This window comes from Streptacidiphilus jeojiense (assembly GCF_000719095.1).
GTDB lineage: Bacteria > Actinomycetota > Actinomycetes > Streptomycetales > Streptomycetaceae > Streptacidiphilus > Streptacidiphilus jeojiensis.
The window spans coordinates 57672-112967 of the sequence record NZ_JOEH01000028.1 but is presented as its reverse complement, the minus strand read 5'-3'; the positions used below and the strand labels follow the sequence as shown (position 1 = coordinate 112967).

45 protein-coding genes (1 of these 45 cut by a window edge) are annotated in these 55296 nt (G+C 71.1%); 18 read left to right on the top strand and 27 right to left on the bottom strand.

The genetic code is table 11. From position 1 onward, the window contains the following. Positions 1-163 precede the first annotated feature (163 nt). From IF29_RS0132495 to IF29_RS0132475, 5 genes are read right to left on the bottom strand one after another with little or no spacing between them, the layout of a single operon-like run. Positions 164-655 (bottom strand): MarR family winged helix-turn-helix transcriptional regulator, encoded by a 492-nt coding sequence (locus IF29_RS0132495; protein ID WP_030262532.1) that lies wholly within the window; start codon positions 653-655, stop codon positions 164-166. Between the two features lie 35 nt (positions 656-690). Continuing rightward, positions 691-1425, bottom strand: coding sequence for an AIM24 family protein (locus tag IF29_RS0132490; RefSeq protein ID WP_037597421.1), 735 nt, complete (start codon positions 1423-1425; stop codon positions 691-693). Continuing rightward, on the bottom strand, positions 1422-2069 hold the full coding sequence (locus IF29_RS0132485) for an AIM24 family protein (RefSeq protein ID WP_030262527.1): 648 nt from the start codon (positions 2067-2069) through the stop codon (positions 1422-1424). The genes IF29_RS0132490 and IF29_RS0132485 overlap by 4 nt, the downstream gene beginning before the upstream one ends. Beyond that, positions 2070-2708 carry an AIM24 family protein gene (locus IF29_RS0132480; RefSeq protein WP_030262523.1) on the bottom strand — a complete coding sequence of 213 codons (639 nt, stop codon included), beginning with the start codon at positions 2706-2708 and terminating at the stop codon, positions 2070-2072. 32 nt (positions 2709-2740) lie between these two features. After that, a complete protein-coding gene (locus tag IF29_RS0132475; RefSeq protein WP_030262520.1) occupies positions 2741-3511 on the bottom strand; it encodes a DUF2127 domain-containing protein in 771 nt (256 codons plus the stop codon). A gap of 87 nt (positions 3512-3598) precedes the next feature. Between IF29_RS0132475 and IF29_RS0132470 the strand changes: the two genes are divergently transcribed. The 4 genes from IF29_RS0132470 (at position 3599) to IF29_RS0132455 (ending at position 6612) form a co-directional block, all read left to right on the top strand. Then, positions 3599-3916, top strand: a complete 318-nt coding sequence (locus IF29_RS0132470; protein WP_030262517.1) for a DUF3817 domain-containing protein — start codon at positions 3599-3601, stop codon at positions 3914-3916. A 21-nt stretch (positions 3917-3937) separates the two neighbouring features. Continuing rightward, positions 3938-4456 (top strand): MarR family winged helix-turn-helix transcriptional regulator, encoded by a 519-nt coding sequence (locus IF29_RS0132465; protein ID WP_030262513.1) that lies wholly within the window; start codon positions 3938-3940, stop codon positions 4454-4456. Positions 4457-4489: 33 nt separating this feature from the next. Beyond that, entirely contained in the window at positions 4490-4831 is a 342-nt protein-coding gene (locus IF29_RS0132460) for a DUF3817 domain-containing protein (protein ID WP_030262511.1), read from the top strand. An 89-nt stretch (positions 4832-4920) separates the two neighbouring features. Continuing rightward, positions 4921-6612: a coenzyme B12-dependent isobutyryl-CoA mutase large subunit gene (locus IF29_RS0132455; RefSeq protein WP_030262509.1), complete on the top strand. Its 1692-nt coding sequence runs from the start codon at positions 4921-4923 to the stop codon at positions 6610-6612. On the opposite strand, the gene IF29_RS0132450 is transcribed toward IF29_RS0132455, so the two are convergent. Beyond that, positions 6588-7223 (bottom strand): TetR/AcrR family transcriptional regulator, encoded by a 636-nt coding sequence (locus IF29_RS0132450; RefSeq protein WP_030262508.1) that lies wholly within the window; start codon positions 7221-7223, stop codon positions 6588-6590. The genes IF29_RS0132455 and IF29_RS0132450 overlap by 25 nt on opposite strands. Positions 7224-7467: 244 nt before the next feature. Between IF29_RS0132450 and IF29_RS0132445 the strand changes: the two genes are divergently transcribed. From IF29_RS0132445 to IF29_RS0132430, 4 genes are all read left to right on the top strand, one after another. Beyond that, complete coding sequence (locus tag IF29_RS0132445) at positions 7468-8442, top strand: tetratricopeptide repeat protein (protein ID WP_030262506.1); 975 nt, start codon at positions 7468-7470, stop codon at positions 8440-8442. Between the two features lie 616 nt (positions 8443-9058). Continuing rightward, entirely contained in the window at positions 9059-9715 is a 657-nt protein-coding gene (locus IF29_RS0132440) for a DUF6230 family protein (RefSeq protein WP_030262503.1), read from the top strand. A 159-nt stretch (positions 9716-9874) separates the two neighbouring features. Then, the gene (locus IF29_RS44020) at positions 9875-10450 is read left to right on the top strand and encodes a DUF6114 domain-containing protein (protein WP_051726307.1); all 576 of its coding nucleotides are present in this window, start codon (positions 9875-9877) and stop codon (positions 10448-10450) included. Next, positions 10443-11840: a hypothetical protein gene (locus IF29_RS0132430; protein ID WP_030262498.1), complete on the top strand. Its 1398-nt coding sequence runs from the start codon at positions 10443-10445 to the stop codon at positions 11838-11840. The genes IF29_RS44020 and IF29_RS0132430 overlap by 8 nt, the downstream gene beginning before the upstream one ends. Before the next feature lie 115 nt (positions 11841-11955). Here the strand turns inward: IF29_RS0132430 and pyk are convergent, their stop codons facing one another. The 5 genes from pyk to IF29_RS0132405 form a co-directional block, all read right to left on the bottom strand. Beyond that, a complete protein-coding gene (gene pyk / locus IF29_RS0132425; protein WP_030262497.1) occupies positions 11956-13395 on the bottom strand; it encodes a pyruvate kinase in 1440 nt (479 codons plus the stop codon). A gap of 51 nt (positions 13396-13446) precedes the next feature. Continuing rightward, the gene (locus IF29_RS0132420; protein ID WP_030262495.1) at positions 13447-14604 is read right to left on the bottom strand and encodes an acetate kinase; all 1158 of its coding nucleotides are present in this window, start codon (positions 14602-14604) and stop codon (positions 13447-13449) included. Beyond that, positions 14601-16748 carry a phosphate acetyltransferase gene (gene pta / locus IF29_RS0132415; protein WP_037597416.1) on the bottom strand — a complete coding sequence of 716 codons (2148 nt, stop codon included), beginning with the start codon at positions 16746-16748 and terminating at the stop codon, positions 14601-14603. The genes IF29_RS0132420 and pta overlap by 4 nt, the downstream gene beginning before the upstream one ends. Before the next feature lie 127 nt (positions 16749-16875). After that, positions 16876-17850, bottom strand: coding sequence for a hypothetical protein (locus IF29_RS0132410; RefSeq protein ID WP_030262490.1), 975 nt, complete (start codon positions 17848-17850; stop codon positions 16876-16878). A 204-nt stretch (positions 17851-18054) separates the two neighbouring features. Beyond that, positions 18055-19548, bottom strand: a complete 1494-nt coding sequence (locus IF29_RS0132405; RefSeq protein WP_030262487.1) for an APC family permease — start codon at positions 19546-19548, stop codon at positions 18055-18057. Positions 19549-19907: 359 nt separating this feature from the next. Here IF29_RS0132405 and IF29_RS0132400 point away from each other — a divergent pair, with 359 nt between their 5' ends. Beyond that, positions 19908-20579, top strand: a complete 672-nt coding sequence (locus IF29_RS0132400; protein WP_030262484.1) for a pyridoxamine 5'-phosphate oxidase family protein — start codon at positions 19908-19910, stop codon at positions 20577-20579. 148 nt (positions 20580-20727) lie between these two features. Here IF29_RS0132400 and aroA read toward each other — a convergent pair whose 3' ends face one another. From aroA to IF29_RS0132375, 5 genes are all read right to left on the bottom strand, one after another. Continuing rightward, positions 20728-21981: a 3-phosphoshikimate 1-carboxyvinyltransferase gene (aroA, locus tag IF29_RS0132395; RefSeq protein WP_030262483.1), complete on the bottom strand. Its 1254-nt coding sequence runs from the start codon at positions 21979-21981 to the stop codon at positions 20728-20730. Positions 21982-22063: 82 nt separating this feature from the next. After that, positions 22064-24427 carry a 1,4-alpha-glucan branching enzyme gene (gene glgB, locus IF29_RS0132390; RefSeq protein ID WP_198037607.1) on the bottom strand — a complete coding sequence of 788 codons (2364 nt, stop codon included), beginning with the start codon at positions 24425-24427 and terminating at the stop codon, positions 22064-22066. Positions 24428-24532: 105 nt separating this feature from the next. After that, the gene (locus IF29_RS0132385; protein WP_198037606.1) at positions 24533-26119 is read right to left on the bottom strand and encodes a maltokinase N-terminal cap-like domain-containing protein; all 1587 of its coding nucleotides are present in this window, start codon (positions 26117-26119) and stop codon (positions 24533-24535) included. A gap of 223 nt (positions 26120-26342) precedes the next feature. After that, on the bottom strand, positions 26343-28055 hold the full coding sequence (gene treS / locus IF29_RS0132380) for a maltose alpha-D-glucosyltransferase (RefSeq protein WP_030262477.1): 1713 nt from the start codon (positions 28053-28055) through the stop codon (positions 26343-26345). After that, positions 28052-30010 carry an alpha-1,4-glucan--maltose-1-phosphate maltosyltransferase gene (locus IF29_RS0132375; RefSeq protein ID WP_030262474.1) on the bottom strand — a complete coding sequence of 653 codons (1959 nt, stop codon included), beginning with the start codon at positions 30008-30010 and terminating at the stop codon, positions 28052-28054. The genes treS and IF29_RS0132375 overlap by 4 nt, the downstream gene beginning before the upstream one ends. Positions 30011-30895: 885 nt before the next feature. Between IF29_RS0132375 and glgP the strand changes: the two genes are divergently transcribed. Then, a complete protein-coding gene (glgP, locus tag IF29_RS0132370) occupies positions 30896-33589 on the top strand; it encodes an alpha-glucan family phosphorylase (protein ID WP_030262471.1) in 2694 nt (897 codons plus the stop codon). Between the two features lie 48 nt (positions 33590-33637). On the opposite strand, the gene IF29_RS0132365 is transcribed toward glgP, so the two are convergent. From IF29_RS0132365 to glgX, 9 genes are all read right to left on the bottom strand, one after another. After that, a complete protein-coding gene (locus IF29_RS0132365) occupies positions 33638-34411 on the bottom strand; it encodes a hypothetical protein (RefSeq protein WP_030262469.1) in 774 nt (257 codons plus the stop codon). After that, positions 34411-34725 carry a type VII secretion target gene (locus IF29_RS47085; protein WP_030262466.1) on the bottom strand — a complete coding sequence of 105 codons (315 nt, stop codon included), beginning with the start codon at positions 34723-34725 and terminating at the stop codon, positions 34411-34413. Before IF29_RS47085 ends, IF29_RS0132365 begins: the two co-directional genes overlap by 1 nt. Before the next feature lie 22 nt (positions 34726-34747). Next, the gene (locus IF29_RS47080; protein WP_030262464.1) at positions 34748-35482 is read right to left on the bottom strand and encodes a hypothetical protein; all 735 of its coding nucleotides are present in this window, start codon (positions 35480-35482) and stop codon (positions 34748-34750) included. Between the two features lie 11 nt (positions 35483-35493). Continuing rightward, positions 35494-36666, bottom strand: a complete 1173-nt coding sequence (locus IF29_RS0132350) for a WXG100 family type VII secretion target (RefSeq protein WP_030262461.1) — start codon at positions 36664-36666, stop codon at positions 35494-35496. Between the two features lie 107 nt (positions 36667-36773). Further along, on the bottom strand, positions 36774-38753 hold the full coding sequence (locus IF29_RS0132345; RefSeq protein WP_084715325.1) for an ABC transporter ATP-binding protein: 1980 nt from the start codon (positions 38751-38753) through the stop codon (positions 36774-36776). After that, on the bottom strand, positions 38750-40537 hold the full coding sequence (locus IF29_RS0132340) for an ABC transporter ATP-binding protein (RefSeq protein WP_030262455.1): 1788 nt from the start codon (positions 40535-40537) through the stop codon (positions 38750-38752). Before IF29_RS0132340 ends, IF29_RS0132345 begins: the two co-directional genes overlap by 4 nt. Before the next feature lie 332 nt (positions 40538-40869). Further along, complete coding sequence (locus IF29_RS44015) at positions 40870-41577, bottom strand: zf-HC2 domain-containing protein (RefSeq protein WP_051726306.1); 708 nt, start codon at positions 41575-41577, stop codon at positions 40870-40872. Next, positions 41574-42107, bottom strand: coding sequence for a sigma-70 family RNA polymerase sigma factor (locus IF29_RS0132330; RefSeq protein WP_030262448.1), 534 nt, complete (start codon positions 42105-42107; stop codon positions 41574-41576). Before IF29_RS0132330 ends, IF29_RS44015 begins: the two co-directional genes overlap by 4 nt. 54 nt (positions 42108-42161) lie before the next feature. After that, complete coding sequence (glgX, locus tag IF29_RS0132325; protein WP_084715324.1) at positions 42162-44549, bottom strand: glycogen debranching protein GlgX; 2388 nt, start codon at positions 44547-44549, stop codon at positions 42162-42164. A gap of 174 nt (positions 44550-44723) precedes the next feature. Here glgX and IF29_RS0132320 point away from each other — a divergent pair, with 174 nt between their 5' ends. From IF29_RS0132320 to IF29_RS0132300, 5 genes are all read left to right on the top strand, one after another. Next, complete coding sequence (locus tag IF29_RS0132320; RefSeq protein WP_332262569.1) at positions 44724-45953, top strand: L,D-transpeptidase; 1230 nt, start codon at positions 44724-44726, stop codon at positions 45951-45953. A gap of 210 nt (positions 45954-46163) precedes the next feature. Beyond that, positions 46164-47468, top strand: a complete 1305-nt coding sequence (locus tag IF29_RS0132315; protein ID WP_030262439.1) for a L,D-transpeptidase — start codon at positions 46164-46166, stop codon at positions 47466-47468. A gap of 130 nt (positions 47469-47598) precedes the next feature. Continuing rightward, positions 47599-48372: an enoyl-CoA hydratase/isomerase family protein gene (locus IF29_RS0132310; RefSeq protein WP_030262437.1), complete on the top strand. Its 774-nt coding sequence runs from the start codon at positions 47599-47601 to the stop codon at positions 48370-48372. Positions 48373-48453: 81 nt separating this feature from the next. Next, positions 48454-49062, top strand: a complete 609-nt coding sequence (locus IF29_RS0132305) for an ATP-binding protein (protein ID WP_084715322.1) — start codon at positions 48454-48456, stop codon at positions 49060-49062. Between the two features lie 371 nt (positions 49063-49433). Continuing rightward, positions 49434-50039 carry a GNAT family N-acetyltransferase gene (locus IF29_RS0132300; RefSeq protein WP_051726305.1) on the top strand — a complete coding sequence of 202 codons (606 nt, stop codon included), beginning with the start codon at positions 49434-49436 and terminating at the stop codon, positions 50037-50039. Here IF29_RS0132300 and IF29_RS0132295 read toward each other — a convergent pair. Together IF29_RS0132295 and IF29_RS0132290 are read right to left on the bottom strand one after the other, a co-directional pair. Next, positions 50030-50347 carry a MazG-like family protein gene (locus IF29_RS0132295; protein ID WP_030262428.1) on the bottom strand — a complete coding sequence of 106 codons (318 nt, stop codon included), beginning with the start codon at positions 50345-50347 and terminating at the stop codon, positions 50030-50032. The genes IF29_RS0132300 and IF29_RS0132295 overlap by 10 nt on opposite strands. A 126-nt stretch (positions 50348-50473) precedes the next feature. After that, complete coding sequence (locus IF29_RS0132290; protein WP_030262425.1) at positions 50474-52567, bottom strand: phosphocholine-specific phospholipase C; 2094 nt, start codon at positions 52565-52567, stop codon at positions 50474-50476. Positions 52568-52869: 302 nt separating this feature from the next. Here IF29_RS0132290 and IF29_RS0132285 point away from each other — a divergent pair, with 302 nt between their 5' ends. The 3 genes in view from IF29_RS0132285 to IF29_RS0132275 are tightly spaced (at most 29 nt apart) and all read left to right on the top strand, a layout consistent with a single transcriptional unit that may run on beyond the window. Beyond that, positions 52870-53865 (top strand): ABC transporter substrate-binding protein, encoded by a 996-nt coding sequence (locus IF29_RS0132285; protein ID WP_030262424.1) that lies wholly within the window; start codon positions 52870-52872, stop codon positions 53863-53865. Further along, complete coding sequence (locus tag IF29_RS0132280; protein ID WP_030262422.1) at positions 53862-54653, top strand: ABC transporter permease; 792 nt, start codon at positions 53862-53864, stop codon at positions 54651-54653. The genes IF29_RS0132285 and IF29_RS0132280 overlap by 4 nt, the downstream gene beginning before the upstream one ends. A gap of 29 nt (positions 54654-54682) precedes the next feature. Beyond that, a protein-coding gene (locus tag IF29_RS0132275; protein ID WP_030262419.1) for an ABC transporter permease crosses the window boundary here: on the top strand, positions 54683-55296 show its 5' portion. Its footprint extends 169 nt past the window's final position; only the first 614 of its 783 coding nucleotides appear in the window; the start codon lies at positions 54683-54685; the stop codon falls past the right edge of the window.

Genomic DNA, 55296 nt, shown 5'->3' with positions numbered 1-55296 from the left:
GGGACGGGGCGGGGTGGTCGCGGCAGGGGCCGTCAAAGCGAAGAACGAGTCATCGGCGCCATAAGACTGAACACGCTTACAGACTCGTTCTGCAGCAGGCCCCAGAGCGACCACCCCGCCCCGGCCCGCCCCCGCTGCCATGCACAAACCCCCGCCGGAGGCGTCAGCCGCGGCCGCGCAGACCCCGGAGGTGTTCTGCGATGGGGGCCAGTGACTCGTACATCGACGAGATCTGCTCGGGTTCGAGCCGATCGATGAAGTGCTCGCGGACATTGCGGACGTGGTGCGGAGCGACCTGCCGCATGGTCTCCCAGCCGTGGTCGGTGAGCACCGCGTAGAGCCCGCGCCGGTCGCCGGGGCAGCCCTCGCGGGTGACCAGGCCGGCGGCCTCCATGCGGGTGATCTGGTGCGAGAGGCGGCTCTTGGACTGGAGCGTGGCCATGGCCAGGTCCGTCATCCGCATCCGGTGCTCGGGGGCCTCGGAGAGCTCCACCAGGATGGTGTAGTCGTTGATGGCCAGGCCGAACGGCTGGAGCCCGCGCTCCATCTGGTAGGCGAGGAGTCGGCCGACCTCCAGGTGGGCCCGCCACAGCCGCTGCTCTTCGGCGGTGAGCCAGGGGGCGTCGGCGGGAGCCGTTCTCGCGCTGGTTTCCATGGGGACCATGATACCTGTGGAAGTTGAATGTTGTACTAAAATCCGAGCTGCCGACCGAGAGCGCCGAGATTGGCCTGGGCGCTCTGCGCGGGGACGGTGTGGCCGGGTTCGACCGCCACCAGTTCGTTCATGAGCACCTCGGTGGACTGCAACAGGACCTGACCTGCCCCGACGAACTCGTACTGGTGCTCCTCGCCGGAGGCGCCACCGATGCCGGTGAGCCGGCGCACCCCGCCGAGGACCCCGCGCATGTAGGCGTGGTCGTAGTGGTGGCAGGGGGAGGGGCAGTCGGCCCAGCCGACCAGGGCCTGCGGGTCCACCCGAATGGGTGGCTCCACGAAGTGGACGGGGCCGTTGGAGGCGGCGACGAACTTGCCCGAGCCGATCAGGGTGAGGAAGCCGGGGATGATCGACTGCTTCAGCGCCAGGGTCGGCGCGAAGGCGAGGAGATTGCCGGCGCGGACGGTGAGGTTCCCCTGTTCCAGGTCGTACGAGTTCACGTCGTACGCCCGGTCCGCCAGGATCATGTGGCCCTGGCCCTCGGCGACCACCCAGTCGCCCACGTGGGTGGGGGAGTGGAAGCTGGTGGAGATCAGCGAGTCCAGCGGGCCGTAGCCGATGGGGTGGAAGGTGATGTTGCCGTAGTAGGCGACCATCTTGCCTTTTTGCAGGAACCAGCGGCCGTTGAGGGCGACGGAGAAGGCGTACGGGTTGACGTTGTCGTCGGTGGGGAGCGTCGAGGGGTCCCAGACGACGGGGCCGGTGGTCACAGCTTCTCCTCGCTGGCCTGGACGAAGACCGTTCCGTTGCCGGTCAGTTCGAGCTGGAAGGCCTCGCCGGAGCCGCGGCCGACGGCCTCGCGCCAGCCGATCGCGGTGCTGACCTTGCTGCGGACCTCGCCGCGGTGGGCGACATAGGCCTGCGGGTCGACATGGATGGGGCGGTCGGGGGTGATCGGGATCTCGAAGACCCCGCCGTGAGCCAGCACCGCGGCGGACCCGTGGCCGGTGAGGGTCGTGGTGAACAGGCCCTGGCCGGTGGCCTGGCCGCGGATGATGCCGCGGAGCCCGCCCTGGGAGCCCATGAACATGGTGGACTGCTGGAGCGAGCCCTCGAAGACCAGGAGACGGTCGGCCTCGACGTAGAGGGTGTCGCCGGTGAGCTGGATCACATGGGTGTGGTGGCCGCCGTGGCCGAACATCGCGCTGCCGCTGCCCTCCACGGTCATCAGCGGGGTGTCCTCGTTGGCGATGCGGCGGCCCAGCATGGAGCCGATGCCGCCCTGGCCGCCCATGATGTTCGGGGTGAAGGTGACCTGGCCGCGGTAGGCGAGCATCGCCCCGCGCTGGCTGAACAGGCGCTGGCCGGGGATGACCGGGGCCTCCACCATCTTGCTGTTGATCTGCGTGAACATTTAGGCGTCACCCGCGAAGGTCCGGCGCTCGGAGGGCTGGACGTAGACCAGTCCGTCGCCCTCGAACTCGATCTGGAAGCTCTCGCCGCCGGTCTCGCCGACGACGGCGCGCCAGGTCACGTCGGTGCGGAAGCTCTGCTTGAGGTTGCCGGTGTGCGCGATGTAGGCGCCGGGGTCGACCCGCAGCGGCAGGCCCGGGGCGACCCGCAGGATGACCGCGGGGCCGTCGGAGGTGACGGCGGCCCAGCCCTGGCCCTCCACCTTGGTGGTGAACAGGCCGTGGCCCTCGGAGGCGCCGCGCAGACCGGTGAACTCGGTGCCGGTGCGCAGCGTCGCCTCGGTGCAGAGCAGGTTGCTCGCCTCGACGTGCAGGCGCTCGCCGGTGAGCCGGACCAGGTTGATCTCGGTGGCCCGTTCGGCGAACCAGCAGGTGCCCTTGCCCTGGACCTCCATCACGGTCATCTTCTCGCCGGTGATCCTGCGGGTGACCAGGCCGCGCAGGCCCTCGCCGCCGCCGGACATCCGTTTGAAGGTCATCTGGCCGTCGTAGGCGACCATCGAGCCGTTACGGGCCTTCACGCTGTCCCCGGCGAGGTCCACCGCGAGCACCCGCGAGCCCTGCATTCGAAACTGAGCCACGGGCACACCGTAGGGGAGTCGGAGCGGCGTTGTCAGGTGCGTACGTGGTCGCCGGCCGAGGTCTCCACCTCGAGCAGCGACGCGCTGTGCCGTTCCGCCTCGAACTTGGCGGCGCCGCCGCGGAGCCCGAAGAGCCGCTTGGCCAGCAGGATGTAGACCACGGCGAGGACGTTGACCAGCAGCGTGGCGATCTTGAGCCAGCTGACCTTCTCGGTCAGCTCGTAGATCTCCAGCGGCAGGAACGCGGCGGTGGCCACCACGGTGAGGTACTCGGCCCAGCGCTTGGCGGCCCACAGGCCGAAGCCCTCGACGATCTCGATCAGGGCGTAGACCAGCAGCGCGGCGGCGGTGATCTCCAGCGTGGAGTGCTTGTAGCTGAAGGTCTTCTGGATGGTGCCGACGATCGGGGAGTTGTTGAGGTCGTAGTGGAAGTGCTGGGCGATCGGCTGGAAGAGGGTGAGGTTGTCGTTGAAGAACTGCTGCACCGAGGTCTGGCTGTTGCTGAACTTCCAGACCGCGATGGCCACCAGCACGATGAACACGCCGCGGATCAGCCGCTCCACGGCCAGCACCCGGAGGATGAACAGGTCGCGCAGCGCCTTGCCGCGGATCACCAGCGGGGCGTCCTCGGCCTTGCCGCGGCCGTGCGGTTCGCCCAGGGTGAAGTCGCCGCAGCGCAGGCAGCGCCAGGCGTCGCCGAGGGCGGTGTCGGCGTGCAGGCGCTCGTGGAAGTGCGGCTCGGTGGGCGCGTAGGTGACGTGCCCGCGCCGTGAGCAGGTACGCCGGTTCCAGTCCCAGTTCATGGAGTCCCCCGTTGAAGGCCGATGGCGGGAGCAGAATATCGGTCGGAGATACTGGGGGACGTCGTTCGCTCCCCGAAGGGTTCCCCCGTGAAGAACAGTGCCGTCCACCGCCTGCGCCTGGTGTCCATGCCGGAGGGGCTCTCCTTCGTGCTGCTGCTGGTCTGCACGGTGCTGAAGTACACGACCTCGTTCAACGCGGTGCCGGTGCTGGGGATGCTGCACGGCATCCTGTTCATCTTCTACGTGGTGTTCGCGCTGTGGGCCTGGTACGCGCAGCGGTGGAGCTTCGGCCACGCCGCGTGGGTGCTGGTGCTGTCGGTCATTCCCGGCGGGGGTTTCTACGCCGAGCGGCTGATGGCCCGCGAGGAGCGGGAGGGCTTCGAAACCCCTGCCGTCGCGGTCTGACCCTGACGGTACGGTAAGGACGTGTCCAAGCCGCTGAGCCTTTCTTTCGACCCCATCGCCCGTGCCGACGAGCTGTGGGCGCGGCGCTGGGGCGCCGTGCCCTCGATGGCGGCGATCACCTCGGTCATGCGGGCCCAGCAGATCCTGCTGGCGCAGGTCGACGCGGTGGTGAAACCGTACGGGCTGACCTTCGCCCGGTACGAGGCGCTGGTGCTGCTCACCTTCAGCCAGGCCGGGGAGCTGCCGCTGTCGAAGATCGGCGAGCGGCTGATGGTGCATCCGACCAGCGTCACCAACACGGTGGACCGGCTGGAGCGGTCGGGGTTCGTCACCCGTCGGCCGAATCCCCTGGACGGGCGCGGGGTGCTGGCCGCCATCACCGAGCGGGGGCGGAAGGTCGTCGAGGACGCCACCCGGGACCTGGTGGCGATGGACTTCGGGCTGGCGAGCTACGACGAGGCCGGCTGCCGGGAGCTGTTCGAGGTGCTGCGGCCGCTGCGGGTGGCGGCCGGGGACTTCACCGAGCCCGGGCCGGTGTGAGAGATCCACTTTTGGGTGGCTACGCTCTCTCCCATGAACAAGTCGAACCCCCTGCTGACGGCGTACCGGGTGCTGGCGTACGTGACCGGTGTCGGCCTGATCCTGCTGTGCGCCTCCTGCATCGCCTGGTACGGCTTCGGCGTGGGCGAGACCGCGGTGATGGTCGTCGGCACCATCCACGGCTGGGCGTTCATGGCCTACGCGGTGGTGGCCTTCACCGTCGGCAACAAGCTGGGCTGGCCGTTCGGGCGGATGGCCTGGGTGATCCTCGCGGGCACCATCCCGACCTGCTCGTTCATCGCCGAGCGCCGGGTGATGGCCGACATCCGCGCGCAGGTCGCCGACGGCGGGTCGAAGCCGCTGGTCAACGTCTGATCCTGAGAATCTGAGGAGCGCGTCCCTTCGGGGGCGCGCTCTTTTCGGGTATAAATTTAGTAGGACATCCTAGTAGTTGGGGTCGGCTGATGGACGCACGTGAACGGTGGCAGCAGCGGTACGACGGGGCGCGGAAGCGCGACGCGGCCGGGGGTCTGGGGGGAACCCCCAGGGATTATCGCCGTACGACGCTGAGCGGTGACGAGGTCGAGCCGGTGTACGGGCCTGCGGACGGTGTCGTCCCGGAGGCGATCGGGTGGCCCGGGGAGTACCCGTTCACCCGCGGGCTGTACGCCACCGGGTACCGGGGGCGGGCCTGGACCATCCGTCAGTTCGCCGGGTTCGGCAACGCCCGGCAGACCAACGAGCGCTACCGGATGATCCTGGACGCCGGCGGCGGCGGTCTGTCGGTCGCCTTCGACATGCCGACGCTGATGGGGCGTGACTCGGACGACCCGCGGGCGCTGGGCGAGGTCGGCCACTGCGGGGTGGCGATCGACTCGGCGGCGGACATGGAGGTGCTCTTCGCCGGGCTGCCGCTGGGTGAGGTCACCACCTCGATGACGATCTCGGGGCCGGCCGTACCGGTGTTCTGCATGTACCTGGTCGCGGCGGAGCGGCAGGGGGTGGACCCCGGCGTGCTCAACGGGACGCTGCAGACCGACATCTTCAAGGAGTACATCGCCCAGAAGGAGTGGCTGTTCGCCCCCGAGCCGCATCTGCGGCTGATCGGCGACCTGATGGAGTACTGCGCCGAGCGGATCCCGGCGTACAAGCCGCTGTCGGTCTCCGGCTACCACATCCGCGAGGCCGGCTCGACGGCCGCGCAGGAGCTGGCCTTCACACTGGCGGACGGCTTCGCCTACGTGGAGCTGGGGCTCTCCCGGGGGCTGGACGTGGACGTCTTCGCCCCGGGGCTGTCCTTCTTCTTCGACGCGCACCTGGACTTCTTCGAGGAGATCGCCAAGTTCCGTGCGGCGCGCAGGATCTGGGCACGCTGGTTGAAGCAGCGCTACGGCGCCAGGACCGACAAGGCGCAGTGGCTGCGGTTCCACACCCAGACGGCCGGGGTCTCGCTGACCGCGCAGCAGCCCTACAACAACGTGGTGCGCACCGCGGTCGAGGCGCTGTCGGCGGTGCTGGGCGGCACCAACTCGCTGCACACCAACGCCCTGGACGAGACTCTGGCGCTGCCCTCGGAGCAGGCGGCGGAGATCGCGCTGCGCACCCAGCAGGTGCTGATGGAGGAGACCGGCGTCGCCAACGTCGCCGACCCGCTGGGCGGTTCCTGGTACGTCGAGGCGCTGACGGACCGGATCGAGGCGCAGGCCGAGGCGATCTTCCAGAGGATCCAGGACATGGGCGAGCCCGGGCACCCGGTCGGCCCGATGACCGCCGGGATCCTGCGCGGCATCGAGAACGGCTGGTTCACCGGGGAGATCGCCGAGGCGGCCTTCGTCTACCAGCAGGCGGTGGAGAAGGGGGAGAAGCGGGTGGTCGGCGTCAACTGCCACACCGGCAGCGTCACCAAGCCGCTGGAGATCCTGCGGGTCAGCCACGAGGTGGAGCGCGAGCAGGTGCGCGAGCTCGCCGCGCGGCGGGCCGGCCGGGACGAGGCCGCGGTGCGGGCCGGCCTGGACGCGATGCTGGCGGCGGCGCGGGACGGCAGCAACATGCTGCCGCCGATGCTGGACGCGGTACGGGCCGAGGCGACCCTGGGCGAGATCTGCGACGCGCTGCGGGCGGAGTGGGGGACCTACACCGAGCCGGCCGGGTTCTGAGGCAGCGCGGTCAGCGGGGTCAGCAGCAGGGTGGTGAAGCGGCTGATCCACTCCGGGTCCGCGCACTCGCCGCTGACCAGCATGCGGTGCTCGACGGTGCCGGCGATGGTGTCGAAGATGATGTCGACGTCCGCGTCGGCCGCCTCGGGGCTGGCGTCCGGGGCGAGTTCGCCGCGGGCCTGGGCGGCGGCGCGGCCCTGGTGCACCAGCCGCTTCTGCGGATGGATGATCGCCTCCCGGACCCGGCGCCGCAGCGCCGGGTCCCGGCTGGCCTCGGCGAACAGCGCCAGCAGCGCGGCCTGGCTCTCCGGGCGGGCCAGCAGGTCGGCGAACTGCCGCACCACGGACTCGATGTCGGCCCGCAGGCTGCCCAGGTCGGCCATCTCCAGCTCGTCGAAGAGCACCGCGACGGCGTCCACCACCAGCTCGTTCTTGGACGGCCAGCGCCGGTAGAGGGTGGTCTTCGCCACCCCGGCGCGCACCGCCACGTCGCCCATGGTCACTCCGCCCCAGCCGAGTTCCGCGAGCGCGGCCCTGGTGGCGGCGAGGATCGCCACATCCGCGTCGGCGCTGCGGGGACGGCCCTTGCGCGGGGCGACGGCTTCGGTCATGGGTTCCTCGTGACGGTTGAAGGTCAACGGAGGGTATCCGAGTCGGCTGAGGACCCGGCTACCCCCGGTGCGCCCGAGTGGCGCAGTTCACGTCGGAGGGGGTGCGCTCCGGGGTGGCATGCATATACGCTACGACTCGTAGCGAAAGAAGTGACAACCACGCTGCCGCGCGGATGGGGATCCGCGCACGGAAGTCTGGGTGGGCGATTCACACTGGAGCGCGTGGACGGGGGAGGATAGGGCCATGCAGCCACGGAACATGTCCATGCGCGGCGCGGTCGACCTCGCCGCGGTGAAGGCGGCGGCGGAGGCCGCCGAGAAGGCGGAGCAGGCCCGCGCAGCCCGCGCCCGCCAGGCCCAGGAGGGCGGCGGCGAGGCCCCGTCCGCCGGGCCCCTGGTCTTCGATGTGAGTGAGGCCGAGTTCGAGGCGGAGGTCGTCCCGCTCTCCGCCGAGGTGCCGGTGGTACTGGACTTCTGGGCCGAGGGGTACGCCCCCGCCGAGGAGCTCAACCCGGTGCTGGAGAAGCTCGCCGCCGAGTACGACGGCCGCTTCGTGCTGGCCAGGGTCGACATCAGGAACAGCCAGAACCTGGCCCGCCAGCTCCAGATCCGGGATCTGCCGACGGTGCTCGCCGTCGTCGCCGGACAGCTGGTCCCGCTGTTCGAGGGGCCGGCCCAGGAGGCTGAGATCCGGCAGCTGCTGGACCAGCTGATCACCGTCGCCGAGCAGCGCTTCGGCATCGTCGGCGAGGTCGGCGCCCGCTCCGGCAGCGCGGCCGGGGAGCCCGCCGAGCGGCCCGAGCCGGTCGATCCGGCGATGTCCGCGGCGCACGAGGCGCTGGACCGGGGCGATCTCGGCGGTGCGATCCAGGCCTACCGCAATGTGCTGGCCGAGCGTCCGGCCAGCGTCGAGGCCAAGCTGGGCCTGGCCCAGGCGGAGCTGCTGCAGCGGGTGCAGGGCATGGACCCGCAGGCGGTGCGCAGCGCGGGCGCCGAGCGGCCCGACGATGTCGACGCCCAGCTGGCGGCGGCCGACCTGGATCTGGTGGGCGGTCATGTCGAGGACGCCTTCGGACGGTTGGTCGACCTGGTGGGGCGCACCTTCGGCGAGGACCGGGACCGGGTGCGGCAGCATCTGCTGGGTCTCTTTGAGGTCATCGGGGCCGAGGACCAGCGTGTGGTGAAGGCCCGGGGCGCACTGGCGCGCAAGCTGTTCTGACGGTCTCCGGTCGCCCCTTGGGGAGCCTGGAGATTTGGCGACAAAGCCGGGACAAGAGCTCGTGTTTACCAAATCTTGACATACGGCGGCGATGGTCACTCTGCGTGGCTGTCGCCGCCTGCTTCATTGGTGTTTCGGCGCCTTTGCCCAGGTGCCGGGCGCCCGAGGGGTCACTGCCCGTAGTTCATCCGCTGTTCGCACGGACATCAGGGTTCACGCACTCCTTACTCGTCAGTAATGAACTACTTGTGCAGCGGCCCCGTTTGGACCAACATCGGGCACGCCCGGTCCTTGTCCTCGCGCCCCGACCGCCAGTCGGGGGAGCGGACGCGGAATCCCCACCGGGCAGGGGTCGGCGATCCGGCTCCTTGAGGACAGGGGGGTCTCCAGCCCGTTCCGGTGGAGCCTGTCCTCGCACGGCCGTGCACCCAGCACGGCATGTGGTTGTCACTCGGGGGTGATCGCCGATGCTGCCGATCAGAGAATTCGTACCCACGAGCCTCACGCACGCAGCCGACGCGCTCCCCTTCCCGAGGACGTAGCTCTTCTCCCCATCCCAGGCCGGGGCCCAAGCGGGGCAGGCCGGAGATGTACGTCCGAGAAGGAGGACCTCGTTATGTCCCAGACTTTCGGCAGGACTCGCTGGAAGCGGTTCGCCATTGTCATGGTTCCGACCATCGCCGCCACGGCTGCGGTCGGCGTCAGCATCGCCCAGGGCGCGCTCGCCGCGTCGTTCAGCGTCTCAGGGCAGCAGTTCAAGGTGTCGGCCGGAAAGCTGGTCGGTCAGGGCTTCACCCAGTACGGCACCGTCCTTTCGCATGACACCAGCCAGGCGACCAACGCCAACACGGCTGTGCCGGTGGCGGTTTCGGGCTTCACCTCGGCCACCATCAACCAGCTGTGCCAGTCGGTGGACTTCCCCACCCCGTTCGGTTCCTACACGCTCACCATCAACGCCGGTGGCTCGTACGACCCGACGACTGACACGTCCACCGGCCCCGAGGTCGACGCCTCGCAGTTGTTCATCTCGATGAGCGACCTCAAGGCCGACAAGGCGACGTTCAACGGCATCAACATCGGTGTCGCGACCGGCGCGCTCGGCGGGGCGGGAACCCACAACGGCGACGCCACCAACCCGGGCGCCTTCGCCCAGGAAGCCGACTCGGCGACGCTGATCGGCGTCCAGCAGACCGCGTGGGCGACCTCCGCCTCCACGTTCTCGCTGAACGGCCTGCACATGTCCCTCGCTTCGGGTTCCAAGGGCTGCTTCTGATCCGCTGAGGTCCCGCCGGTCCACCCCCCGGCGCTCGGCAGGACGCAGAACGGCTCCGCACCACACTGTCGGGGAGGGGCTCCGGTCCCTCCCCGCTGTGTTCCCAAGCCCAGAGCACCTTTTCCAGACCAATGCACTACTCCAGCAGGGAGTCGCCACGTGACGAGCGCGACCGCACCGGCGCGGCCCGAGCCCGGGAACGCCTTCGCCAAGGGACGCCGGGCCTTCCGGAACTGGCGCCGCAGCCGCCCCTTCTGGGGTGGGCTGCTCGTTGCCCTGGCCAGCCTGCCGATCATGTACTTCCCCTACAACGACCTGAGCGTCGGCGCCCTGCGGATCCACATGGCGACCACGGCGGGTGCCGGTGCGGCGGTGATCGGACTGCTGCTGCTGGCCCTAGGCGTCTCGGTCTGGTTCCAGCCGATGATCCGGATCTTCGCGGGTATCGCCGCCATCGTGCTGGCGCTGGTGTCGCTGCCGGTCTCCAACTTCGGCGGATTCGGACTGGGGCTGTTCCCCGGGCTGATCGGCGGAGCGCTGGTCTGTTCCTGGGCGCCCAACAAGGAGCAGTCCGAGGAGACGGCGGCCGCTGCGGACAGCGACTCCGAGGACGAGGACGAGGACGAAGAGGTGAAGCTCAACCAGCTGATGGTGGACGACGCCCGGCCTGCGGGTGAGCCCGCCGCTCCCGCCGAGTCCACCAGGCCCGCGGAGGAGGAGACGACCAGTGAGTGACCCCGACTCCACCCGGTCGGACCGTCCCACCAACTCGGAGCAGCCCGTCCCGCGGCGTGCGGGTGCGCGCCACGCGGCCCCCAGGCTGACCGTGCGCGACCGGATGCAGCTCCCGGTCGGGCGGGTCCTGGCGATGACCGCGGTGCCCACGGCGCTGCTGATGGGCTCGATCGCCCCGAAGCTGGCCTTCGCCGCCGACGCGTCCAAGACGACCGCCGCGACCAGCAGCGCGCAGGCGGCCGACACCGGCACGACGGGTACGCAGTGCACCCAGGACTCGTCGACCGCGACGCCCAGCGCGAGCAGCAGCTCCAGCAGCACGGCGAGCAGCGGCACGGGGAGCAGCACCACCAAGGTCCGCTCGGCGACGCCCACTCCGTCGGCCTCCGCGACGGCGAAGACTTCGACCTCGACCGAGCAGAAGGCGACGAGCGGCACCGCCAAGAACAGCACCGCGTCCGCCGCCTCGCCCAGCGCCTCCGCCTCGGCGACCCCGTCGGCCAGCGCCTCGCCCAGTGCGTCGGCCACTTCGTCGGGAGGGCTGCTGGGAGGCCTGCTGGACGGTCTGGGCAACCTGCTGAGCGGCAACCACGCCGCCGCGGCCACCACCAGCTCCGCCGCCAGTCCCACCGCCACGGCCAGCTCCGCTCCGCGCGCTGCCGCCGTCGGGACCAACGACGCGGCTACGCCGACGGCCACTGCTTCCCCTTCCGCTTCCGCGTCGGCCTCGCCGTCCAGCCCGGCCGCGAGCGACTCGGCCAGTGCCACCGCCACGCCCAGCAGCACCGCGTCGAGCCCGACGGCCACCCCCTCGGCCAGTGCCTCGGCCGACCCGAGCTCCTCGGCAGCCGACGCCGCCAACCAGCTCTGCGACGTCAGCAAGCTCGCCGCCCCGGTGGAGACGCTGCCGGCGGGGACCTTCCCGGTGGACCCGTGGACCCTGAAGACCAGCCGGCTGGAGCTGATCAACACTCAGTTCTGGGGCGTGAAGACGGTCCACACGGCCGGCGGCGACGTCCGGGTGCTGAAGTTCACCGCCCAGCAGGTCAACATCGACAACCTGGACATGTCGGTTCCGCAGAACGGCCAGAAGCTGCACGTCCAAGGCGGTTCGGGTACGACCTCCACGATGCGCGGGGGCACCGTCACGATGTACGTGACCAGCCTCTCCGGGACGCTGTCCAAGGCCGAGGGGATCCCGCTGGCTTGGCTGGGCGTCAGCCTGACGCTGACCCCGGACACCCTGCCGCAGTGGCTGTACGACCTGATCGGCTCGGTGCCGATCCCGCTGACGCTGGAGCTGAACAATGCCACCGCGATCCAGGCGGGGCAGACCGGCGGCAATCTGACCATCCCGGGGATGCACCTGTACTACACCCCATTGAGCTGACCATCCCCCCACCCTGGTCGGCGCACGACGGAGGGCCTGTCCGGTTCGACCGGACAGGCCCTTCGTCGTGCTGCGGTGCTTCCGGGGTGTCCCGTGTGCGGCTCCCGCTCCGGCGTCAGCGCTGCCCGCCGCTGCCGCTCTCGCCCAGGTGGTGCACCCGGAGCATGTTGGTGGTGCCGACCACGCCGGGGGGCGAGCCCGCGGTCACGATCAGGGTGTCGCCGTCGTTGTAGCGGCCCAGGCCGCGGACTGCCTCGTCGACCTGGTCGACCATCGCGTCGGTGTTGCCGACCTGCGGGGTCACGAAGGTCTCCACGCCCCAGCTGAGGGTGAGCTGGTTGCGGGTGGCGGCGTCCGGGGTGAAGGCCAGCACCGGGATCGGCGAACGGTAGCGGGACAGCCGGCGGGCGGTGTCACCGGACTTGGTGAAGGCCACCAGCGCCTCGGCGCCCAGGAAGTCGCCCAGTTCGCAGGCGGCGCGGGCGACGGCGCCGCCCTGGGTGCGCGGCTTGCGGCCCGGGTTCAGCGGCTGCAGGCCCTGCGACAGCAGTTCCTCCTCGGCCGCCTCGATGATCCGCGACATGGTCTGCACGGTCTCGATCGGGTACTTGCCCACGCTGGACTCGGCGGAGAGCATCACCGCGTCCGCGCCGTCCAGGATGGCGTTGGCGCAGTCGGAGGCCTCGGCGCGGGTGGGGCGCGAGGCGGTGATCATCGACTCCATCATCTGGGTGGCGACGATGACCGGCTTGGCGTTCCGGCGGCACAGGGTGATCAGGCGCTTCTGCACCAGCGGCACCCGCTCCAGCGGATACTCCACGGCGAGGTCGCCACGGGCCACCATCACCGCGTCGAAGGCCAGGACGATCTCCTCCATGGCCTCCACCGCCTGCGGCTTCTCGACCTTGGCGATGACCGGGACACGGATCCCGACCTCGTCCATGACCGCGTGGACGTCCTTGATGTCGGCGGCGTTGCGCACGAACGACAGGGCCACCATGTCGACGCCGAGGGCCAGCGCGAAGCGCAGGTCCTCCTTGTCCTTCTCGGACAGGGCGGGCACGTTGACGGCGGCTCCGGGCAGGTTGATGCCCTTGTTGTTGGAGAGGACGCCGCCCTCGACGACGCGGGTGACCACGCGGGGGCCGTCGACGCTGACGACCTCCAGGGCGACCACGCCGTCGTTGATCAGGACCGGGTCGCCGGGCTTCACGTCGCCGGGCAGGCCCTTGTAGGTGGTACCGCAGATGTGCTGGTCGCCCGGGACGTCCTCGGTGGTGATGGTGAAGGTGTCACCGTTCTCCACCGTGACCGGGCCGTTGGCGAAGGTGGCCAGACGGATCTTCGGGCCTTGCAGGTCGGCGAGGACGCCGACGGCGCGTCCGGCCGCCTCGGAGGCGGCGCGCACGTTCCGGTAGCGCCCCTCGTGTTCGGCGTGGACGCCGTGACTCATGTTCAGACGGGCGACGTTCATTCCAGCTTCGATCAGCGCTTTCAGCTGTTCGAAGTTGTCCGTCGCGGGACCCAGGGTACAGACGATCTTGGCTCGGCGCATATGGCTCATTCTATCGGGTCGCCTTTCGGGTGCATTTTCGAACAAATCGCACTACTGAGCAGCACTGCTGACCAGGCTGAAGGTCTGCTGGGCGATCTCCAGCTCCTCGTCGGTGGGCACCACGGCGATGACCACCCTGGAGTCCTCCCGGGAGACCACCCGGGGCTCCGGGGAGCGCACCGAGTTCAGTGCCGGATCCAGGACCAGGCCCAGGGACTCCAGGCCGGACACCGCGGCCTCGCGCACATCGGCCGCGTTCTCGCCGACGCCGGCGGTGAAGGCGATCGCGTCCACCCGCCCCAGCACCGCGTAGTAGGCGCCGATGTACTTGCGCAGCCGGTGGACGTAGATGTCGAAGGCCAGCCGGGCGCTCCGGTCGCCCTGGGCCATCCGTCGGCTGACCTCCCGCATGTCGTTGTCCCCGCACAGGCCCAGCATCCCGCTGCGGCGGTTGAGCAGGGAGTCGATCTCGTCCATGGAGAACCCGGCGACCCGGTGCAGGTGCAGCAGGACGGCGGGGTCCAGATCACCCGAGCGGGTGCCCATGACCAGGCCCTCCAGCGGGGTGAGCCCCATCGAGGTGTCCACGCAGACCCCGCCGGCCACCGCGGAGGCGCTGGCGCCGTTGCCCAGGTGAAGCACGATCACATTCACCGCTTCGGGTGACTTTCCCAGGAGTCGGGCGACACCGCGTGACACGTACTGGTGGGATGTGCCGTGGAAGCCGTAGCGGCGTACCGCGTAGCGGTCCGCGGTCTCGGTGTCGATGGCGTAGCGGGCCGCGCTCTCCGGCATGGTGGTGTGGAAGGCCGTGTCGAAGACCGCCACCTGGGGCAGGTCGGGCCGCAGCTTGCGGGTGACCTCGATGCCGGTGATGTTGGCGGGGTTGTGCAGCGGCGCGAGCGGGATCAGCTCCCGGACCGCGTCCAGCACCTCGTCGGTGATGAGGGTGGGAGCGGTGAAGCGGCTGCCGCCGTGCACCACGCGGTGGCCGACGGCGGCGAGTTCGGGGGAGTCCAGGCCGAGGCCCCGGTCGGCCAGCTGGTCGGCGATCCGGGTCAGCGCGGTGGTGTGGTCGGGGCAGTCCGGCTCGCCGATGCGCTCGACCAGGCCGGAGCCGAGCCGACTGCCGTCGGCCATCTCGACCAACTGGTACTTGACCGAGGAGGAACCGGAGTTGAGGACGAGGACGCGGGAGGCGTCGGTCATGACTGCTGCTCCTTGGCGAGCTCGGCAGCGGCCTGTTGGGCCTGCTGGGCCTGGATGGCGGTGATGGCGACGGTGTTGACGATGTCCTGCACCAGGGCGCCGCGGGAGAGGTCGTTCACCGGCTTGCGCAGCCCCTGGAGCACCGGGCCGACGGCGACGGCGCCGGCCGAGCGCTGCACCGCCTTGTAGGTGTTATTGCCGGTGTTCAGGTCCGGGAAGATCAGCACGGTGGCCCGTCCGGCGACCGCCGAGCCGGGCAGCTTGGTCGCGGCGACCTTGGGCTCCACCGCCGCGTCGTACTGGATCGGCCCCTCGACCAGCAGGTCGGGGCGCAGCTTGCGGACGATCTCGGTGGCCTTGCGGACCTTGTCCACGTCCACCCCGCTGCCGGAGGTGCCGGTGGAGTAGGAGAGCAGCGCGATCCGGGGTTCGACCCCGAAGCGGGCGGCGGTCTCCGCGGACTGGATGGCGATGTCGGCGAGCTGCTCGGCGTCCGGGTCGGGGTTGACCGCGCAGTCGCCGTAGACCAGGACCCGGTCGGCCAGGCACATGAAGAAGACCGAGGAGACGATCGCGGCCCCCGGCGAGGTCTTGATGATCTCGAAGGCCGGCCGGACGGTCGCGGCCGTGGAGTGCACGGCGCCGCTCACCATGCCGTCGGCCAGGCCCTCCTGGACCATCAGCGTGCCGAAGTAGCTGACATCGGTGACGACGTCCTGGGCCGCCTCCACGGTCATCCCCTTGTGCCTGCGGATCTCGGCGTAGCGCTCGGCGAAGCGGTCCCGCAGCGGGGAGGTGGCCGGGTCGATGACCCGGGCCCGGGCGCCGGGGCCGGGGTCGTCGGCGGCTCGGTCGAGCCCCAGGTCGATGCCGAGTTCGGCGAGCCGCCTGCGGACCGCGTCCTCGCTGCCGAGCAGGGTGAGGTGGCAGACGTTGCGCCGCAGCAGCACCTCGGCGGCGCGCAGCACCCGTTCCTCGGTGCCCTCGGGCAGCACCACTTCCCTGAGCTGGGCGCCCCGGGCGCGTTCCAGCAGCTCGTGCTCGAACATCATCGGGGTGACCCGCTCGGAGCGGCTCAGCTCGATCCGGCTGGTCAGCTCGGTGGTGTCGACGTGCAGCTCGAACAGGCCCAGCGCGGTCTCGGCCTTGCGGGGGCTGGCCGCGGTCAGCCTGCCCTCCAGGGTGGACAGCCCGGTCGCGGTGGAGAAGCTGCCCTCGGGGACCACGGCGACCGGGGTGCCCGGGGCCAGCCGGGCGGCCAGCCGCATCACATCGGCGCCGGGGCTCTGCCCCATCGTCATCAGCACCCCGGCGATCGGCGGGGAGCCGGCCGCATGGGCGGCGAGCGAGCCGATCAGCAGGTCGGCCCGGTCGCCGGGGGTGATCACCAGGCAGCCCTCGGAGAGCGCGCCGAGGAAGTTGGGCAGCATCGCCCCGCCGAACACGAACCGGCGGACGTCCCTGGCCAGCCCGGAGGCGTCGCCGAGCAGCACCTCGGCGCCGGTGGTGTCGACCACCTGGGCCACCGTCGGCGCGGAGAGCGCGGGCTCGTCCGGGATGACGTAGACGGGTACGTCCGGCCGGGTCGCGAGGCGGCGCTGGACCTCCTGCTTGTCCCGTCCGGCGACCCGGTTGGCGACCATGGCCAAAATGCTGCAGCCCAGGTCGGAGTAGGCGCGATGGGCGTTGCGCACCTCGGCGACCACGGTGTCGGCGCTCTCCCGGTGGCCGCCGACGACCGGCAGCACCCAGGCGCCGAACTCGTTGGCCAGCCGGGCGTTGACGGCCAGCTCGTCCGGGATGTTGGTGCCGGCGAAGTCGGTGCCGAGCACCAGCACCGCCTGGCACTGGCGCTCCAGCGCCCGGAACCGGTCCACCAGCATCCCGATCAGCTCGTCGGGGCCGCGTTCGGCCTGCAGAGCGGCGGCCTCGTCGTAGCTGAGGCCGTACATCTCCTCGGCCGCCAGGTCGATCCGGTAGCGGCCGCGCAGCAGCTCCACCACGTGGTCGGTGCGCGAGTGCATCAGTGGGCGGAACACCCCGACCCGGTCGACCTGACGGGTCAGCAGCTCCATGACCCCCAGCTCGACCGCCTGACGGCCGTCCCCCCTGCCGATCCCGGTCACATAGACACTGCGCGCCACAGGGGCACACTCCGTTCGCTCCGCCTGGCCGCTGGGTGCCTGGCCGCTGGGTGAGAGGGCCCGGCGCGGACGATGCCAGCCGGCCCCGCTCAACGACCCTACCTTCGCACCGGTGACCGGGGCGCGCTCAGCGGGCCAGCTGGGTCCGCCAGTGGTCGAACAGGGCCTCGGCGTTGCCGGTGTAGGACCAGGGGACCCGGGTGGGGCGGTCCCCCAACTGGCGGAACACCTCGGTGGCCTCGGTGGTGAGCCCGGCGAAGACCAGTCCGTGCGCCAGGGTGTTGAGGTCGGCCACGTCCTGGGCGTACTCGATGCCGCTGCGGTGCGCGATCCACTGCCGCATGGTGCTGTGCAGGGCCTGCAGGGCGACCTCGTGGTTCCAGTGGTAGGTCAGGCCCACGGCGGCGGCGCCCTCGGTCTCCACCCGCTGCCGGTAGTGCTCCGCCCGGGCGGCCTGGGTGAGCGCGGCCAGCGGGGATCCGTGCGGTGCGAAGGCGGCGCTGTCGCGGGCGAAGTTGTACATCTCGCCGTGCGAGCCGTGCCAGCGCGCGGAGAGGTGGCGCAGCACCTGGTGGTGGCCCTCGCGGCTGTAGGGGTCGCGGGCCTGCAGCTCGCGCCACCAGTGCCAGACATGGGGATGGCCCTGGCCGTAGAGCCTGGCCAGGGTCATCAGGGAGACCCAGGGCAGCGGGTCGGCGGGATTGCGTTCGGAGGCCTGCAGGCAGATCCGGGCGGCGCGGTCCAGGTGCGGGCGGTCCAGGCTGTCCTCGGAGGCGGGCGGGGCGCCCGCGGTGCGGTTGGTCTCGGCGACCGCGGAGAAGATCCGCATCACCTCGGTCTCGGCGCGCAGCACCAGTGCGTCGGGGTTGTCCGGCTCGGCCGACTGCCAGGTCTCCACCGTGCGTATGCCGGCCGCGGTGTCGGCCAGCAGCCGGACCCGGTGGGTGCGCCGGTCCCAGTCCCGGCCGGTGTCCCTGAGCAGGTCCCGGGCCCCCTGCCAGCGGCCCACCACCAGGTCCTGCCGGGCGGTGGCGAGTGCCGTGTCGCCGAAGGTGGGGTCGTAGCGCACGGCTGTGGTGGTGCGTCTTCTTGCTCTGGCCATAGGAGGGACCGCTTCTCGTCGGGAGTCGGTAGAGCTACGTCCGAGGGGTGTCGTGCGGGTTGTCGAGCACGGGGCGGAGAGCAGGCGCGTGGCGGCCCGGAAGCGCCGACAGCGGGTGTCGGAACCGGAGGAACCGGATCCGACACCCGCTGATGCTACTGGCTGTGTGTAAACGCGTGGTGACTGCCCATATCTGACGTCAGATCAGATATCGGTGGCCAGTCCGGAGCCGCTGCTGCCGGTGCCGGAGGCGGTCAGCGTGCTCTGCCCGTACAGGGCGTCGACCTCGTCGGCGGCGGTGGCGTCCAGGCGGACCGCACCGGGGCGGTAGTAGTCGCTGCCGTTGGCCCAGTAGTAGGCCATCGGGATCAGGCCGAGGGCCAGGGCGCCCAGGCCGATCAGGATGGTGGTGAGGTCGAGGGTCATGCAGTTCTCGACGAAGAGGAAGCCCATGAAGACGGCGCCGGCCAGCGGCCAGAGGCCGACGAAGACGGCGTTGGAGACGGACTTCAGCACCAGCTTGCGGTACGCCACCACGACGGCCAGTCCGGCCAGCGCGTAGTAGATGGAGATCTGCAGGCCGATGGCGGCGACGGCGTAACCCATGATCTTGGTTACGCTGCCCAGCGAGTTGGAGGCGACGAACAGGCCCAGCGAGACCACGACGACCACCAGGATGGCGACCCAGGGGGTCTGCCAGCGGGCGTGCGACTTTCCGAAGGCGGCCGGGATGGTCTTGTCGCGGCCCATGGCGAACAGCGAGCGGGTGACCTGGATCAGCGTGGTCTCCAGGGTCGCGACGGTGGACAGCACTACCGCGATGACCAGGATCTTGCCGCCGGCGCCCGGCCAGACCACATTGCCCAGCGTGGTCAGCAGCGGCGCGGAGTTCTCGTCCAGGATCTCCTTCTGACTGATGATCATGTTCACCGCGATGGTGACGATCTCGAACAGCGCGAACACCGCGATGACGCCGACCAGTCCGCCGAGGCCGGAGTTCTTCTTGCTGTTGCTGGTCTCCTCGCTGAGGTTGGCGGTGACGTCCCAGCCCCAGAAGTAGAAGGCGGCGATCAGGGCCGCACCGGCGAAGCCCTTGACCCCGCCGAAGTGGCCGAAGCCCCACAGCCAGGACCAGGAGAAGGTGGCGGCCGAGCCGCCGTGCACCAGGGCGGCGATGCCGAAGACCACCAGGATGGCGACCTCGATGCCGGTCATGATCCACTGGGCGTGGGCGGTGATCCGGGCGCCCAGCAGCACCAGCAGCGCCATCACCAGGAAGGCCACCGAGCCGACCGCGATGCAGGCCCAGGTGTTGTTGGCGGCGCTGTCGCTGAACAGCGAGAGGGTGTACTGCCCGGCCGGCAGCGAGCCGGCCACCATGAAGATGGTCGCCGAGACCACCAGGGACCAGCCGCTGAGGAAGCCCAGCGCGGGGTGCAGGGCGCGCCCCACCCAGGAGTAGCTGGCGCCGGCGTTGACGTCCAGCCGGCCGAGGTAGTTGAAGGCCCAGGCGATGCCCAGCATCGGGATGGCGCACCAGAGCAGGGCGGCCGGGCTGACCAGTCCGGCGGCACCGACCAGGACCGCGGTGGTGGACGCCAGGGAGTAGGCCGGGGCGCTGCCGGCCAGGGCCATGATGACGGTGTCGAAGCCGCTGAGCACATTGGCCCGGAGGCCGCCTCTGCTCTCGACGGATATGTCGTTGGACAACGTGGTGCCTCTCCTGGAGCCGCCGCCGGAGGGTGTGGCGCGTGGGGGGCGCGGCAACGGGGGCCTCACGGCAGGGGTGCGTACGACAAGGGGTACGTGCGGGTGCTGAGGGGCGTGCGACGGTGCACGGTGCGGCGGCGCCGCGGGAGATGGGGGTGTGGCCAGCGGATTTCGGGAGGCGGGATTGCCGCTTCGGCACCAGTGGCATGAATGCGTGCCATATGGTGCCCGTCCGCTCACCCCGCTGGCAATGGTTTGGCGGATTTCGTTTACTGGTCCTTCACAACTGCGGAATCCATGCAAGAATCCGATAATCGCAACTGATTTCGTTGACCCATGGATGACATATGCCTGAAACACCACGCCCGGCACTGTCCGGCAGCGACCGCACCCGGCTGCGCCGGCTGCGCGAGAACGGCCGCACCGACCGCTCCGAGCTCGACGCCGTGCTGGCCGCCGGGTTCCTCTGCCACCTGGGGGTCGTGCTCGACGGTGCGCCGATGGTCGTGCCCACCGTCTACGGGGCCACCGCGGACACCCTGTACCTGCACGGCTCGGTGGCCAGCCGCAGCCTGGTGGCGGCACCGGAGGCCACGGTCTGCGTGACCGTCACCCACGTCGACAGCCTGGTGCTGGCCCGCTCGGTGTTTGAGCACAGCGTCAACTACCGCTGCGCCATGGTCTACGGCGTGCCCCGGCAGGTCACCGACGCGGAGGAGAAGCTGGAGGGGCTGCGGGTGCTCAGCGAGCAGGCGGCGCCGGGGCAGTGGGACTACGCCCGCCGCCCCGACCGCAAGGAGCTCGCCGCCACCACGCTGCTGGCGCTCAGCCTGGACGAGGCCTCGGTCAAGATCAGCGCGGGGCCGCCGGAGGACGGCGACGGACCCGACGCGGAGCTGGGGCTCTGGGCGGGGGAGCTGCCGCTGCACCAGGTCTGGGGAGAGCCGGTTCCTGACCCGGCGCTGCCGCCGGGTGTGCCGGCGCCGTCGCACATCGTTGCGCGGGTGGGGCGGAACTGACCTGTCGTCGGCTGCGGGCTGTGCATGGCTTGTCGCGCACGCAGTTGATCAAGCAGAGCCCCGCGCCCCTGACGTGTGCAACTGGGCCAGTTGCAGACCCCTGGGGGCGCGGGGCTCTGCTTGCTGAAAGCGTGCGCGGCCAACCACCTCAGAGCTGCCACTCTGCGCGCAGCTCAGCCAGTGCCTGATGGAACCCCGGGAAGGTCTTGCGGACGCAGCCGGGGTCGTCGAGGGTGAGGGCGCCGGGGATGCCGTTCTTCGCCAGGCCGAGGGCCGTAACGCTGAAGGCCATGGCGATGCGGTGGTCGCCGTGGCAGGCGACGGTCACCGGCGTGGGGCGGCCCGGTTGGATCTCGATCCAGTCGCGGCCGGTGCTGACCCCGATCCCCATGGCGGCCAGGTTCTGCTCGCAGGCGGCCAGCCGGTCGCACTCCTTCACCCGGGTGTTGTAGACGTCCTCGATCCGGACCGGGCCCTCGGCGAAGGGGGCGATCGCGGCCAGGGTGGGGACGGTGTCGGAGATGTCGCGCATGTTCACGGTCACACCGCTCAGCCGCTCGGGGCCGGTCACGGTTACCGAGTCGGTGCCCAGCTCCACCTCGGCGCCCATCCGCCGGAGCACCTCGGCGAAGCGGAGGTCGCCCTGGAGTGAGCCCGAGCCCAGCCCAGGGACGGTGACGGTGCGTCCGGTGAGCGCGGCGGCGGCCAGGAAGTAGCTGGCGGTGGAGGCGTCCGGCTCGATCAGGTAGTCGGTGGCCCGGTAGGGCTGCGGGGGCACGTGGAAGGTGTCGCCGACCCGGCGCGCGTCGTTGCCGAAGCGCCGCATCATGGCCAGGGTCATCTCCACGTAGGGGACGGAGACCAGGTCGGAGACGGTGATGTCGAGGCCCTCCGCGGTCAGCGGACCGACCAGCAGCAGCGCGGTGAGGAACTGCGAGGAGAGCCCGGCGTCCAGGGTCAGCGCACCGCCCTTGATGCCGTCGGCGCGGACGGTCAGCGGGTGGTGCCCCTCGGCCAGCTCATGCGTCAGGTCGACGCCCAACTCGCGCAGGGCCCCGGTGAGCGGACCTAGCGGGCGGCGGCGCATCTGCTCGGAGGCGTCGAAGCGGAAGGTGCCGCGGCCGGCGGCGGCCAGGGCGGGCAGGAAGCGCGCGGTGGTGGCGCCGTCGCGGCAGTAGACCTCCGCCTCGGCGACGGCCGGTCCGGCCGGGCGGCCCTCGATCGTCCAGGCCTCCGGCTGCCGGTCCACCCGGTAGCCGAGGGTGGCCAGGCCCTGGACGAAACCCTCGCTGTCGTCCGACAGCAGCGGCCGGCGCAGCACGGAGCTGCCCTCGGCGGCCGCGGCCAGGAACAGCGCGCGGGCGGTGATGGACTTCGAGCCGGGGATCTGGACGACGGTCATGGGAAGAGCCTAGGACCGGTGCCGGGGCCGGGCGCGGTACGTCCGGTGTGCGGACGGGCACCGCACCCGGTGCGGTGGGCGGTCAGGCCGGGCTGAGCCAGATGGTGGCCAGCGGCGGCAGGGTCAGCAGGGCGCTGGTGTCGCGGCCGTTCCAGGCGACGGACTCGGCCTTCACCGGGTCGGGGTTGCCGACCCCGCTGCCGCCGTAGACCTCGGCGTCGGTGTTGAGCACCTCCAGCCAGACCGAGTCCCGGACGTCGGCGCGCACGGTCGGCAGGCCGATCCGGTAGTCCTGGCGGACCACCGGGGAGAGGTTGGTGACGCTGATCAGCGGGCGGCCGCTGCGGTCGCTGCGGATGAAGCTGAAGACGTTGTCCTCGGCGGCGCCGCCGTCGATCCAGGAGAAGCCGGCCGGGTCGGTGTCCTGCTGCCACAGCGCGGGGGCGTCGCGGTAGATCCGGTTCAGGTCGCGGACCAGCTCCTGCACCCCGCGGTGGTCCGCCGCCGCGGGCCAGTCGTCGGCCAGCACCCACCACTGCGGGCCGGTGTCGTGGTCCCACTCGGCGCCCTGGGCGAACTCGGTGCCCATGAAGATCAGCTTCTTGCCCGGGTGGGCCCACATGAAGCCCAGGTAGGCGCGGGTGTTGGCGCGCTGCTGCCACCAGTCCCCGGGCATCTTGGCGACCAGTGACCCCTTGCCGTGCACCACCTCGTCGTGCGAGATCGGCAGCAGGTAGTTCTCCGAGTAGGCGTACACCATCGAGAAGGTCATCTCGTTGTGGTGGTACTTGCGGTGGACCGGCTCGTGGCTCATGTACTGCAGCGAGTCGTGCATCCAGCCCATGTTCCACTTCAGCCCGAAGCCCAGCCCGCTGCGCCCCTCGTGGGTGGAGTCGGTGGGGCGGGTGACGCCCGGCCAGGCGGTGGACTCCTCGGCCACGGTGACCACGCCGGGGCAGCGGCGGTAGACGGTGGCGTTCATCTCCTGCAGGAACCGCACCGCGTCCCAGTTCTCCCGCCCGCCGTCGGCGTTGGGCGACCACGCGCCGCCCTCGCGGGAGTAGTCCAGGTAGAGCATCGAGGCCACCGCGTCCACCCGCAGCCCGTCCACGTGGTACTCCTGGCACCAGAACACCGCGTTGGCGACCAGGAAGTTCCGCACCTCGGTGCGCCCGTAGTCGAACTCCAGGGTGCCCCAGTCCGGGTGCTCGGCGCGCAGCGGGTCGGCCGGCTCGTACAGCGGCTGACCGTCGAACTCGCGCAGCGCGAAGTCGTCCTTGGGGAAGTGCGCCGGGACCCAGTCCACGATCACCCCGATGCCGGCCGCGTGCAGCGCGTCGACCAGCGCCTTGAAGTCGTCCGGGGACCCGAGGCGGGAGGTGGGGGCGTAGAAGCCGGAGACCTGGTAGCCCCAGGAGCCGCCGAACGGGTGCTCCATCACCGGCATCAGCTCGACATGGGTGAAGCCCAGGTCGCGCACGTAGGCCGGCAGCTCCACCGCCAGCTGACGGTAGCTCAGGCCCGGTCGCCAGGAGGGCAGGTGGATCTCGTAGACGCTCATCGGCCGGTCGTGGGCGGTGCCGGCGGCGCGGCGGGCCAGCCAGTCCTGGTCGTGCCAGGTGTGGCTGGAGGCGTGCACCACCGAGGCGGTGGCCGGCGGCACCTCGGTCGCCTGTGCCAGCGGGTCGGCCTTCTGCAGCAGCCGACCGTCCCGGGTGGCGATCTCGTACTTGTAGCGGGTGCCCTCGCCGATGCCGGGGATGAACAGCTCCCAGACCCCGGACCCGCCCAGTGACCGCATCGGGTGCGCGGCACCGTTCCAGCCGTTGAAGTCCCCGATGACGCGCACCCCGGAGGCGTTGGGCGCCCAGACCGCGAAGGCGGTGCCGGTGACGCCCTGCACGGTGCCCGGGTGCGAGCCCAGGGCGTCCCACAGCTGCTCGTGCCGGCCCTCGGCGATCAGGTGCAGATCCGTCTCGCCCAGCGTGGGCAGCAGCCGGTAGCCGTCGTCCTGCAACGTCTCGGAGCCGGCGTAGGTCACCCGGAGCCGGTACGAGGCCGGCGCGGCACCCGGCAGCAGCACCGTGAACAGGCCGTCCTGCTGATGCGCCATCGGGTGACGCGACCCCTCGGCGGTCTCCAGCACCACCCGCTCCGCGAACGGACGCAGCACCCGTACCGCCGTCCCGCCGGGCACCCGGTGCGCGCCCAGCACCCCGTGCGGATCGTGGTGCCAGCCGTCCACCAGCCTGGCCAGCTCGGCGGCCGGCAGCGACGCGTCCGGGACCTCGGCCTCGGGGACCCCGGCGTCCGGGACCTGCGCCGGGCCGTCGTCCTGGACGGGTTCGTGCCGTGGCTCGACGACGGTGACCTGCGGCTCGACAGCCGCGGGCCGGGGTCGGTCGGCGGCGGAGGCGATGGGGCGGGTCGGGTCCAACTCGGTCACGGCCGGTGCCTTCCTGTGGGTGGTGGGTCGGGTGGGGCGGGTGGGTCGGTGCTGGACTGGTGGGACGTCGGAGCACGACGTTAGGGGAGCGGGGTCAACGGACTGTTACCTTCCGGCGGCCTGCGCGAGACGGACGACCGCCGACAGCGGGATGGCCAGCCACTCGGGCCGGTTCCCGGCCTCGTAGACGACCTCGTAGACCGCCTTGTCCGTCTCCATCGCGTGCAGCAGCACCGGATCCGCCGTGGGGTCCTCGGCCCCGGCCGCCGCGTAGCCGGCGCAGAAGGCGGCGCGGTTGCGCAGCGCCCAGGTCGAGGCCAGGCCGCTGAGCCGGGGCAGCTCCGGATCGCCGGGCGCGAGCTCGGTCAGCAGGTGGGCCGCAGCGTAGTCGAAGGACCGCAGCATCGCCGCGACGTCGCGGACGGCGGGCTGGACCCGGCGCCGCTCCTCCAGCGGCTTGGCCGGCTCGCCCTCGAAGTCCAGCAGCGCCCAGCCGCGCGCGGTCCGCATCGACTGGCCCAGGTGCAGGTCGCCGTGGATCCGCTGGGCCCGCAGCAGCCTGCCGTCGCGGGCGGACCTGGCCAGGTCCTGGAAGATCCGCCGGAGCGGCTCCCGGTAGGGGGCCAGCGCCGGGACCGCCAGCGCCGCGGCCTCCAGGCGGCGGGTCATGGCCTGCGCCATGGCCTCGATCTGCGGGCGGTCCAGCACGGTCACCGGCAGAGTGCGGGCCAGGGCCAGGTGCACCTCGGCGGTGGCCCGGCCGAGCAGGAACGACTCCGCGGAGAAGTTGCCGGTGATGTGGTCGCTGGGGTGCCCGTCCCGGCTGCCCATCCACTCCGGGTCGGTGCGCAGCCTGCTGACGTGGGCGAGGGCGAACTCCCAGCCGTCCTTGCCGCCGAGCAGGTAGCGCTGCAGCAGGCCGAGGGTGGCCGGGTCGCCGGGGGCGTCCGGGAGGTCGCCCTCGAACCAGGCCAGCGGGGTGGGGACGCGTCCCGACCCGGCCCGGCTGAGGGCCAGTGAGAGTTCCAGGTCCGGATTGAGGCCCGGGGTGATCCGGCGGAACAGCTTGAGGATGGCGCTGTCGCCGTAGACGATCGAGGTGTTGCTCTGCTCGGCGGTGCCGACCCGGGCCGGGCTGCCGGGCGCGGCCAGGTCGGTGAGGTCCGGACCGTGCGGGGCGTGGAAGACCAGCGGGCCGATCCGGCTGCCCTGCGGCAGGCCGCCGCCGATGATCGTCCGCAGCAGCCGCAGCGCCAGCGCGGGGTGGTGGCTGGCGTCGTAGGTCAGCAGGCCGTCGTGCGGGCCGCCGCCGATCCGGCCGATGACCGCGGCGCGGGCCCGCTCGGCGCCGGCGCCGGTGGCGGTCGGGGCGTTCGGGCCCGCGCCGAGCAGCAGTTGGTAGAGGTCGGCCTGGTCCGAGGAGTACTCGACCTTCAGCAGCAGGTGCAGCAGCAGCGGTTCGTCGGCGCTGCCGGGGAGCAGGGTGACCGTCGCCGGGGAGACGGCGGTGATCGGCCGGTGCTTCCCGGCGAACCAGCGCTGCCGCGGCAGCCAGTCGTGCAGCAGCGGCAGCACCGTGCGGATCAGGGCGTCGAGGTCGGTGCCGCGCACCGCGGTGGTGGAGGGAGTGGTCGAGGAGGCCGTGGCGGTGGTCGTGGCGGCAAGCGTACGAGGCCGGGAGGTGTCGGACATTTCTCCCTTTCCCCGGGGGCGCGGCAACCCCGGCGGCGAGGAGGCCGAAGGCGGATCGGCCCCGCTGCCGGGTCTGCCAGTCTCCCGGATTCTGACGGCGTGAAGGCTTCGGCACGCGGGGACGGACCGCCCCCGCGTGCCGGGGTACGCCGTTCGAGTGTGTGGGCTGCGCTGCTCCTCGGGGCGGACGGGACGGGTGGGTGGAGGGGTGGGTGACGGGGCGTTACTCCGCTCGGCGGAGCCTGAACCAGTAGAAGCCGTGGCCGGCCAGGGTGAGCAGGTACGGCAGCTTGCCGATGGCGGGGAAGCGGACCCCGCCGATCAGCTCCACCGGGTGCCGGCCCTCGAACTCCGGCAGGTCCAGTTCGGTGGGCTGGGCGAAGCGGGAGAAGTTGTTCACGCACATGACGATGTCGTCCCCGCCGTCGGGCAGCGCCAGCTTGCGGACGAAGGCCAGCACGGCGGGGTTGCTGGAGGGCAGCTCCGCGTACGAGCCCAGGCCGAAGGCCGGGTTGAGCTTGCGGATCTCGATCATGCGGCGGGTCCAGTGGAGCAGCGAGCTGGTACTGCTCATCTGCGCCTCGACATTGGTCACCTGGTAGCCGTAGACCGGATCCATGATGGTCGGCAGATTGAGCCTGCCCGGGTCGGCGGAGGAGAAACCGGCGTTGCGGTCCGGGGTCCACTGCATCGGGGTGCGGACGCCGTCCCGGTCGCCGAGCCAGATGTTGTCGCCCATGCCGATCTCGTCCCCGTAGTAGAGGACCGGCGATCCCGGCAGGGACATCAGCAGCGCGGTGAACAGCTCGATCTGGTTGCGGTCGTTGTCCAGCAGCGGCGCCAGCCGGCGGCGGATGCCCACGTTGGCCCGCATCCGCGGGTCCTTGGCGTACTCCGCGTACATGTAGTCGCGCTCCTCGTCGGTGACCATCTCCAGGGTCAGCTCGTCGTGGTTGCGCAGGAAGATGCCCCACTGGCAGTTGTCGGGGATCTTCGGGGTCTTCGCCAGGATCTCCGCCACCGGGTAGCGGGACTCGCGGCGCACCGCCATGAAGATCCGCGGCATCACCGGGAAGTGGAACGCCATGTGGCACTCGTCGCCGCCCTTGGAGTAGTCGCCGAAGTAGTCGACGACGTCCTCGGGCCACTGGTTGGCCTCGGCCAGCAGCACCGTGTCCGGGTAGCTGGCGTCGATCTCGGCCCGCACCCGCTTCAGGAACTCGTGGGTCCGCGGCAGGTTCTCGCTGTTGGTGCCCTCCTCGGCGTAGAGGTAGGGCACCGCGTCCAGCCGGTACCCGTCGATGCCCAGGTCCAGCCAGAACCGCAGCGCGGCCAGGATCTCCTCCTGGACGGCAGGGTTCTCGAAGTTCAGGTCGGGCTGGTGCGAGAAGAACCGGTGCCAGTAGTACTGCTTGCGGACCGGGTCGAAGGTCCAGTTGGAGGTCTCCGTGTCGACGAAGATCACCCGGGCGTCGGCGTAGGCCTTGTCGTCGTCGGCCCACATGTAGTAGTCCCCGTAGGGGCCGTCGGGGTCGTTCCTGGAGGCCTGGAACCAGGGGTGCTGGTCGCTGGTGTGGTTCATCACGAAGTCGATGACCACCCGCATGCCGCGCTGGTGGGCGGAGTCCACGAACTCCACGAAGTCGGCCAGGTCGCCGAACTCGGGCAGCACGGCGGTGTAGTCGGCCACGTCGTAGCCGCCGTCGCGCAGCGGCGAGGCGAAGAAGGGCGGCAGCCACAGGCAGTCCACCCCGAGCCACTGGAGGTAGTCCAGCTTGGAGGTGAGGCCGCGGAGGTCGCCGACGCCGTCCCCGTTGCTGTCCTGGAAGGAGCGGACCAGGACCTCGTAGAACACCGCGCGCTTGAACCAGTCGGGGTCGCGGTCCTTCTGCGGGGTGTCGGTGAAGGTGTCGGGTACGGGTTCGTTGACGATCACGAGTCGGCCCTCCGGACCGTGAGGATGTGAGCCGGCTGCTGGGTGGGGTCGAGCCGGACGTAGTTGTGGTCGCCCCAGCGGTAGTGCGCGCCGCTGAGCTGGTCGTGGACCTCTGCCAGGTCGCCCGGGCCGAGTCCGAGGGCGGGCAGGTCCAGCGAGAGGGTGGCCTCGTGGGTGTGGTGCGGGTCCAGGTTGACCACCACCAGCACGGTGTCCTCGCCGTGGCGCTTGGAGTAGGCGAGCACCTGGTCGTTGTCGGTGTGGTGGAACCGCAGGTTGCGCAGCAGCTGCAGCGCGCGGTGCTCGCGGCGCAGGGTGTTCAGCGTGGTCAGCAGCGGCGCCAGCGAGTCCGGACGGGCCCAGTCGCGCGGGCGCAGCTGGTACTTCTCGGAGTCCAGGAACTCCTCGGAACCGGGGCGCACCGGGGCGTTCTCGTAGAGCTCGTAGCCGGCGTAGATGCCCAGGCTGGGGGTGAGCGTCGCGGCCAGGATCGCCCGGATCGCGAAGGCGGGGCGGCCGCCGTGCTGCAGGTAGGCGTGCAGGATGTCCGGGGTGCTGGGGAAGAAGTTGGGCCGCATGTAGGCGGCGGCCTCCCCGGAGAGCTCGGTCAGGTACTCGGTGAGCTCCTGCTTGCCGGTGCGCCAGGTGAAGTAGGTGTAGGACTGGTGGAAACCGATCTTCCCCAGGGTGTGCATCATCGCCGGGCGGGTGAAGGCCTCGGCCAGGAACAGCACGTCGGGGTCGGTGCGGGCGATGTCGGCCAGCACCTTCTCCCAGAACAGCACCGGCTTGGTGTGCGGGTTGTCGACCCGGAAGATCCGTACCCCGTGCGCCATCCAGTAGCGCAGCAGCCGCAGGGTCTCGGCGACCAGGCCCTCGAAGTCCTGGTCGAAGTTGATCGGGAAGATGTCCTGGTACTTCTTCGGCGGGTTCTCCGCGTAGGCGATGGTGCCGTCCGCGCGGCGGGTGAACCACTCCGGGTGCTTCTCCACCCAGGGGTGGTCCGGGGAGCACTGCAGCGCGAAGTCCAGCGCCACCTCCATGCCCAGTTCGGCGGCCCTCGCCACGAAGGCGTCGAAGTCCTCGATGGTGCCGAGATCGGGGTGGACCGCGTCGTGGCCGCCCTCGGGCGAGCCGATCGCCCAGGGCGAGCCGACGTCGTCGGGGCCCGCGTCCAGGCTGTTGTTGGGCCCCTTGCGGTAGGCGCGGCCGATCGGGTGGATCGGCGGCAGGTAGACCACGTCGAAGCCCATCGCGGCCACCGCCGGCAGCCGCTCGGCCGCCGTGCGCAGCGTGCCCGAGACGGGTGCGCGGTGGCCCCGGTGGTCCACCACCGCGCCCTCGGAGCGGGGGAAGAACTCGTACCAGGAGCCGTACAGCGCCCGCTCCCGGTCCACCTGCAGGGCAGAGGGTCGGGAGGCGGACACCAGTTCGCGCAGCGGATAGCGCGTCAGGATCCGGGTCAGTTCCACGTCCAGCGCCGCCAGCCGGGCCGTCGGGTCCAGCTCGGCCTGACGCAGCGTGACCGCGGCGGCCAGGACCAGGGCCCGTCCCTCTTTCTTGGGGACGCCGGGGGCGGCGCGCTCCAGCAGCAGCGCACCCTCCTCCAGGACCAGCGCGGTGTCGATGCCGGCCGGGATCTTGATCTCGGCGTGGTGCCGCCAGGTGGCCAGCGGGTCGCTCCAGGCCTCCACCGAGTAGGTCCAGCGGCCGGGCGCGGTGGCGACCACCTCGGCGCCCCAGCGGTCGGTACCGGGGGCCAGCTCGTGCATCGGGGTCCACGGGCCGCTGCGGCCCTTGGGGTCGCGGAGCACCACATTGGCCCCGACCGCGTCATGGCCCTCACGGAACACGGTGGCGCTGACCTCGAAGGGCTCACCGACCACGGACTTGGCCGGACGGGTGCCGCAGTCCACGCGGGGGCTGACGTCCAGGACGGGGATTCGGCCGATCATGTGTTGCTGTTCGTCCTCTGCGGTCTTCACCGGCTTGGCTGATTGTGGGCTGCGCGGGGCGCGGGGCGTACGGGTCGTGCTGGTCCTGCCGGTGGTTCTGGTGGTTCTGGTCTTACCGGTGCCGCTGGTGCCACTGGTCGGCTCCACCTGCTCCTGGTGCGATTCCCGCACGTCCCGCATCTCCCGCTCCTGACCACGATCGGCGGCGGCCGTCCGGGATAGCACCCGGTTCCGAGGGGGAGGGTGCGTCCGGTCGGCGCCGGAGGGCTGTGCCGGTCGGGAGGGGCACGTCGTGACGTGGAGTCATGTCGACCCGGCGTCATCGTTGACCCGACCCAGACCCGAAGGAGTGACCCCGAGAGCCTTCCCCCGGACTACTCCGTCAACCTGGCGTGCGGTGGTCACCGCAGCCGCGGCCGATACGCGCCGGGGCGCGCACCGGCGCGCCGCACCCCGTTCCGTCACGGGCTTCGTGGCCCGCTGCCTACAACGAGCACGTGGGGAGGGGGACACGCGGAGGGCGGAGCACAAGCTGTGGCTGGAAAACGCAGAGCGCCGGCCGCACCCTGCGTGAACTCTCTCGACCTGCCTCGATCCTCGCACCGTCACGGTGTACCGCGCACGGGTATCTCCAGGTTTCAGCCACTTGGAACGACAGTTCGTCAGGTGTGACGGAGTGCGCGGGCCGCACGGGCGACGGCCGTGCTACGAAGGGATTTCGGCTGTGTGAACATGCGCCCCCATGCGCCTACCTGCGCCGTTGTGCGCCATTCCGCCGTCCGAGTGAGATTCGGGGCCGTTGCTCCACCGGAGCGCGCCGGGCGGGTGCCGCGGCCTCCTGAACCAGCTTCGCAAGCCGCATCGGCTCACGCTATCTTCGCTTGGGTGAAGGCAATCCGACGTTTCACAGTCCGCACCGTCCTGCCCGAACCCCTTCGAGCCCTCGGCGAATTGGCGCTCAATCTGCGCTGGTCCTGGCATCCGGACACCCGCGAGCTGTTCCGCGAGGTGGACCCGGAGACCTGGGAGGCCGCAGGCCGCGACCCGGTGCGGCTGCTGGGCCAGGTGGCCCCGCAGCGCCTCACCGCCCTCGCCGCCGACCGGCGCTTCCTGCGCCGTCTCGGCGACGCCGCCGACGATCTGAACGACTATCTGAGCGGTCCGCGCTGGTACCAGAACCAGCTCGCCCTGCCGGACCCGCCCGGCCTGCCCGCCGCCATCGCCTACTTCTCGCCCGAGTTCGGTATCACCGCGACCCTGCCGCAGTACTCCGGCGGTCTCGGGATCCTGGCCGGGGACCATCTCAAGGCCGCCAGCGACCTGGGCGTTCCCATCATCGGGGTGGGTCTGCTCTACCGCCACGGCTACTTCCGCCAGTCCCTGTCCAAGGACGGCTGGCAGCAGGAGCGCTACCCGCTGCTCGACCCCAACGAACTCGCCGTCAGCCAGCTGCGTGAGGCCGACGGCAGCCCCAGCACCGTCACGCTGGCCCTGCCCGGCGGCCGGCAGCTGCATGCCCGCATCTGGAAGGCCCAGGTGGGGCGGGTGCCGCTGCTGATGCTGGACTCCGACATCGAGGAGAACGCCGCCTCCGAACGCGATGTCACCGACCGCCTCTACGGCGGCGGCAGCGAGCACCGACTGCTCCAGGAGATGCTGCTCGGCATCGGCGGGGTGCGGGCGGTCCGCGCCTTCTGCCGGCTCAGCGGGCACGCCGAGCCCGAGGTGTTCCACACCAACGAGGGCCATGCCGGCTTCCTCGGGGTGGAGCGGATCCGCGAGCTGGTGGCCTCCGGGGCCGACGGGAAGACCGAGGGGCTGGACTTCGACACCGCGCTGGAGGCGGTCCGCGCCGGCACCCTCTTCACCACGCACACCCCGGTCCCGGCCGGGATCGACCGCTTCGACCGCCAACTGGTGCAACGTCACTTCAGCGGCGACGCCCAGTTGGACGGGGTACCCGCCGAACGGGTGCTCGCGCTCGGCGCCGAGGCCTGGCCCGGCGGGGACCCCGGCCTGTTCAACATGGCCGCGATGGGTCTCCGGCTGGCCCAGCGGGCCAACGGGGTCAGCACCCTGCACGGCAGGGTGAGCCGGGAGATGTTCAACGGACTCTGGCCGGGATTCGACGCCGACGAGGTGCCGATCACCTCGGTCACCAACGGGGTGCACGCCCCCACCTGGATCGACCCGGAGGTGGTGCGGCTCGGCTCCAAGGAGATCGGCGCCGAACGCACCGAGGAAGCCATGATGGTGGGCGAGTCCCGCCGCTGGCACGGCATCGAGCAGATCCCGGACCGGGAGATCTGGGAGCTGCGCCGCCGGCTGCGGGAACAGCTGGTGGACGAGGCGCGCCGGCGCGTGCACGCCTCCTGGCGGCAGCGCGGTGCCAGCGAGGCCGAGCTGGGCTGGGTCGCCGGGATACTCGACCCGGACGTGCTGACCATCGGCTTCGCCCGCCGGGTGCCCTCGTACAAGCGGCTGACGCTGATGCTCCGCGACCCGGAGCGGCTGCGGGCGCTGCTGCTGCACCCGACCCGTCCCATCCAGATCGTGGTGGCCGGCAAGGCGCACCCCGCGGACGACGGCGGCAAGCGGCTGATCCAGAAGATGGTGCAGTTCGCCGACGACCCGGCGGTACGGCACCGGATCGTGTTCCTGCCGGACTACGACATGGACATGGCCTCCGCGCTCTACCCGGGCTGCGACGTCTGGCTGAACAACCCGCTCCGCCCGCTGGAGGCCTGCGGCACCTCGGGGATGAAGTCCGCCCTCAACGGCGGACTGAACCTCTCGGTGCTCGACGGCTGGTGGGACGAGTGGTACGACGGCTCCAACGGCTGGGCGATCCCGACGGCTGAAGGCATCGGCAGCATGGACCCGGACGGGCCCGAGGCGGACCGGCGCGACGACATCGAGGCGGCTGGCCTCTACGACCTGATCGAGCACCAGGTGGCCCAGCGCTACTACGACCGGGGCTCGGACGGCCTGCCGTCCCGCTGGATCGAGATGGTCAGGCACACCCTGATCACCCTCGGCCCCAAGGTGCTGGCCGGGCGGATGGTCCGCGAGTACGTCGAACGGCTCTACACCCCGGCCGCCGAGGCCAGGCGCATCCTGGCCGAGGACGGCACCGGGCTGGAATCCTTCGCCGGCGCGCGGGAGCTCGCCGCCTGGAAGGCCCGGGTCAGGGCGGCCTGGCCGGGGGTCGGCGTCGACCACGGCGAGACCGCCGACAGCGCGGACAGCGCGGAGCTGGGCACGACGCTGGCGCTGCGGGTGCATGTCGCCCTCGACGGCCTCGACCCCTCCGACGTCGACGTCCAGGTCGTCTCGGGCCGGGTCGACGACGCGGACCGGATCACCGACGCCACGGCGGTCTCGCTGAAGGCCGCCGACCGTGCCGACCTGGACGGCCGCTGGCGCTACGAGGGCCCGCTGGAGCTGGGCCGCACCGGGCCGTTCGGCTACACCGTGCGGATCCTCCCGGCGCACCGGCTGCTCGCCTCCAGCGCGGAGCTCGGCCTGATCGCCGTCCCGGCCGAGACCGGCGGGATGGACTCCGGGCTGCTGCGCTGATCGGACGTCAACAGGGACGGGCCCCTCCGCGGGGCCCGTCCCTGGTCCTTATCGGGTCAGGGTCCTGTTGAAGAGAAGGGCGAGCTGGTCCGCGAGGGCGTCCTGGTCCAGCCGGCCGCGCTGGGTGTAGCCGCCGCCGGGGCGGACGTGCTCGACCCGCAGGGTGCCGTCGGCTGCGGAGTGACGGATCGTCATCCGCTCCACCGTCGGTCCGTCGTCCTGGGCCTGCGTCGCATGGTCGTAGAGGTCGACGACGACCGACTCGTTGCCGCCGCCCGGGAGCCGCAGCGTGCCGGCCGCCCAGCCGGCCACGAAGTTGCCGGCCCGGCGGGGCAGGAAGAGGCCGTACTCGCGGATCCGGCCGAGTACCGGCACGGTCCTGGGGGTGACCTGCTCGGCGAGCAGGCACTGCTCGCTCCGGCTCTGGTCGGACAGCCCGAACAGATGCGGTGCGGACGGCTGCGCGGTGCCCGGGACCGAGCAGACCGCGACGAAGGAGGGGCGCTGCCGCGCCGCCAGGATGTAGCCCAGCTTCGGCTGGATGGCGACCTCCGGGGCGCAGCCGTCCTCGACCAGCCGCAGCAGCCGCCGCTCGGCCAGGAACCCCTGGGCCAGCTCGGCGCGGCGGATCCGCTCCGGGTCGGGCAGCGCGAGCCACGTCGTCCAGACGTCCTTGTCGAGGAGGGTGGCGAAGGCGTCGGAGAAGACGCAGAGGTCGGTGTCGGTGAGCTGGGGCAGCGGGGCGCCGCCCTCGGCGTCCACCATGGCCATGATCGCCTCGGCCTCGTCGACGTCCGTCTGCCGGAAGTCGCTGGTCGTCATCAGTTCGCCGTCCGGTGTATCGAGTTCAACCTCTTGGCGTTGGCCGCCTCGGTGGCGGCGTACTCCTTGGCACTGCTGCTCAGGCCCTCGCCGATGAAGGCGAGCACCTTGCCCACCGAGAGCATGGTCCGGGTGGCCGACTCGTTCGCCCCGCCCAGCGCCGCAGCGAGGCCGGGGTGCCCGGCCACGGCCTGAAGCTCCATCAACGTCGAGGCCAGCCCCTCGGTAGCGGTCTCGCACTGCCCCACAAGGGTCCCGAGTTCCCCCGCGCCGGTCGAGAGTTCACCGGTGTGGACCTGGAGCTGGTCGGTCATCTGTTCTCCCTCGCTCGCTTTGTCAGTAGGACGGTCGCTTGGCCTTGTAGGTGATCTCGTTGGTGATGCTGTCGGCCCGTGGAAACGAGGCCAGAGCCTGTCGCAGCTTCTTCGGATGCTGGGTCGGCACGCCCAGAACGGGGGACTCCGTCCAGAACTTGTGCCTCTTCTGCCGTGCCCGGGGATACTCCGCGAGGGCCGGATCGACGCGGATCGCCAGCAGGGTCGGAGCGCCGGGGACGCGGAGCATACCCAGGGGCGTGGACCATCTATTCGGAACCACACCTGTGGCGGACAGATTGGTCCTGTCCCTGGACTCATCGATCAGACGCCTGGCTTCACCTGCACCAGTGGCGATCACGATCGACCTGACACCCTCCCAGCCGCAGCTGTACACCCATCTGCGTGGCGGTACTGTGCCGTCTCGCCGGGTCCCTGCTGCCACGTCGCGTCCGTCAGAGAAGGCGATGGCGCCGACAATGACCCGCTTGGTGGTGATCCGGATACCGAAGGGCCGGAGCGCTGCAAAGAAGAGAACGGCATAGCCGGCCAATACCGCCCCCATGATCGTCGCGAGGTAGAAGGACGAGTGGCCGCTGAGCACGGCGAGCAGGACACCGACCAGAGCCAGTCCGACCCCGGACCAGAACGCGGTGGTCACCGGATGGCCGATCGCACAGTGTCGCTCCTCGTAGAGCAGTTGCTCTGGAGAGTCGTCGACATAGCTGCCGGGGCGCTTCAACGGGTTCTCGGTCATGATTCCAGTCCTTACCAGCCGAAGAAGTGCGCGACACTGTGGGCTGCCGAGGACACGCCGTGAGCGGTGGCCTCGGCGGCCGAGGCGACCCCATGACCCACGGTGTTGGCGACGTCGTGAAACGGCTTGAAGTGGTGGTAGAGGAAGTCACCGGCCAGATACACCCCGGTCGCCACGTCGGCCACCATGACGACCTCACCGACGATCGGTACCTCGTCCAGGTAGTTTGCGGCGAGCAGGTCGGTCCCGATCGCGCCCATGTTGACACCGGCGGCTCCCCGGTCGACCCAGCCCATCGTCCCCTTGTCCTCGGGGTCCACAATGGTTGCCGCATCGCCGAGGATCGCCGTGACGCCCAGCACTTTGGAGCCCATCTCCCAGCCCCGCAGGGACTTGGCCGCGTCACCTATGCCGTCGTCGATACCTTTGCTGTCGACGAAGTACTTGGCGAAAGCATCCTCGACGTCGTCCATGGAGGCATCGCCGTGGTCGAAGTCACGTGCAACGCTTTGGACCTGATCGTCATACAGCTGATGCAACTCCTTGGACAGATCCTTCAGCTGGTCCCTGGCCGCCTCTTTCCCGGTGCCCAGCGCCTTGAGAATCGCCTCGGTCAGCGGTTCGGTCGCCACGTCGACCGGGACGTGGATCCACTCGTTGGCCTTCCGGTACGGCTCGATGACCTCCAGGAACTTCTCCAGGCCGTGCTTCTCCTCCTCGACCTCCGCCCCGGCCTTGTCGCCGGCCCCGTCGACCTCGGTCTTGGCGTCGCTGGACGCCTTCTTCGCGGCGTCGATCTGCGTCTGGGCGTCCGGGGCGCCGTTCTTGGAGGCGGTGTTGGCGGTGTCGATCGCGGTCTGCACCCGCTTCTGCGCGCCGTCGAGGGTGTCCGCGTAGGTGCGGACGGAGGCCGCCATCGCGGTCAGGTGCGGATGCAGCGCGCTGATCCCGCCCGAGGCCGCGCCGGTGAACCCGGTGTACGCGTCCGCCGCGGCGCCGGACCAGTTGGCCCTGGTCCTGACGTCGGCCGTCTTCGACCCGGTGTCCTGACCCAGGTTCAGCACCGCCGTCGCGTGCTTGTCCAGGGCGTCGGCCAGCCGGTGCAGCGCCGCCGGATCGCCCGGCGGGATCTCGACGACGACCTCACCGCCGCCGCCCCCGCTGCCGCCTCCGTCACGGGTCATGGCCCGACTCCCCTCGCGTTGCCAGCCGCGGCTGGTCGATTCGGTCCGACGCGAACGACCCGGCAAAAGCTACACCCCCTGCCGGACGGCAGGGGGTGTAGGGGCGGTCAGACCAGGCTGTCGCGCCAGGCCTCGTGCAGTCGGCTGAAGCGGCCGGTGCCGGCGATCAGGTCGGACGGGCTGCCGTCCTCGACGATGCGGCCCTGCTCCATCACCAGCACCCGGTCGGCGATCTCCACCGTGGACAGCCGGTGCGCGATGATCACCGCGGTGCGTCCGGCCAGCACGGTGCGCATGGCCTCCTGGACGGCCCGTTCGCCGGGGACGTCCAGGGAGGAGGTCGCCTCGTCCAGGATCAGCACCGACGGGTCGGCCAGCAGGGCCCTGGCGAAGGCCACCAACTGGCGCTGGCCCGCCGAGATCCGACCACCGCGCTTGCGGACGTCGGTGTCGTAGCCCTCCGGCAGCGCGCTGATGAAGGCGTGCGCGCCGATGGCCTTCGCCGCGGCCTCGACGTCCTCGCGACTCGCGCCGGGGCGTCCGACGGCGATGTTGTCGGCGACCGTCCCGGAGAACAGGAAGGACTCCTGGGTGACCATCACCACGCCCCTGCGCAGTTCCGCCGTTGCCAGCTCGCGCAGGTCCACGCCGTCCAGCAGCACCCGGCCGCCGGTCGGGTCGTAGAACCGCGCCAGCAGTTTGGCCAGGGTCGACTTGCCGGCGCCGGTGGCGCCGACCACGGCGACGCTCTGGCCGGCCGGGATCCGCAGCGAGAACTCCGGGAGCACCTGCTTGCCGGTGCGGTAGGCGAAGCCGACCTCGTCGAAGACGATCTCACGGCCGGTCAGCGCGGTCTCCGAGGGTGCGCTCTCCGACTGTGCGGGCTGCTCGGGCAGCGGCACCGCTTCGACCGGTTCCGGGACCGAGGGCTCGTGGGCCAGCAGGCCCGCGATCTTCTCCAGCGCCGCGGCCGCCGACTGGTAGCTGTTGACGAACATCGCCAGCTGGTCGATCGGGTCGAAGAGCCGTCGCAGGTACAGCACGAAGGCGGCCAGCACCCCGAGTTCGAGCTCCCGGTCGGCGACCAGGTAGGCGCCCCAGAGCACCACCCCGATGATCCACAGATTGGCGGTCAGCCGCGCCGAGGCGATGAACAGCGCCATGGACAGCGAACTGTCCGCGTTGGACTTGGCGTACTCGGCGTTGGGAACGGCGAACGAGGCGTCGTTGGCCTCCTCGCGGCGGAAGGCCTGCACCGGGCGGATGCCGTTCATGGTCTCGGTGAAGCGCACGATCACCGAGGCCACCGCGGAGCGCGACCGCCGGTAGATCTCCCTGGACCGGATCCGGTAGGAGCGCTGCAGCAGGAAGACCGGACCGGCCGAAGCGATGGACACCAGGCCCAGCCGCCAGTCCAGGACCAGCAGCAGCCCGCTGATGTAGATGATCTGCAGGGCCACCGAGAGCAGTTCCTGCAGGCCCTCGTTGAGCAACTCCCGGACCGCGTCCACGTCGCTGGTGGCCCGGGAGATGATCCGTCCCGAGGTGTAGCGCTCGTGGAAGTCCAGGCTGAGCAGCTGGGCGTGGCGGAAGATCCGCCGGCGCATCTCCAACAGGATGTCCTGGTTGATCAGCCCGGACAGCCGGATGAAGGCGCGCTGCAGCAGCGTCGCCACCGCGGCGCAGCCCAGGTACCCGGCGGTGACGGCGATCAGCGGCCCGGCGTCGTGGTCGCGCAGCGCCGGGATGCCGCGGTCGATGGCGATGGACACCAGCAGCGGCCCCACCTGCAGCGCGGCCTGCTGCAGCACGATCATCAGCACCGCGAGGACGATCCGCCTGCGGTGCGGTCCCATCAGCGAGCGCAGCAGCGCGCGGGGCGCACCCGGCGGGACCGGGATGTCCTCCCCCTCGGCGGTGGCCGCGGGTTCGGCCACGGGCTCGGCCGGATCCGGCAGTTGCTCCTCGACGAGGGCTTCGTCGAGCGTCTCCGCTTCCACTGCGGCCTCCGTGGTGTTGGACTGACGGTCGGTCAACTGGCGCTCGGTCAACTGGCGCTCGGTCAGGACGGTTCCGGTGTCGCTCATGCCGGCACCCGCTCACCGGACATCAGCTCGCGGTAGGCGGGCGAGGTCTCCAGCAGCTCGTGGTGCGTGCCCACGGCCGCGATCCGCCCGTCGACCAGCATCGCGACCCGGTCCGCGAGCAGCACCGTGCTCGGCCGGTGCGCCACGACCAGGGCCGTGGTGTCGGCCAGCACCCGCCGCAGGGCCCGTTCGACCTGAGCCTCGGTGTGCACGTCCAGCGCCGACAGCGGGTCGTCCAGCACCAGGAAGTCCGGTGTGCCGACCACCGCGCGGGCCAGCGCCAGCCGCTGCCGCTGGCCGCCGGACAGGCTCAGGCCCTGCTCGCCGACCTGGGTGTCGGTGCCCTGCGGCAGGGCCCTGACGAACTGCGCCTGGGCCACGTCCAGGGCCCGCTGCAGTTCCTCCTCGTTCGCCTCCGGGGCGCCCATCAGCACGTTCTCCCGCACCGAGGCGGAGAACAGGGTGGGCTCCTCGAAGGCCACCGAGACCAGTTCGCGCAGCCTGGCCCGGGACAGCGCGGTGATGTCGGCGCCGTCCAGGGTGATCCGGCCCGCGCTCGGGTCGTAGAGCCGGGGGAGCAGCGCCGTCATGGTGGTCTTGCCGCTGCCGGTGTTGCCCACCAGCGCCATCGTCTCGCCGTGGCGGATGTGCAGGTCGACGCCCTGGAGCAGGTCCGGGGTGTCGGCCGGCGCGTCCGGGTAGCGGAAGCGCACGCCCTCGAAGCGGATGCCGTCACGGCTGCCGCCGGCGCCGGGACCGGTGCTGGTCACCCGGTCCTCCGCGTCGGCGAGCGGGGTGTCCAGCACCTCGAAGAAGCGGTCCGTGGCGGTCGCGGCCTCGTTGCTGTACGCCAGCAGCCAGCCGAGCGACTCCACCGGCCAGCGCAGTGCCAGTGCCGTGGAGAGGAACGCCACCAGTGTTCCGGCCGTGGTGACGTCGTGCGCGACCTGGACCACGCCGACCGCCAGCGCGGTGCCCAGGGCCAGTTCGGGCAGGCCGACGATGACCGCCCACAGGTTGGCCAGCAGCCGGGCCTTGTTCAGCTCGGTGCCGCGCAGCTCGCGGGCCTGGGCGCGGAAGCGCTGCGCCATGGTCCGGTGCCGGCCGAAGGCCTTGAGGATGCGGATGCCCAGCACCGACTCCTCGACGATGGTGGCCAGGTCGCCGTTCTGGTCCTGGGCGAGCCGGGCGGCGGCCGAGTAGCGGCGCTCGAAGTAGGAGCACAGCATGATCAGCGGCGCGGCCGGCAGCACCGCGATCACCGCGAGCTGCCAGTCCAGGGCGAACATGATGCCGATCCCGACCAGGAACACCATCGAGTTGACGATCAGGAAGACCAGCGGGAAGGCCAGGAACAGCCGGATGGTGAACATGTCCGAGGTGGCCCGGGACAGCAGCTGGCCGGAGGCCCAGCGGTCGTGGAAGGTCACCGGCAGCCGCTGCAGCCGGGCGTAGAGGTCGGCGCGCATGACCCGCTCGACGCCGGAGAGCGGCCGGGCCAGCAGCCAGCGGCGCACCCCGAAGAAGAGCGCCTCGGCCAGCCCGAGCACCAGCAGCAGCGCGGCGGGCCACCACAGGCCGGCCGCGTCGTGGTGCGACACCGGTCCGTCCACGATCTGCTTCAGCACCAGCGGGATCAGCAGACCGGCCAGCGAGGCCACCATGGCCGCGGAGGTCGAGCCGACCAGGTACCAGCGGATCGGCCGGGCGTACGGCCAGATGCGCAGCAGTGAGCGCACGGTCGAACGCTTGGGTGAGTGGGCGGGCGGGGGCGACTCGGTCATGGCGGCAGCATCCGGTCTGTCGGCGTCCGGGGTGGCCGGCGCTGTGGATTCCGGTAGGGACGGCGCTGGTGGCGCCTGCGGGGTGGGCACGGGGGAGGAGGCACTGGACATCGTCTGTGAGCGTACGGCTCACCACTGACAATCCTCACCTGGTTTTTGCTCAGGCATTCCGGGCGGTGTCCGCTTGTCTCAGGCCCGCCACCTCGGGTCTGCGTGGGGGTACGGGGGGTCGCTCCCCGGAGAATTGGAGCGGTCGCCCCCGGGACCGCGAACGGCCGCCGACTCCCCTGCTGCCAGGGGGGTCGGCGGCCGTTCGGACCGCTGCTACCAGGTCACCTGCCCGCGGGCAGGTGCACCAGCAGCTTCCCGGTTCCGTCGAGCACGTCGAGACCGGTTATCTGGGCGGGGCTGATCGAGGTGGAGGCGGGGACCTGGGCCGAGACCGCGTAGCCCGAGCCCCAGGTGCCGGCCGTCTCGGTGGCCCCGTCCTTCCCGTGCACCACCAGGTGGCAGGTGATGTCGGAGGGCAGCCCGCCCAGCTTCAGCTGGAACTGGGTGCCCCAGGCCTCCGGGAACAGCGCCGCGGTCGCCGAGACGTGGGTGGTCGGGTCGGTCGCGCCCCAGGTCGCCGCGGCCTGCACGGTGGCGGCCCGGCCGGCACCGCCGCCGCGCTCCGCCACCGAGTACACGCCAACCCCGGCGGCGCACGCCGCCAGTGCCAGCCCGGCGGCCAGGGCCGCGCGCTTCCGGCTGCGCCTGCGGTGCTGGGTCGGTACCGGCAGCGGGCGCAGTCCGGCGGAGTCGGCCTCCGGCGGCTGCTCCCGGGCCGGGCTCAGCGACTCGGCGACCTCCGCCGTCTCCGGCAGCTCCTCGAAGGCGGTGTGCCGCATCAGCCCCGGCAGCGGCGCGAGTTCCACCAGTTCGGCGCGGCAGTGCGCACAGCCCGCGATGTGCCGCTCCAGCGCCCTGCGCTCCTCGGGATCGAGGGCCCCGAGCAGATAGGCGCCGAGCGAGACGCTCTCCTGACACGGCGTCGTCATCGGGATGTCACCCCTCTCTCCTCCAGTACGTTCCTCAGGGCGCGCAGCCCGTAGTAGCAGCGCGATTTGACGGTGCCGACCGGCACCCCCAGGTGCTCCGCCGTCTCGGCCACGGTGCGGCGCAGGTAGTAGACCTCGATGAGCACGGCCCGGTGTTCGGGGCGCAGTCCGCGCATGGCCTCCAGCATCTGCCAGCGCTCCAGCATCCGGTCGAGCTCCAGGTCCCCGTCACCCTTGGCCCACTCGCCGCCCTCGTCCTCCGGTAAGGGCGACTCGGCCGGCCGGGCCTTGATCTTGCGGTAGGCGGAGACCACCAGGTTGTGGGCGACGGTGTGCAGCCAGGGGCCCGCCCGGTCCGGGTCGAGCGAGTCCTGGTGCTGCCAGGCGCGCAGGAAGGTCTCCTGCACGATGTCCTCCGCCCGCTGGTAGTCGCCGTGGACCAGCCCCAGGACCCGGCCGAGCACCGAGCGCCCGTACCGGGAGTAGAGGGAGCGCACGAACTCCGAATCGCGCGCCTGCGAGTGGTCCACGCCTTCAAGTACGCACCACCTGCGGGAAAGGTTCAAGCAGCTTCACCCGGCGCGTCAATCCGGTCCGGCGTCCTGACCGGCCGGTTCCGCCGGCGGGCAGATCCTCAGCAGCAGCAGGGTCCGCCCGGGGACGGTGAGGCCGGTGCCGGCCGGGTACCGCCGGCCGGGCGCCTCGGCCTGGTCCTCCAGCGCGGTGTCGACCACCGACTCGTAGGCCTCGGCCCAGGGCGGCCCGGGCAGCAGGAACCTGGTCGGCCGGTGGTCCGCGTGCAGGACCAGCAGGAAGCTGTCGTCGGTGAGCTCGCGGCCGAGCGGGTCGCGCTCGGACATCTCGTCCCCGGACAGGTACATCCCCAGGGTGGCGCCGGGGGTGTACCAGTCGGCCTCGGTCATCTCGCGCCCGCGCGCGGTGAACCAGGTGAGGTCGCGCAACCCACCGGGATGCGCCGGGCGCCCGGAGAAGAACGCGCGCTGGCGCAGTACCGGATGCGCCCGGCGCAGCCGGATCAGCCGCGCCGTGAGCTGGGTCAGCGCCCGCCAGCCCGGCTCCCCGTCCGGCGACTCCCGCAGCAGCGACCAGTCCACCCAGCTGATCGGGTTGTCCTGGCAGTAGGCGTTGTTGTTGCCGTCCTGGGTGCGCCCCATCTCGTCGCCGGCCACCAGCATCGGCACCCCGGTGGACAGCAGCAGGGTCGCCAGCAGGTTGCGCAGCTGCCGCCGGCGCAGGGCGTTGACCTGGGCCGAGTCCGTCTCGCCCTCCACCCCGCAGTTCCAGGAGTGGTTGTCGTTGGTGCCGTCCCGGTTGTCCTCGCCGTTGGCCTGGTTGTGCTTGCCGTTGTAGGAGACCAGGTCGCGCAGGGTGAAGCCGTCGTGCGCGGTGACGAAGTTGACCGAGGCGTAGGGACGGCGCCCGCCCTGCTGGTACAGGTCGGACGAGCCCGCCAGCCGGTAGCCCAGCTCCCTGACGTCCGGCCGGGCGCCGCGCCAGTAGTCGCGGACGGTGTCCCGGTAGCGGTCGTTCCACTCGGTCCACAGCGGCGGGAAACCGCCGACCTGGTAGCCGCCGAGGCCCACGTCCCAGGGCTCGGCGATCAGCTTCACCCGGCTCAGCAGCGGGTCCTGGGAGACCGCCGACAGGAACGGCGCCAGCATCGACACCTCGAACGGCGACCGGGCCAGCGCGGCCGCCAGGTCGAAGCGGAAGCCGTCCACCCCCATCTCGGCGACCCAGTACCGCAGCGAGTCGGTGATCAGCCGCAGCACCTGCGGCTGGTTGCTGTCCAGGGTGTTGCCGCAGCCGGTGAAGTCGGCGTAGGCGCGGCGGTTGTGCGGCTGCAGCCGGTAGTAGCCGGCGTTGTCGATGCCGCGCAGCGACAGGGTGGGACCGCCCTCGCCGCCCTCGGCGGTGTGGTTGTAGACGACGTCGAGGATCACCTCGATCCCGGCGGCGTGCAGCGCCCGCACCATCCGCTTGAACTCGGTGACCTGCTGGCCCCTGGTGCCGGACGCGGAGTAGCCGGCGTGCGGGGCGAAGTAGCCGATGGAGTTGTATCCCCAGTAGTTGCCCGAGCCGCGCCGCTGCAGGTGCTCCTCGTCGGCGAACTGGTGCACCGGCAGCAGTTCCACGGCGGTCACCCCGAGCCGGGTCAGGTGCTCGATCGCGGCCGGGTGGGCCAGGCCCGCGTAGGTGCCGCGGAGCTGCTCGGGGATGCCCGGGTGCCGCTGGGTGAAGCCCTTGACGTGCAGTTCGTAGAGGACGGTGTCGGCCCACGCGGTCTTCGGCCGCCGGTCGTCGGACCAGTCGTCGTCGTCGTGGACCACCACGGCCTTGGGCATGTGCGGGGCCGAGTCGCGGTTGTCCCTGACCGTGTCCGCGACCTCGCGCTCCGGCCAGCCGTGGACGTGCCCGTACATGGAGTCGTGCAGCCGGAAGGTCCCGTCGACCGCCCGCGCGTAGGGGTCGAGCAGCAGTTTGGCCGGATTCCAGCGGGCCCCGGTCCAGGGGTCCCAGCGGCCGTGCACCCGGAAGCCGTAGCGCTGCCCCGGCAGCACTCCGGGCAGGTGGCCGTGCCAGGTCTGGAAGTTCTGCTCGTGCAGCGGATGGCGGGTCTCCTGGTCCTCCTCGTCGAAGAGGCAGAGCTCGACCGCCTCGGCCCCGGCCGCCCAGAGGGCGAAGTTGGTGCCGGGACGTCCGTCCGGGCCGATGTGGAAGCGGGCCCCCAGCGGCTGCCAGCTCCCCGGCCACACCTCGACCGTCCCGGTCCGGGCGGGCTGTGCCCCGCCGGGCTGCGGCTCCGTGGCGGGCGCGGTCCGCAGCGGCGCCCCGGCGGCCGGCCGCTGCACCGGCGGCGCCTGCTGCTCCGCCGCTACCAGCCGCAGCCGCGCCCGCCCGCCGTCCGGATCGCTGCCATCCCGGTCACCCGCCCCCTGCCAAGCCGTCATGACACGTACCTCCCCGCTGCGGGGAGTCCCGTTCCCCGGCTGGAATGTACGTTCCCACCCTGCCCACGGATGTCACGTGCAAGCGGCCATGGATCCATGCGGAGGACGTGTCCCCGTCGATCAAGCCTCGTTGATCCCCGGGGGCGGACTGATCGAGACGAAGGAGCGGTGACGGTGGGTCTGAGCAGCTGGGTGCGGCGGTCGGGACTTCGGGGGGCGGGACTCCGGCGCACGGCCCTCGTCCTGTCAGCGGGGGCGCTGACACTGCTCACGGCCTGCGGGGGAGGGCCGGAGCGGGCGCCCTCCTCGGACGCGGCCCCGCCGGTGTCGGCGGCCGTGGTCACGCTCACCCCCGGCGACGGCGCCGCACAGGTCCCGGCCCAGGGCGGGGTCGGCGTCGCCGTCGCCGTCGGGAAGCTCACCCAGGTCCGGCTGCGGGACGACCGCGGCGACGAGGTCCCCGGTGCCTTCGGCGCCGGCGCCGCGTCCTGGAGGCCGACGGCCAAGCTGATGCCGGAGACCCGGTACACCCTGGACGCCATCGCCACCGACGGCAACGGTCTGCAGGCGGCCAAGCACGCCGTCTTCACCACCTTCGTCCCGACCAACACCTTCATCGGCTTCTACACGCCCGAGGACGGCAGCACCGTCGGCGTCGGCATGGAGGTGTCGCTGCGGTTCAACCGGTCGATCACCGACCGGGCCGCGGTGCAGCGGGCCGTCACGGTGACCGCCGCCCCGTCCGTCCCGGTGGTCGGCCACTGGTTCGGCGACCGGCGGCTGGACTTCCGCCCGGAGCACTACTGGCAGCCGGGCACCAAGGTGGTCCTGGCGCTGAACCTCAAGGGCGTCGAGGGCGCTCCCGGGGTGTACGGGACGCAGGCGAAGAAGGTCGCCTTCACCATCGGCCGGGCCCAGATCAGCACCGCAGACACGGTCTCCGACACGCTCACGGTCCGCCGCGGCGGACAGCTGCTGCGCACCCTGCCGATCTCGGCCGGCGGCCCCGGGCACTCCAGCTACAACGGGATCATGGTGATCTCCGAGATGTACCAGGTGACCCGGATGAACTCGCAGAGCGTGGGCCTGGGCAGCGAGTACGACATCCCCGCCGTCCCGCACGCGATGCGGCTCACCGACTCCGGCACCTTCGTGCACGGCGTCTACTGGCGTCCGGCCTCGGTCTTCGGCAGCCAGAACACCTCGCACGGCTGCATCGGCCTGCACGACGTCAAGGGCGGGACGAGCGACACCACCCCGGCCGGCTGGCTCTACGACCACTCGATGATCGGCGACGTGGTGCAGGTGACCGGCTCCAACGGCGACGCGGTCGCCCCGGACAACGGACTCAGCGGCTGGAACCTCAGCTGGGCCCGGTGGACCGCGGGCAGCGCGCTGCGCTGAGCGCCCGGGGGGGCGAAACCCCAGGCAACGAATTGGTACCGGAACCGCACGAACGGGCGTCAACCGCCCCTTCCAACAGAGTTCTCCCAGCTGCGCCGGTTAGAGTGCGACGGTCCGCCCGGCACGTGCGGGATTACTCCGCCCTCGGATGCAACTGAGCGGGGTGCCTGGGCGTTCATAGAGGTTGAACATCCGGGAGGGGAGAGACGGTTGAGCTCGGCACGGGCGGTTGACGCCAGCAGTGACAAAGAACAGCGCGGACGCCGCAGGAGCACCCGGCGTGCCTGGGTGGCCCTGGCGGCGGGCTCCCTGCTGCTGGTCGCCACGGCGTGCAGCAGCAACGGCGGCACCGGCACGGTCGGTGCCGCGGCGGGCGGCGGTTCCGCCAGCGCGTCGGCCGGAGCCTCGGACGGGTCCGCAGCCTCGCCGTCCGCCTCGGCCAACTCCGCGGCCGTGGTGACCATCTCGCCGAAGAACGACGCGACCGGCGTGAACACCAACGGCGCGCTCAAGGTCTCGGTGGCCACCGGCAAGCTGACCACGGTCAAGGTCTCCTCCGCCGACGGCTCGGACATCAGCGGCACCATCGCCACCGACGGCAGCAGCTGGACGCCGGCCAGTGCGCTGCGCTCCGGCACCAAGTACAGCGTCGCCGCGACCGCGGTGGACAGCAGCGGACTGAGCGTCACCGAGCAGTCCAGCTTCACCACCATGACGCCGAGCAACACCAACATCGGCAACTTCAACGTCGACCCGGGGGCCACCTACGGTGTCGGCATGGAGGTGTCGATCACCTTCACCCACCCGGTGAGCAGCAAGTACCAGGCCGCCGTGGCGAAGGCGATCTCGGTCACCGCCTCTCCGGCGGTGGACGTCGAGGGCCACTGGTTCGGCAGCTCCCGGCTCGACCTGCGCCCGCAGAGCTACTGGAAGCCGGGCACCAAGGTCACCCTGCACATGGACCTCGACGGGGTGGAGACCTCCACCGGGGTCTACGGCAAGCAGTACAAGGACGTGGCCTTCACCATCGGCCGCAGCCAGACCAGCGTCGCCGACAACACCGCGCACACGCTGAAGGTCTACCGCAACGGCGTGCTCTACAAGACGCTCCCGGCCAGCCTCGGCGACGCCCAGCACACCACCTACAACGGGAAGATGGTGATCACCGAGAAGTACTCGGTGATCGACATGGACTCGCAGACCGTCGGCCTGGGCGACGCGTACAACATCAAAGACGTGCCGCACGCCATGCGGTTGACCACCTCGGGCACCTTTGTGCACGGCAACTACTGGCGGCCGGTCTCGACCTTCGGCAGCGAGAACACCAGCCACGGCTGCGTCGGCCTGCACGACGTCCAGGGCGGCGGCGACCCCTCCGCCCCGGCGGCCTGGTTCTACAACAACTCGATCATCGGCGACGTGGTCCAGGTGGTGAACTCGCCCGACAAGGTGGTCGCCCCCGACAACGGTCTGAACGGCTGGAACATGAGCTGGTCCGCCTGGACCTCCAACTGAGCCCGCCGCTCTGAGCGACTGTCGCCCGGAGCACGACGGCCCGGCCCCCACCACGGGGGCCGGGCCGTCGTCGTTGCCGGCACCGCCGGTTAGCATGCGTTAACCCACCCCGGGCTCCCAGGAGGAAACCATGACCACCCTCGTCAGCCTCGATGTGCAGGACGCCGTCGGGACGATCCGGCTGGCCCGCCCGCCGATGAACGCCCTGGACGCGGCGATGCAGGACCAGCTCAGGCAGGCCGCCGAGGAGGCCGCCGCCCGCGCCGACGTGCGGGCCGTGGTGCTCTGGGGCGGCGAGAAGGTCTTCGCGGCCGGCGCCGACATCAAGGAGATGCAGCGGATGTCGTACACCGACATGGTGGAGCGCGGGCCGGCGCTGCAGGGCGCCTTCGACGCGGTGGCCCGCATCCCCAAGCCGGTGGTGGCCGCGGTGACCGGCTACGCGCTGGGCGGCGGCTGCGAGTTGGCGCTCTGCGCGGACATCAGGATCGCGGCCGAGAACGCCAAGTTCGGCCAGCCGGAGATCCTGCTGGGGCTGATCCCCGGGGCCGGCGGCACCCAGCGGCTCTCCCGTCTGGTCGGCCCGTCCCGGGCCAAGGAGCTGATCTTCACCGGGCGTCAGGTGCGCGCGGAGGAGGCGCTGCGGATCGGCCTCGCGGACCAGGTGGTCCCGGCCGAGGAGGTCTACCCGACCGCGCTGGCCTGGGCCTCGCGACTGGCGGCAGGGCCGGCGCTGGCACTGCGCGCGGCCAAGGAGGCGGTGGACCGCGGGCTGGAGACCGACCTGGACACCGGGCTCGCACTGGAGCGCAGTCTCTTCGCAGGTCTGTTCGCCACCGAGGACCGGGAGACCGGAATGCGCAGCTTCGTGGAGGACGGCCCCGGCAAGGCGGTGTTCCGCTAATCCCAGGCATATGCCGGAAGCACTGATGATTCTTTACGCATTGTGCTCCCCAAGTCAGCGCAGAGTCGCGATGATAGGGGCATGGCGCCACGGGGCAAGGCTGAGCAACGAGTGACGGACGGGACCGGAGGTGGTGCGGTCGCGGCGCTGGAAAGCGTCCTGGAGACCGCACCGGACACGGTCTGGCTCGACGACTGGACGGCCGCGCTGTGGCCGGAATCGCTCGGCGGCTCGGCCGGCTGCCCGGACGCCGTCACCCCGGAGGAGCTGGAACTCGCCCTCTTCGGTCAGCTCACCGACCCGCTGACCGAGGAGGTGCGGTTACCCTCGGGCCCGGCCTCCTCGGCGAGGGCCCGCCGCCTCGTCCGGTCCGCCCTGGACACCTGGGGCCTGGGCGGCCTGGGCGAGGTGGCGGAGCAGTTGGTGGGGGAGCTGGTGGCCAATGTGGTCCGGCACACCGGCGGGCGCTCCTTCGGGCTGCGCCTGGTCCGGCGGAGCGGCAGCGTCCGCTTCGAGGTGCGCGATCCGTCCAGGGCGCTGCCCTGTCTGATCATCGGCGAGCCCGAGGATGACGCCGGGCGGGGGCTGCAGCTGGTGGATCTGATGTCCGACCGCTGGGGCGCCGACCTGCTCTCCCGCGGCAAGTCGGTGTGGTTCGAACTCCGGGCCCGGGAGACGGCAGCGGGCTGAGGTGCGGGACGGCGCGCGGGCTGAAAAGCCGAGGACCCCGGGCGCGTCAGGCGTTCCGGGCTCCTCGGCAGATGTGCTGCCCGGCCGTAGGGGGTGTGCCGGGCTGCTTCGCGGTACGCGCTCGGGTCGGCGACGTTCCGGTCGAGTCGGGGGGCTGAGGCTCCCCGACCGCACCGACTATGGCACGGTGTCCAGGATGCGGGCAAGCCACATAGATGGAAAAATCGGGCAAATGCCCCAAGTGAGCCGTGGATCACAAGGAAATTCACCTTCATAACCTTGATTAAAGGGAATGTTCAGCTGATCTCCCTCTGATCGACGAATCCTTAACGTGCTGGCCTTCGGCTGCCGCAGCGGGGAGGATACCGATCATGACCACTCCTGATGCCGCCGTCCTGCCCGAACCGCCCTTCACCCTCGCCGGTGACGGACTGTTCCTGCGCGAGTGGACGCAGCAGGACATCCCGGTCATGGTGCAGCTGTTCGACGAGCCCGAGGTGGCCCGCTGGACCCCGCTGAGCTCGCCGTTCGACACCGAGGCGGCCGAGCGCTACCTGGGTCGGGCCCGCGCCGCCAGGGAGGCCGGCACCAGGATCCAGTTCGCCGTCACCGAGGTCGCCGACCCTGACGGCGCCGGGACCGAGGTCGGCGGCGCGCCGCGCGGTGAGGCGCTGGCCATGCTCAGGGGCGAGGAGGGCCGGGACGTCGAACTCGGCTACGCGATCGGAGCCGAGCACCGCGGCCGGGGCCTCGCGGTCCGTTCGGTGCGGCTGCTCACCGGTTTCGCCTACGCCGTCCTCGGCGCCCGCCGGGTGCTGCTGCGGATCGAACCCGAGAACGATGCCAGCTCCAACGTCGCCCGCAGGGCCGGATTCACCGTCGCCGACCGGCCGCTGGAGGTCGTCGAGGATCCGGACGGCACCCGGATCGCGCTGCAGATCTGGGAGCACGGCGGGCCGACGGGCCCTCAGCTCTGATCCGACCGTTCGGCGATGCGGCGCAGGTTCGCCGCGAAGACCTCACGGGCGTCCGGGGTCAGCCGGGCCAGGGCGACCATCGCCGTCACGATGACGTCGCACAGCTCGTTCCTGACGTCGTCCCAGGTGTGCGAGAAGCCCTTGCGCGGGTTGGTCCCGGTGGCGCCGATCACCGCCTCGGCGACCTCGCCGGCCTCCTCGGTGATCTTGAGGAGCTGGAGCAGCACCCTGGTGTCGTCGGGGACCTCGCTGCCCTGGTCGAGCCAGCGGACCAGGCTGTCGATGGTGTCCCAGGCGGTGTCGTCCACGGGCGCTCCTGTGCGTAGGGGGCAGACGGCCAGGCTGGCCGAGGGCCGCGGCCGACGTCAAACGCCGGCCACGACCCCGGGCTGCGCACCTCCGCGCCGGACGGCACCTCCGCGCCGGACGGAGCGTCAGACCGTGCCGATGGCCGGGTCGCTGCTGCTGACCCGCCCGTTCTCGACGTGGCCAGCCGCGCGGCGCAGGAACGCGGGGTCCTCGGCGGAGGTGACGACCAGGTCGTACCAGCCGTGGGTGGCGTTCAGGGCGACCGTGTGCACCCGGCTCGCCCCCGGGCGCAGCTGGTAGCTGGCGGTCCGGGCGCAGCCGTAGCCGTCCTTGACCGTCAGCCGGACCGTGCCGGACCCGTGGTTGCTGAGCTCCAGCCGGACCTGGCCGCCGTTGCCGTCGTGCCGGACGGTCAGCTCGGGTCCGGCGGTGGCCAGGCGTCCCTTGAACTCCCGCAGGAATCCGTTGGGGCCGTGGGCGGAGAACTCGTAGTCGCCGCCGGCGGCCGGGGCCACGGTCCAGCTGCCGGTCAGCGACTTGTGGGCCTCGACGGTGTAGGTCCACGGGCCGCTGGTGTCGGTGCCGGAGCGGACCTGCCAGTTGGCGCCGGCCCGGCCGTGGTTGGCGAACTCGACGGACAGCGTGCCCTTGCCGGCGTCGACCCGGGCGTCGGCGGACAGGTCGTAGGGCAGTGGGCGGGCCGGGCGGGTGCCGTGCTCCTGCTTGGGCAGCGCCGGGGCGGCGGGCGGGGTGGGCACGTAGTCGGGGTGCCGGTCCTGGTCCGGCGGCTGGTAGCCGGTGGTGGCCGGCAGCGCGGGCACCTTGGCGTCGCTGTGCGAGAAGTCGAAGGCCGAGGTCAGGTCACCGCAGACGGCGCGGCGCCAGGCCGAGATGTTCGGCTCCTCGACACCGAACCGCTCCTCCATGAACCGGATCACCGAGGTGTGGTCGAACACCTGCGAGTTGACGTAGCCGCCCTTGCTCCAGGGCGACACCACCAGCATCGGCACCCGCGGGCCCAGGCCGTACTGGGCGGAGAGGTAGCCGCTGCCGCCGGCGAACAGGCTCGCTGCGGAGACGCCGTCGGTGTACAGCTCGGCCGAGACGTCCACGGTGGACGCGCCCTGCGCGGCGCTGAACGGCGGCACCGGCGGGACCACGTGGTCGAAGAAGCCGTCGTTCTCGTCGAAGGTGACGAACAGCGCGGTCCTGGCCCAGACGTCCGGGTCGGCGGTGAGCGCGTCCAGCACCTGGGAGATGTACCAGGCGCCGTAGTTGGCGGGCCAGTTGGGGTGCTCGGTGAAGGCCTCGGGGGCGACCACCCAGGACACCTGGGGCAGCTTCCCGGCCTTGACGTCGGCCTTCAGCACGTCGAAGAAGCCGTCGCCCTTGCTGGCGTCGGTGCCGGTGCGGGCCTTGTCGTAGAGCGGGTCGCCGGGCTCGGCGTTGCGGTACTGGTCGAAGTAGAGCAGCGAGTTGTCGCCGTAGTTGCCGATGTAGGCGTCGCTGGTCCAGCCCCAGTAGCCGTTGGCGTCCAGCCCGGTGCCGACGTCCTGGTAGATCTTCCAGGAGACCCCGGCCTGCTCCAGCCGCTCCGGGTAGGTGGTCCAGGAGTAGCCGGCCTCGGCGTTGTCCAGGACCGGTCCCTTGCCCTTGCCGTCGTTGCCGGTGTAGCCGGTCCACAGGTAGTAGCGGTTGGGGTCGGTGCTGGTCATCAGCGAGCAGTGGTAGGCGTCGCAGACGGTGAAGGTGTCGGCCAGCGCGTAGTGGAAGGGGATGTCGTCCCGGGTCAGATGGGCCATCGTGGTCGAGCCCTTGGCCGGGATCCACTGGTCGTAGGCGCCGTTGTTCCAGGCCCAGTGGGTGGTGTTCCAGTCGTGCGGGAGGTCCTCCAGGAAGGCCAGACCCAGGTTCTTGGCGTCCGGGTGGAACGGCAGGATCTCCTTCTTGCCGTCCGACTGGTACCAGACCGACTTGCCGCTGGGCAGCGTCACCGGGCGGGGGTCGCCGAAGCCGCGGACCCCGCGCAGGGTGCCGAAGTAGTGGTCGAAGGAGCGGTTCTCCTGCATCAGGACGACGATGTGGTCGACGTCCTTCAGCGTCCCGGTGCGCCGGGCGGCGGGGATGGAGGCGGCACGGGCGATGCTGCTGGACATCGCGGTGGCGGCGGCGGTGCCGCCGGCCAGTTGGATGAAGCGGCGACGGTTGAGGGCGCTCATGAAGGAGAGGTCTCCCGATCTGTCCGAGACGGGTGGGCGGGGTGGGCGGGGTGGGGCGGGACTGGGCAGTCGGACATTCTCACCACACTTGTTCGAACAAGTGGAGGCGTTTGCGAGACGTCTGGGGGAAAGCTGCGCCAACTGCGTCGGGATGTCGCGGACTTCCTGTGGATGATGGCGTCGGCAATCCTGTCAACAATTTGGTATTGCATCGGCATTGACCCGGCCGGTGCGGCGCCCTTACGGTCCCGGCACGGCATCACTTTCCAGGCGTGCACCACCGCACAACCTCAGGGGGTCCGATGCGTCGTCAGTCCATCGTCTGCACCGTCACGGCGGTCCTCGCCGTCGTCCTCGCGGGATGCAGCAGCGGAACCGGGAGTTCCGGTACCGGCCCGGCGGCGTCCGGGAGTTCCACCGGTACCGGCGCCGCCGCCCTCGTGGACGTCAAGGTGGGGGTGATCCCCATCGTGGACGTCGCGCCGATCTACCTCGGTGTGAAGCAGGGCTTCTTCGCCGACCAGGGCCTCAAGCTCTCGCTGACCACCGCCCAGGGCGGCGCCGCGATCGTGCCCGGCGTCGTCAGCGGACAGTTCCAGTTCGGCTTCTCCAATGTGCTCTCGCTGATGCTGGCCGAGCAGAACGGCGTGCCCATCAAGGCGATCTCCAACGGCGTGGCCTCCACCGGGGTGGCCGGCAAGGACTTCGGCGCCCTGGTGGTGAAGAAGGGCAGCGCGATCACCTCGGCCAAGGACCTGGTGGGCAAGAAGGTCGCCATCAACACCCTGAAGAACATCAACGAGGTCGCCGTGCGCGACTCGGTGCAGAAGGCGGGTGGCGACCCGAGCAAGGTGAGCTTCGTCGAGCTCGGCTTCGACGCGATGCCGGCCGCCCTCGCCAAGGGCCAGATCGACGCCGCGCTGGTGGTGGAGCCGGCGCTGGCCACCGTCAAGGCGCAGGGCGCCACGGTGATCGCCTCGCCGTACGTGGACGTCGCTCCCGAGCTGACCGTGGCGATGTACTTCACCTCGACCAGCTACGCCCAGCAGCACGCCGACGTGGTGAAGGAGTTCCGGACGGCGCTGGCCCAGTCGCTGGCCTACGCCGACGGACACCCCGACGACGTGCGCGCGGTGCTCGGCAGCTACACCAAGATCCCGGCCGACACCCTCAAGCAGATCACGCTGCCGAGCTGGCCCGCCGACGTCAACCGCGCCTCACTCCAGACGCTGGGTCAACTGGCGGTCGGCTACGGTCTGTTGACCAAGGCACCCGACCTCGACACGCTGCTGCCGTGAGCCGGACCGCACCCGCGGGGCCGCGCGGAGCGGCCCTCGGCACGGCCGGGCTGGTGGCCTTCGCGGCGCTGTGGGAGGCGGTGACCCGGACCGGGCTGGTCGACGGCCGGTTCCTGCCGCCGTTCAGCCGCACCGTCGCGGCCCTGGGCCGGGAGCTCGGGGACGGCACCTTCTGGTCGGCGCTCGGCGACACGCTGACCGGTTGGGCGCTGGGCCTGGCCATCGCCACCGCCGCCGGGATCGCCGCGGGGTTCGTGATCGCCCTCGTCCCGTACCTGCGCCGGGCCACCGCGTCGACCATCGAGTTCCTACGGCCGATCCCCTCGGTGGCGCTGATCCCGCTGGTGGTGCTGGTCTACGGCACCGAGATCGCCTCGGTGCTGGTGCTGGTGGTCTACGCCTCGTTCTGGCAGGTGCTGGTCCAGGTCCTCTACGGGGCCCAGGACGTCGACCCGGTGGCGGAGGAGACGGCCAGGGCCTACGGCCTGGGCCCCTGGGCCCGGCTGCGGCACGTGCTGTGGCCGACCGCCCTGCCGTACCTCATGACCGGCGTGCGGCTGGCCGCCGCGGTCGCGCTGATCCTCGCGATCACCGCCGAACTGGTGATCGGCGCACCGGGCTTGGGCAACCTGATCGCGGTCGCCCAGGACTCCCAGGCGGTGCCGGAGATGTACGCACTGATCCTGGTCACCGGGCTGCTGGGGGTGGTGGTCAACGTCGGCGCCCGCGCGGTGGAGCGCCGCGCCCTGGCCTGGCACCAGTCGGTACGCGGGGAGGTGCCGGTGTGAGCGGTGCCGGTGTGAGAGCCGCACTCCGCATGGGCGGCGCGCTGCTGCTGGTGGTCGGGCTGCCCGCGGTCCTGGTGACGGTGTGGTGGTTCGCCTCGGCCGGCAGCACCAGCTTCTACGAGCCGCCGCTGCACCGGATCGTGTCGACCTTCGGCAGGGTGTGGACCCCGGAGCGGCTCCGCACCGATGTGCTGCCGAGCGTGCTCCGCCTGCTCGGCGGCTATGCGCTGGCCGGGGCGGCCGGTGTCGGCTGCGGCGTGCTGCTCGGCTCCTACCGCACCGCGCGGGCGGTGGCCGAGCCGGTGCTGGAACTGTTCCGTGCCGTTCCGCCCCCGGTGCTGGTGCCGGTCATCATGCTCTTCGCCGGTATCGGCGACACCATGAAGGTCGTGGTCATCGCCTTCGGCTGCTTCTGGCCGGTGCTGCTCAACACCGTCGAGGGGGTCCGGGCGGTGGACCAGGTGGCGGACGAGACCGCCCGCTGCTACGGCGTCCGGGGCGGCCGCCGGCTGCTGCGCCTGGTACTGCCCTCGGCCGGCCCGCAGATCATGGCAGGGCTGCGGCAGGCGCTCTCCATCGGGATCATCCTGATGGTCATCAGTGAGATGTTCGCTGCCAGTAGCGGCATCGGCTTCACCGTCGT

Coding starts and splice junctions, on each gene's coding strand:
- IF29_RS0132365 (WP_030262469.1), bottom strand. CDS start 34,411: ATGACGACCAGCGACTTCCGGCAGACGGACGTCGACGAGGCCGAGGCG.
- IF29_RS0132495 (WP_030262532.1), bottom strand. CDS start 655: ATGGAAACCAGCGCGAGAACGGCTCCCGCCGACGCCCCCTGGCTCACC.
- aroA (WP_030262483.1), bottom strand. CDS start 21,981: ATGACCGTCGTCCAGATCCCCGGCTCGAAGTCCATCACCGCCCGCGCG.
- IF29_RS0132300 (WP_051726305.1), top strand. CDS start 49,434: ATGACCACTCCTGATGCCGCCGTCCTGCCCGAACCGCCCTTCACCCTC.
- IF29_RS0132345 (WP_084715325.1), bottom strand. CDS start 38,753: ATGAGCGACACCGGAACCGTCCTGACCGAGCGCCAGTTGACCGAGCGC.
- IF29_RS0132285 (WP_030262424.1), top strand. CDS start 52,870: ATGCGTCGTCAGTCCATCGTCTGCACCGTCACGGCGGTCCTCGCCGTC.
- IF29_RS0132290 (WP_030262425.1), bottom strand. CDS start 52,567: ATGAGCGCCCTCAACCGTCGCCGCTTCATCCAACTGGCCGGCGGCACC.
- IF29_RS0132410 (WP_030262490.1), bottom strand. CDS start 17,850: ATGGCCAGAGCAAGAAGACGCACCACCACAGCCGTGCGCTACGACCCC.
- IF29_RS0132420 (WP_030262495.1), bottom strand. CDS start 14,604: ATGACCGACGCCTCCCGCGTCCTCGTCCTCAACTCCGGTTCCTCCTCG.
- IF29_RS0132305 (WP_084715322.1), top strand. CDS start 48,454: ATGGCGCCACGGGGCAAGGCTGAGCAACGAGTGACGGACGGGACCGGA.
- IF29_RS0132340 (WP_030262455.1), bottom strand. CDS start 40,537: ATGACCGAGTCGCCCCCGCCCGCCCACTCACCCAAGCGTTCGACCGTG.
- pyk (WP_030262497.1), bottom strand. CDS start 13,395: ATGCGCCGAGCCAAGATCGTCTGTACCCTGGGTCCCGCGACGGACAAC.
- IF29_RS0132460 (WP_030262511.1), top strand. CDS start 4,490: ATGAACAAGTCGAACCCCCTGCTGACGGCGTACCGGGTGCTGGCGTAC.
- IF29_RS0132450 (WP_030262508.1), bottom strand. CDS start 7,223: ATGACCGAAGCCGTCGCCCCGCGCAAGGGCCGTCCCCGCAGCGCCGAC.
- IF29_RS0132385 (WP_198037606.1), bottom strand. CDS start 26,119: ATGTCCGACACCTCCCGGCCTCGTACGCTTGCCGCCACGACCACCGCC.
- IF29_RS0132400 (WP_030262484.1), top strand. CDS start 19,908: ATGCCTGAAACACCACGCCCGGCACTGTCCGGCAGCGACCGCACCCGG.
- IF29_RS0132310 (WP_030262437.1), top strand. CDS start 47,599: ATGACCACCCTCGTCAGCCTCGATGTGCAGGACGCCGTCGGGACGATC.
- IF29_RS0132475 (WP_030262520.1), bottom strand. CDS start 3,511: ATGAACTGGGACTGGAACCGGCGTACCTGCTCACGGCGCGGGCACGTC.
- IF29_RS0132350 (WP_030262461.1), bottom strand. CDS start 36,666: ATGACCCGTGACGGAGGCGGCAGCGGGGGCGGCGGCGGTGAGGTCGTC.
- IF29_RS0132455 (WP_030262509.1), top strand. CDS start 4,921: ATGGACGCACGTGAACGGTGGCAGCAGCGGTACGACGGGGCGCGGAAG.
- IF29_RS0132485 (WP_030262527.1), bottom strand. CDS start 2,069: ATGTTCACGCAGATCAACAGCAAGATGGTGGAGGCCCCGGTCATCCCC.
- IF29_RS47085 (WP_030262466.1), bottom strand. CDS start 34,725: ATGACCGACCAGCTCCAGGTCCACACCGGTGAACTCTCGACCGGCGCG.
- IF29_RS0132445 (WP_030262506.1), top strand. CDS start 7,468: ATGCAGCCACGGAACATGTCCATGCGCGGCGCGGTCGACCTCGCCGCG.
- IF29_RS0132375 (WP_030262474.1), bottom strand. CDS start 30,010: ATGATCGGCCGAATCCCCGTCCTGGACGTCAGCCCCCGCGTGGACTGC.
- IF29_RS44015 (WP_051726306.1), bottom strand. CDS start 41,577: ATGACGACGCCGTGTCAGGAGAGCGTCTCGCTCGGCGCCTATCTGCTC.
- glgX (WP_084715324.1), bottom strand. CDS start 44,549: ATGACGGCTTGGCAGGGGGCGGGTGACCGGGATGGCAGCGATCCGGAC.
- IF29_RS47080 (WP_030262464.1), bottom strand. CDS start 35,482: ATGACCGAGAACCCGTTGAAGCGCCCCGGCAGCTATGTCGACGACTCT.
- IF29_RS0132440 (WP_030262503.1), top strand. CDS start 9,059: ATGTCCCAGACTTTCGGCAGGACTCGCTGGAAGCGGTTCGCCATTGTC.